General features: G+C 72.9%; 57 protein-coding genes and 1 tRNA gene (2 of these 58 only partly in view). 26 read left to right on the top strand and 32 right to left on the bottom strand.

What is annotated here, in order from left to right:
• The 5 genes from J3R08_RS01690 to J3R08_RS01670 form a co-directional block, all read left to right on the top strand.
• On the top strand, positions 1 to 271 hold the 3' end of the coding sequence (locus tag J3R08_RS01690) for an FKBP-type peptidyl-prolyl cis-trans isomerase (protein WP_245254651.1). 485 nt of this gene lie to the left of the window's left edge; 271 of the gene's 756 nt are visible here — the last part of the coding sequence; its start codon lies beyond the left edge, outside the window; the stop codon is at positions 269 to 271.
• 139 nt (positions 272 to 410) lie between these two features.
• On the top strand, positions 411 to 1,259 hold the full coding sequence (locus J3R08_RS01685; protein WP_209963961.1) for a hypothetical protein: 849 nt from the start codon (positions 411 to 413) through the stop codon (positions 1,257 to 1,259).
• Positions 1,260 to 1,290: 31 nt separating this feature from the next.
• Positions 1,291 to 1,944, top strand: coding sequence for an HAD family phosphatase (locus tag J3R08_RS01680; RefSeq protein WP_209959721.1), 654 nt, complete (start codon positions 1,291 to 1,293; stop codon positions 1,942 to 1,944).
• Between the two features lie 41 nt (positions 1,945 to 1,985).
• Positions 1,986 to 3,122 (top strand): glutathione-independent formaldehyde dehydrogenase, encoded by a 1,137-nt coding sequence (locus J3R08_RS01675; RefSeq protein WP_166455730.1) that lies wholly within the window; start codon positions 1,986 to 1,988, stop codon positions 3,120 to 3,122.
• Positions 3,123 to 3,213: 91 nt separating this feature from the next.
• On the top strand, positions 3,214 to 4,227 hold the full coding sequence (locus J3R08_RS01670) for an NADPH:quinone reductase (RefSeq protein ID WP_187693349.1): 1,014 nt from the start codon (positions 3,214 to 3,216) through the stop codon (positions 4,225 to 4,227).
• A gap of 180 nt (positions 4,228 to 4,407) precedes the next feature.
• Here the strand turns inward: J3R08_RS01670 and J3R08_RS01665 are convergent, their stop codons facing one another.
• A complete protein-coding gene (locus tag J3R08_RS01665) occupies positions 4,408 to 6,042 on the bottom strand; it encodes a fatty acid--CoA ligase (protein WP_176722787.1) in 1,635 nt (544 codons plus the stop codon).
• A 100-nt stretch (positions 6,043 to 6,142) separates the two neighbouring features.
• Here J3R08_RS01665 and J3R08_RS01660 point away from each other — a divergent pair, with 100 nt between their 5' ends.
• A complete protein-coding gene (locus tag J3R08_RS01660) occupies positions 6,143 to 6,634 on the top strand; it encodes an NUDIX domain-containing protein (RefSeq protein WP_030503787.1) in 492 nt (163 codons plus the stop codon).
• A 7-nt stretch (positions 6,635 to 6,641) separates the two neighbouring features.
• Here the strand turns inward: J3R08_RS01660 and J3R08_RS01655 are convergent, their stop codons facing one another.
• Together J3R08_RS01655 and J3R08_RS01650 are read right to left on the bottom strand one after the other, a co-directional pair.
• Positions 6,642 to 8,309: an MDR family MFS transporter gene (locus J3R08_RS01655; RefSeq protein WP_064448866.1), complete on the bottom strand. Its 1,668-nt coding sequence runs from the start codon at positions 8,307 to 8,309 to the stop codon at positions 6,642 to 6,644.
• Positions 8,310 to 8,365: 56 nt separating this feature from the next.
• Positions 8,366 to 8,920, bottom strand: a complete 555-nt coding sequence (locus J3R08_RS01650; RefSeq protein ID WP_043327208.1) for a type 1 glutamine amidotransferase domain-containing protein — start codon at positions 8,918 to 8,920, stop codon at positions 8,366 to 8,368.
• Between the two features lie 119 nt (positions 8,921 to 9,039).
• On the opposite strand from J3R08_RS01650, the gene rfaE2 reads away from it, so the two are divergent.
• Positions 9,040 to 10,905 (top strand): D-glycero-beta-D-manno-heptose 1-phosphate adenylyltransferase, encoded by a 1,866-nt coding sequence (rfaE2, locus tag J3R08_RS01645; RefSeq protein WP_069088078.1) that lies wholly within the window; start codon positions 9,040 to 9,042, stop codon positions 10,903 to 10,905.
• Positions 10,902 to 11,774, top strand: a complete 873-nt coding sequence (locus J3R08_RS01640) for a glycosyltransferase family 2 protein (RefSeq protein WP_043327209.1) — start codon at positions 10,902 to 10,904, stop codon at positions 11,772 to 11,774. Before rfaE2 ends, J3R08_RS01640 begins: the two co-directional genes overlap by 4 nt.
• On the opposite strand, the gene J3R08_RS01635 is transcribed toward J3R08_RS01640, so the two are convergent.
• The 3 genes from J3R08_RS01635 to J3R08_RS01625 are packed head-to-tail and all read right to left on the bottom strand — an operon-like array spanning position 11,749 to position 13,956.
• On the bottom strand, positions 11,749 to 12,909 hold the full coding sequence (locus J3R08_RS01635) for a glycosyltransferase family 9 protein (RefSeq protein ID WP_209959719.1): 1,161 nt from the start codon (positions 12,907 to 12,909) through the stop codon (positions 11,749 to 11,751). The two genes, J3R08_RS01640 and J3R08_RS01635, sit on opposite strands and share 26 nt — an antisense overlap.
• 7 nt (positions 12,910 to 12,916) lie before the next feature.
• A complete protein-coding gene (locus J3R08_RS01630; RefSeq protein ID WP_043327210.1) occupies positions 12,917 to 13,453 on the bottom strand; it encodes an Hsp20/alpha crystallin family protein in 537 nt (178 codons plus the stop codon).
• Complete coding sequence (locus tag J3R08_RS01625) at positions 13,450 to 13,956, bottom strand: DUF2231 domain-containing protein (RefSeq protein ID WP_030503780.1); 507 nt, start codon at positions 13,954 to 13,956, stop codon at positions 13,450 to 13,452. The genes J3R08_RS01630 and J3R08_RS01625 overlap by 4 nt, the downstream gene beginning before the upstream one ends.
• A 167-nt stretch (positions 13,957 to 14,123) precedes the next feature.
• On the opposite strand from J3R08_RS01625, the gene J3R08_RS01620 reads away from it, so the two are divergent.
• Positions 14,124 to 14,744 (top strand): pyridoxamine 5'-phosphate oxidase family protein, encoded by a 621-nt coding sequence (locus J3R08_RS01620; protein ID WP_030503779.1) that lies wholly within the window; start codon positions 14,124 to 14,126, stop codon positions 14,742 to 14,744.
• 9 nt (positions 14,745 to 14,753) lie between these two features.
• Here the strand turns inward: J3R08_RS01620 and J3R08_RS01615 are convergent, their stop codons facing one another.
• Positions 14,754 to 15,323 (bottom strand): DUF3592 domain-containing protein, encoded by a 570-nt coding sequence (locus J3R08_RS01615; protein ID WP_280841766.1) that lies wholly within the window; start codon positions 15,321 to 15,323, stop codon positions 14,754 to 14,756.
• Positions 15,324 to 15,386: 63 nt separating this feature from the next.
• Here J3R08_RS01615 and J3R08_RS01610 point away from each other — a divergent pair, with 63 nt between their 5' ends.
• Positions 15,387 to 16,211: a TrmH family RNA methyltransferase gene (locus J3R08_RS01610; protein ID WP_209959717.1), complete on the top strand. Its 825-nt coding sequence runs from the start codon at positions 15,387 to 15,389 to the stop codon at positions 16,209 to 16,211.
• Positions 16,212 to 16,226: 15 nt separating this feature from the next.
• Here the strand turns inward: J3R08_RS01610 and J3R08_RS01605 are convergent, their stop codons facing one another.
• A complete protein-coding gene (locus J3R08_RS01605; protein WP_043327213.1) occupies positions 16,227 to 16,589 on the bottom strand; it encodes a helix-turn-helix domain-containing protein in 363 nt (120 codons plus the stop codon).
• 96 nt (positions 16,590 to 16,685) lie between these two features.
• On the opposite strand from J3R08_RS01605, the gene J3R08_RS01600 reads away from it, so the two are divergent.
• From J3R08_RS01600 to J3R08_RS01575, 6 genes are all read left to right on the top strand, one after another.
• Entirely contained in the window at positions 16,686 to 17,567 is an 882-nt protein-coding gene (locus J3R08_RS01600; RefSeq protein ID WP_209959716.1) for an NAD(P)-dependent oxidoreductase, read from the top strand.
• 102 nt (positions 17,568 to 17,669) lie between these two features.
• On the top strand, positions 17,670 to 18,341 hold the full coding sequence (locus J3R08_RS01595; protein WP_209959714.1) for a hypothetical protein: 672 nt from the start codon (positions 17,670 to 17,672) through the stop codon (positions 18,339 to 18,341).
• A gap of 341 nt (positions 18,342 to 18,682) precedes the next feature.
• Positions 18,683 to 19,087 carry a hypothetical protein gene (locus J3R08_RS01590; RefSeq protein WP_157539202.1) on the top strand — a complete coding sequence of 135 codons (405 nt, stop codon included), beginning with the start codon at positions 18,683 to 18,685 and terminating at the stop codon, positions 19,085 to 19,087.
• A 117-nt stretch (positions 19,088 to 19,204) separates the two neighbouring features.
• Positions 19,205 to 20,320, top strand: coding sequence for an acyltransferase (locus J3R08_RS01585; RefSeq protein WP_209959712.1), 1,116 nt, complete (start codon positions 19,205 to 19,207; stop codon positions 20,318 to 20,320).
• A 35-nt stretch (positions 20,321 to 20,355) separates the two neighbouring features.
• A complete protein-coding gene (locus J3R08_RS01580) occupies positions 20,356 to 20,925 on the top strand; it encodes an RNA polymerase sigma factor (protein ID WP_233514595.1) in 570 nt (189 codons plus the stop codon).
• Entirely contained in the window at positions 20,922 to 21,704 is a 783-nt protein-coding gene (locus J3R08_RS01575) for a hypothetical protein (protein WP_069088066.1), read from the top strand. The genes J3R08_RS01580 and J3R08_RS01575 overlap by 4 nt, the downstream gene beginning before the upstream one ends.
• Before the next feature lie 44 nt (positions 21,705 to 21,748).
• On the opposite strand, the gene J3R08_RS01570 is transcribed toward J3R08_RS01575, so the two are convergent.
• Entirely contained in the window at positions 21,749 to 22,069 is a 321-nt protein-coding gene (locus J3R08_RS01570) for a hypothetical protein (RefSeq protein WP_030503768.1), read from the bottom strand.
• A gap of 124 nt (positions 22,070 to 22,193) precedes the next feature.
• A tRNA-Thr gene (locus J3R08_RS01565) sits at positions 22,194 to 22,267 on the bottom strand.
• A gap of 133 nt (positions 22,268 to 22,400) precedes the next feature.
• Between J3R08_RS01565 and J3R08_RS01560 the strand changes: the two genes are divergently transcribed.
• The gene (locus J3R08_RS01560) at positions 22,401 to 24,131 is read left to right on the top strand and encodes a metallophosphoesterase (protein WP_209959710.1); all 1,731 of its coding nucleotides are present in this window, start codon (positions 22,401 to 22,403) and stop codon (positions 24,129 to 24,131) included.
• Between the two features lie 30 nt (positions 24,132 to 24,161).
• Here the strand turns inward: J3R08_RS01560 and J3R08_RS01555 are convergent, their stop codons facing one another.
• The 6 genes from J3R08_RS01555 to tmk all read right to left on the bottom strand — a co-directional run bounded on the left by J3R08_RS01555 (position 24,162) and on the right by tmk (position 30,224).
• The gene (locus J3R08_RS01555; RefSeq protein ID WP_043327224.1) at positions 24,162 to 25,004 is read right to left on the bottom strand and encodes a regulatory iron-sulfur-containing complex subunit RicT; all 843 of its coding nucleotides are present in this window, start codon (positions 25,002 to 25,004) and stop codon (positions 24,162 to 24,164) included.
• A gap of 259 nt (positions 25,005 to 25,263) precedes the next feature.
• On the bottom strand, positions 25,264 to 25,932 hold the full coding sequence (locus J3R08_RS01550) for a hypothetical protein (protein ID WP_209959708.1): 669 nt from the start codon (positions 25,930 to 25,932) through the stop codon (positions 25,264 to 25,266).
• A complete protein-coding gene (locus J3R08_RS01545; protein ID WP_030503764.1) occupies positions 25,932 to 26,237 on the bottom strand; it encodes a hypothetical protein in 306 nt (101 codons plus the stop codon). The genes J3R08_RS01550 and J3R08_RS01545 overlap by 1 nt, the downstream gene beginning before the upstream one ends.
• A 1-nt stretch (position 26,238) precedes the next feature.
• The gene (locus J3R08_RS01540) at positions 26,239 to 26,568 is read right to left on the bottom strand and encodes a YbaB/EbfC family nucleoid-associated protein (RefSeq protein WP_013473591.1); all 330 of its coding nucleotides are present in this window, start codon (positions 26,566 to 26,568) and stop codon (positions 26,239 to 26,241) included.
• 135 nt (positions 26,569 to 26,703) lie between these two features.
• Positions 26,704 to 28,002 carry a DNA polymerase III subunit delta' gene (locus tag J3R08_RS01535; protein WP_064448456.1) on the bottom strand — a complete coding sequence of 433 codons (1,299 nt, stop codon included), beginning with the start codon at positions 28,000 to 28,002 and terminating at the stop codon, positions 26,704 to 26,706.
• Complete coding sequence (gene tmk / locus J3R08_RS01530; RefSeq protein ID WP_245254650.1) at positions 27,999 to 30,224, bottom strand: dTMP kinase; 2,226 nt, start codon at positions 30,222 to 30,224, stop codon at positions 27,999 to 28,001. Before tmk ends, J3R08_RS01535 begins: the two co-directional genes overlap by 4 nt.
• A 148-nt stretch (positions 30,225 to 30,372) precedes the next feature.
• Between tmk and J3R08_RS01525 the strand changes: the two genes are divergently transcribed.
• Entirely contained in the window at positions 30,373 to 31,581 is a 1,209-nt protein-coding gene (locus J3R08_RS01525; protein WP_064448455.1) for an amino acid deaminase/aldolase, read from the top strand.
• Positions 31,582 to 31,645: 64 nt separating this feature from the next.
• Here J3R08_RS01525 and J3R08_RS01520 read toward each other — a convergent pair whose 3' ends face one another.
• Positions 31,646 to 32,221, bottom strand: a complete 576-nt coding sequence (locus J3R08_RS01520) for a TetR family transcriptional regulator (protein WP_073826205.1) — start codon at positions 32,219 to 32,221, stop codon at positions 31,646 to 31,648.
• Between the two features lie 219 nt (positions 32,222 to 32,440).
• Here J3R08_RS01520 and J3R08_RS01515 point away from each other — a divergent pair, with 219 nt between their 5' ends.
• Positions 32,441 to 33,757 (top strand): D-arabinono-1,4-lactone oxidase, encoded by a 1,317-nt coding sequence (locus tag J3R08_RS01515; RefSeq protein ID WP_209959706.1) that lies wholly within the window; start codon positions 32,441 to 32,443, stop codon positions 33,755 to 33,757.
• A 111-nt stretch (positions 33,758 to 33,868) separates the two neighbouring features.
• On the top strand, positions 33,869 to 34,789 hold the full coding sequence (locus tag J3R08_RS01510; protein WP_209963955.1) for a DUF559 domain-containing protein: 921 nt from the start codon (positions 33,869 to 33,871) through the stop codon (positions 34,787 to 34,789).
• A gap of 46 nt (positions 34,790 to 34,835) precedes the next feature.
• Here J3R08_RS01510 and topA read toward each other — a convergent pair whose 3' ends face one another.
• The 6 genes from topA to J3R08_RS01480 all read right to left on the bottom strand — a co-directional run bounded on the left by topA (position 34,836) and on the right by J3R08_RS01480 (position 42,623).
• Entirely contained in the window at positions 34,836 to 37,667 is a 2,832-nt protein-coding gene (gene topA, locus J3R08_RS01505) for a type I DNA topoisomerase (RefSeq protein ID WP_209959704.1), read from the bottom strand.
• A gap of 269 nt (positions 37,668 to 37,936) precedes the next feature.
• Complete coding sequence (locus J3R08_RS01500) at positions 37,937 to 38,545, bottom strand: hypothetical protein (protein WP_166455717.1); 609 nt, start codon at positions 38,543 to 38,545, stop codon at positions 37,937 to 37,939.
• Positions 38,536 to 39,078 carry a hypothetical protein gene (locus J3R08_RS01495; protein ID WP_043327238.1) on the bottom strand — a complete coding sequence of 181 codons (543 nt, stop codon included), beginning with the start codon at positions 39,076 to 39,078 and terminating at the stop codon, positions 38,536 to 38,538. Before J3R08_RS01495 ends, J3R08_RS01500 begins: the two co-directional genes overlap by 10 nt.
• 102 nt (positions 39,079 to 39,180) lie before the next feature.
• Complete coding sequence (locus J3R08_RS01490; RefSeq protein WP_043327240.1) at positions 39,181 to 41,529, bottom strand: sodium-translocating pyrophosphatase; 2,349 nt, start codon at positions 41,527 to 41,529, stop codon at positions 39,181 to 39,183.
• Positions 41,530 to 41,835: 306 nt separating this feature from the next.
• Complete coding sequence (locus tag J3R08_RS01485; RefSeq protein ID WP_043327241.1) at positions 41,836 to 42,273, bottom strand: ATP-binding protein; 438 nt, start codon at positions 42,271 to 42,273, stop codon at positions 41,836 to 41,838.
• Positions 42,273 to 42,623: an STAS domain-containing protein gene (locus tag J3R08_RS01480; RefSeq protein WP_013283649.1), complete on the bottom strand. Its 351-nt coding sequence runs from the start codon at positions 42,621 to 42,623 to the stop codon at positions 42,273 to 42,275. The genes J3R08_RS01485 and J3R08_RS01480 overlap by 1 nt, the downstream gene beginning before the upstream one ends.
• Positions 42,624 to 42,756: 133 nt before the next feature.
• On the opposite strand from J3R08_RS01480, the gene J3R08_RS01475 reads away from it, so the two are divergent.
• The 3 genes from J3R08_RS01475 to J3R08_RS01465 all read left to right on the top strand — a co-directional run bounded on the left by J3R08_RS01475 (position 42,757) and on the right by J3R08_RS01465 (position 46,423).
• The gene (locus J3R08_RS01475) at positions 42,757 to 45,252 is read left to right on the top strand and encodes a DEAD/DEAH box helicase (RefSeq protein WP_209959702.1); all 2,496 of its coding nucleotides are present in this window, start codon (positions 42,757 to 42,759) and stop codon (positions 45,250 to 45,252) included.
• 244 nt (positions 45,253 to 45,496) lie between these two features.
• Entirely contained in the window at positions 45,497 to 45,703 is a 207-nt protein-coding gene (locus J3R08_RS01470) for a hypothetical protein (protein ID WP_043327245.1), read from the top strand.
• Between the two features lie 141 nt (positions 45,704 to 45,844).
• Entirely contained in the window at positions 45,845 to 46,423 is a 579-nt protein-coding gene (locus J3R08_RS01465; RefSeq protein WP_030503750.1) for a hypothetical protein, read from the top strand.
• A gap of 71 nt (positions 46,424 to 46,494) precedes the next feature.
• Here J3R08_RS01465 and J3R08_RS01460 read toward each other — a convergent pair whose 3' ends face one another.
• The 7 genes from J3R08_RS01460 to ssd all read right to left on the bottom strand — a co-directional run bounded on the left by J3R08_RS01460 (position 46,495) and on the right by ssd (position 51,609).
• On the bottom strand, positions 46,495 to 46,878 hold the full coding sequence (locus J3R08_RS01460; protein ID WP_082931144.1) for an Rv3654c family TadE-like protein: 384 nt from the start codon (positions 46,876 to 46,878) through the stop codon (positions 46,495 to 46,497).
• Positions 46,875 to 47,285 carry a TadE family type IV pilus minor pilin gene (locus J3R08_RS01455; protein ID WP_369830107.1) on the bottom strand — a complete coding sequence of 137 codons (411 nt, stop codon included), beginning with the start codon at positions 47,283 to 47,285 and terminating at the stop codon, positions 46,875 to 46,877. Before J3R08_RS01455 ends, J3R08_RS01460 begins: the two co-directional genes overlap by 4 nt.
• A 92-nt stretch (positions 47,286 to 47,377) precedes the next feature.
• Positions 47,378 to 47,545, bottom strand: a complete 168-nt coding sequence (locus J3R08_RS01450; RefSeq protein ID WP_013283643.1) for a DUF4244 domain-containing protein — start codon at positions 47,543 to 47,545, stop codon at positions 47,378 to 47,380.
• 23 nt (positions 47,546 to 47,568) lie between these two features.
• The gene (locus J3R08_RS01445) at positions 47,569 to 48,285 is read right to left on the bottom strand and encodes a type II secretion system F family protein (protein WP_369830106.1); all 717 of its coding nucleotides are present in this window, start codon (positions 48,283 to 48,285) and stop codon (positions 47,569 to 47,571) included.
• An 11-nt stretch (positions 48,286 to 48,296) separates the two neighbouring features.
• Complete coding sequence (locus J3R08_RS31755) at positions 48,297 to 49,310, bottom strand: hypothetical protein (protein ID WP_064448450.1); 1,014 nt, start codon at positions 49,308 to 49,310, stop codon at positions 48,297 to 48,299.
• Positions 49,307 to 50,509: a TadA family conjugal transfer-associated ATPase gene (locus tag J3R08_RS01435; protein ID WP_064448449.1), complete on the bottom strand. Its 1,203-nt coding sequence runs from the start codon at positions 50,507 to 50,509 to the stop codon at positions 49,307 to 49,309. The genes J3R08_RS31755 and J3R08_RS01435 overlap by 4 nt, the downstream gene beginning before the upstream one ends.
• Complete coding sequence (gene ssd, locus J3R08_RS01430) at positions 50,506 to 51,609, bottom strand: septum site-determining protein Ssd (protein WP_064448448.1); 1,104 nt, start codon at positions 51,607 to 51,609, stop codon at positions 50,506 to 50,508. The genes J3R08_RS01435 and ssd overlap by 4 nt, the downstream gene beginning before the upstream one ends.
• A gap of 257 nt (positions 51,610 to 51,866) precedes the next feature.
• On the opposite strand from ssd, the gene J3R08_RS01425 reads away from it, so the two are divergent.
• From J3R08_RS01425 to J3R08_RS31750, 3 genes are all read left to right on the top strand, one after another.
• Positions 51,867 to 52,565, top strand: a complete 699-nt coding sequence (locus J3R08_RS01425; RefSeq protein WP_209959701.1) for a hypothetical protein — start codon at positions 51,867 to 51,869, stop codon at positions 52,563 to 52,565.
• 51 nt (positions 52,566 to 52,616) lie between these two features.
• Entirely contained in the window at positions 52,617 to 53,582 is a 966-nt protein-coding gene (locus tag J3R08_RS01420; RefSeq protein WP_187693916.1) for a phosphotransferase enzyme family protein, read from the top strand.
• A 218-nt stretch (positions 53,583 to 53,800) separates the two neighbouring features.
• Positions 53,801 to 54,109, top strand: coding sequence for a hypothetical protein (locus J3R08_RS31750; RefSeq protein WP_245254648.1), 309 nt, complete (start codon positions 53,801 to 53,803; stop codon positions 54,107 to 54,109).
• Positions 54,110 to 54,144: 35 nt separating this feature from the next.
• Here the strand turns inward: J3R08_RS31750 and J3R08_RS01410 are convergent, their stop codons facing one another.
• On the bottom strand, positions 54,145 to 54,876 hold the full coding sequence (locus tag J3R08_RS01410; RefSeq protein WP_274477194.1) for a hypothetical protein: 732 nt from the start codon (positions 54,874 to 54,876) through the stop codon (positions 54,145 to 54,147).
• Positions 54,877 to 55,122: 246 nt separating this feature from the next.
• Positions 55,123 to 55,242 carry the 3' portion of an IS110 family transposase gene (locus J3R08_RS01405; RefSeq protein WP_245254647.1) on the bottom strand. Its footprint extends 1,104 nt past the window's final position, so 120 of the gene's 1,224 nt are visible here — the last part of the coding sequence; its start codon lies beyond the right edge, outside the window; it ends in the stop codon at positions 55,123 to 55,125.

Here is a 55,242-nt window from a genome sequence, read left to right as displayed (position 1 = left end):
GGCCGGGCAGAACATCACCACCAACTACGTGGGCGTGTTCTACAAGGACGGCAAGCAGTTCGACGCGTCCTGGGACAACGGCCAGCCGGCCACCTTCCAGATCGGCGTGGGCCAGGTCATCAAGGGCTGGGACCAGGGCCTGGTCGGCGTGCCGGTGGGCAGCCGGGTGCAGCTGGACCTGCCGGCCGATCTGGCGTACGGCAACGACGCCGCCGGTGGCCGCCCGGCCGGGCCGCTGCGCTTCGTCGTCGACGTGCTGGCTGCGCAGTAGCTCACTCCAGGCTTCCGTCCGGTCACCCTGCGGCAGTAGGTTCATGGTCACCGCGGGCGGCACGTCCGTCCGCGGTGATCTGCTCACCGACGCGGAGGTGCACGTGGCGGCGCTGGACGGGGCCGGGGCGACCCGGCAGATGTGGACGCTGTACGAGCCGGTCCACGCGGTGACCTACTTCCACCCGCGGGCCCGCACCGCGTTTGAGGCGGTCGGGCTGCGCGGCTACTGGCGCGGCTACTTCGCGGGGCGGGCCGCGCCGCTCGGCGCGGTCGACGCGCCCGCCGTGACCGCGGCGTTCTTCAGCTTCGCGCCGGCCATGGTGGCCCGCGCGCTGCCGTCGGTGTGGCGTCTGGCCACCCCGGAGGAGGCGCTGCGGGCGCGGCTCACCGGTGGTGTGCAGGCGCTCGCCGAGTTCACCTACGAGCTGCCCGAGTCGCATCTGGTCGAGGCCGCCGACCTGCTGGAGGAGGCGGCCGCGCGGGTGGACACGGCCGGGCGGGTGCTCGGCGCGGTGAACGCCGCACTGCCCCGGGGCGAGTACCCGCTGGCCCGGCTCTGGCAGGCCGCCACCACGCTGCGCGAGCACCGCGGTGACGGCCACGTGGCGGCGCTGGTGACGACCGGGCTGGAACCGGCCGAGGTGGTGGCCTGGCGGTGCCGGGTCGACCAGTCCCGCGAGTTCCACCAGCCCGCCCGGGGCTGGACCGACGAGCAGTGGGCCGCGGCCGAGGAGCGGCTGGTGGAGAAGGGCTGGCTGACCGCCGACCGGACGGCCACGCCGTACGCCACGGAGACGTTCCGCGCGGTCGAGGAGGCCACCGACCGGGCCGCTGCGGGGCCGTGGCGGGCGCTGGGCGCGGAACGTACCGCCCGGCTGCGGGACCTGCTGGAGCCGATCGCTACCCGCTGCCGCACGATCATCCCGGCCAAGGCGCCGATCGGCCTGCCGGCACAGCGGTCGGTCGGAGCCGCGCTGCCACGGTGAGCCGGGCCGCCGGCTGGGGCAGGATGGCGGCATGGTGGACGCGGTGCTTTTCGACCTGGACGGCGTGATCGTGGACTCCGAGCCGGTCTGGGAGGAGGTCCGGCGCGCGTACGTGGCCGAGCACGGCGGCGTCTGGCAGCCGGACACGCAGCGCCGGCTGATGGGCATGAGCACCGGCGAGTGGGCCGAGTACCTCAGCGGTGAGCTGGGCGTCGACAGGTCGGCCGAGCAGGTCGCCACCGAGGTGGTGACCGAGATGGCCCGCCGGTACGCGCAGCGCGTACCCGTGATCGACGGGGCGGAGGAGGTCGTGCGCCGCATCGCCGCGCGGTGGCCGCTCGGGCTGGCCAGCTCCTCCCCGACCCGGCTGATCGCGGCAGCGCTGGACGCGACGGGCCTGGCCGGCTCGTTCGGGGCGACGCTGTCGACGGAGGAGACCGCCCGGGGCAAGCCCGCGCCGGACGTGTGGCTCGCGGTGGCCGGGCGGCTGGGCGTCGACCCGGCCCGCTGCGTGGCCGTGGAGGACTCGTCGAACGGGGTCCGTTCGGCGGCTGCCGCCGGGTGCCGGGTGGTGGCGGTGCCGCACGGGTCGTACCCGCTCGATCCGGACGCCGAGGCGCTCGCGACCGTGCTGCTCCCCTCGATCGGCGCGCTCACGCCCGCTGTGGTGGCGGGGATCGACTGAACCACCCACCCGCCGCCACCACCCGGCCTACGGTCGGTGACATGAGGGCTGTGGTGTACGAGGGGCCGCACGAGGTGGCCGTCAACGAGGTCGACGACCCGCGGATCGAGGATCCGAACGACGTGGTCGTCCAGGTCACGACGACCGCGATCTGCGGTTCGGACCTGCACATGTACGAGGGACGGACGGCCGCCGAACCGGGCATCGTGTTCGGCCACGAGAACATGGGCGTGATCGTCGAGACCGGGCCGGGCGTGACGAGCCTGCGCGTGGGTGACCGGGTCTCGATGCCGTTCAATGTGGCGTGCGGGTTCTGCCGCAACTGCCGGGAGCAACGCACCGGGTTCTGCCTGACGGTGAACCCGGGCTTCGCCGGCGGCGCGTACGGCTATGTGTCGATGGGGCCGTACCGGGGTGGGCAGGCGGAGTACCTGCGAGTGCCGTTCGCCGACTTCAACTGCCTGAAGCTGCCGCCCGGCACCGAACACGAGAACGACTACGCGATGCTCGCCGACATCTTTCCGACCGGCTACCACGGGGTGGCGATGACCGGGCTGCGGCCGGGCGAGAACCTGACCGTGATGGGCGGCGGGCCGGTCGGGCTGATGGCGGCGTACTCGGCGGTGCTGATCGGGGCGTCCGAGGTGTTCGTGGTGGACCGGGTGCCGGACCGGCTGCGGCTGGCCGAGTCGATCGGCGCCACCCCGATCGACTTCAGCGCGGGCGACCCGGTCGAGCAGATCCGGGACCGGACCGCCGGGGTGGGGACCGATCACGGCGTGGACGCGGTGGGATACCAGGCGTCCGCGCCCAGCGGCGAGGAGCAGCCGGCGCTGGTGCTGAACACGCTCGTGGAGGTGGTACGCGCGACCGGGGCGATCGGCGTGGTCGGGCTCTACCTCGCGGCGGACCCGGGCGCCCCGGACGAGCACTCCGCCCGGGGTGAGCTGCTGTTCAAGGTGGGCAAGCTGTTCGAGAAGGGCCTGCGGATCGGCACCGGGCAGGCGAACGTGAAGACCTACAATGCGTACCTGCGAAACCTGATCATGGCGGGGCGGGCGACCCCGAGCTTCGTGGTGAGCAAGGAGTTGCCGCTGGACGCGGCGCCGGAGGCGTACCAGCGCTTCGACCGCCGAGAGCCGGGCTACTCGAAGGTCGTGCTCAAGCCGGCCGCCTGACGAGCCGTCGTACGGTGGCCGGGTGCGCCCGGGGCCGCATGTTCGGGCGGCTGCCGGGTAGCGCACCCGGAAGGACGGCGGAGGGACGGCGATGAAGGCGATCGTGTACGAGCGCAGCGGGGACGCCTCGGTGCTCCAGGTGGTCGAGCGGCCCGTGCCGGAGCCCGGCCCCGGCGAGGTGCTGGTGCGGATGGCCGTGTCGGGGGTGAACCCGACCGACTGGAAGGCCCGGCAGGCGTGGCCGCTGCCGAGCGGCTGGCAGATTCCGCACCAGGACGGCGCCGGGGTGGTCGAGGCGGTCGGTGAGGGCGTGGACCGGACGCTGATCGGCGAGCGGGTCTGGGTGTGGGAGGCGGCGTGGCAGCGGCCGTGGGGCACCGCCGCGGAGTACACGCTGGTTCCGGTCCGGCACGCGGTGCCGCTCGGTCCGGCGTCGTTCGATCTGGGGGCGGCGCTCGGCATCCCGTTCATGACCGCGCACCGCTGCCTGACCGCGGGTGAGTACATGCCGGACAAGCTGCACGCGGGCGCGCTGAGCGACCATGTGGTGCTGGTGCAGGGCGGCGCGGGCGCGGTGGGCAACGCGGCGATCCAGCTCGCGAGCTGGGCCGACGCCTGTGTCATCGCGACTGTGAGCAGCCCGGAGAAGGCGCAGCTCGCGGCGGCGGCCGGGGCCGACTTCGTGATCAACTATCGCGAGCAGGACGTGGTCGAGGAGGTCCGCAAGGTCGCGCCCGACGGGGTGCACACGATCGTCGAGGTCTCCGCCGCCCGCAACGCCGCCGCCGACGTGCGGATGCTGCGTACCGGCGGGGCGGTCTGCGTGTACGCAGACGACGGCGGCGACGAGATCACGTTGCCGATCCGGCCGCTGATGGTTCCGAACGCGCGCTGGCAGTTCGTGCTGATCTACACCGCGCCGAAGGTCGCCAAGGCGCAGGCGGTCACCGACATCGCGGCGGCGGTGGCGCAGGGCGCGATCCGGGTCGGTGAGGACGGCGGGCTGCCACTGCATCGGTATCCGCTGGCGGACGCCGCTGCCGCGCAGCAGGCGGTGCAGGACAGCGTGGTGGGCAAGGTGCTGGTCACCACCGCGGACGAGTAGGTGACCGGATTTCCCCGACAGCCGGACAGACGCGAACAAGTTTCGCAACAATGACGGTGCGGGTCAGCCCGTAACGGACGGGCGGCCCCGGCGCGGTGCGAACGCCGGGGCCGCCCTCTGGGAGGAATGCCCGTTGGAAACGTGTTCCTGCCCGTGTAGGCGACGGTACGCCCCGAAACGTTACGACGCGGTCAGTTCCCGTACGTCGAGCCCGCCGTCGGCGTACCGCGAACGCACCACCTTCTTGTCGAACTTGCCGACGCTGGTCTTGGGCACGGCGTCGATGAACGCCCAGCGTTCCGGCAACTGCCAGCGGGCCACCGAGCCGGCCAGGAAGTCCCGCAGCTCCTCGGCGGTCACCGAGGCGCCCTCGCGAACCACGACGGTGGCCAGCGGACGCTCGTCCCAGCGCTCGTCCGGTACGCCCACCACGCACGCCTCCAGCACCGCCGGGTGCGCCATCAGGGCGTTCTCCAGCTCGACCGAGGAGATCCACTCCCCGCCCGACTTGATCACGTCCTTGGCGCGGTCGGTGAGCGTGATGTAGCCGTCCGGCGAGAGCGTGCCGACGTCCCCGGTCCGCAGCCAGCCGTCCCGGAACTTCTCCTCCTCCGGCACGTCGTCGCCGATGTACCGGGCGGTCACCCACGGCCCGCGCACCTCCAGCTCGCCCACCGACGTCCCGTCCGCGGGCAGCGGCTCACCGGCCGGACCGACGATCCGCGCGGTCACGCCCGCCGGTACGCGGCCCTGCGTGTAGCGGTAGCGCCAGGCGTCGTCGCCGGTCGCGCCGGCCGGCGCCCGGGACACCGAGCCCAGCGGCGACATCTCGGTCATGCCCCAGGCGTGGATGACGTCGATGCCGTAGCGGTCGTGGAAGGCGTGCATCAGCGCCGGCGGGCACGCCGACCCGCCCACGATGACCTCCTTCAGTGAGGAGAGGTCCACCTCGTGCGCGTCCAGGTAGGCCAGCAGGTCGGTCCAGATGGTCGGCACCGCCCCGGCCAGCGTGGGGCGCTCGGCGGCGATCATCGCGGCGATCGGCTCGGCCTGGAGGAACCGGTCCGGCATGATCAGCGAGGCGCCGGAGAGGAAGGCCGCGTACGGCAGGCCCCAGGACATGGCGTGGAACATCGGCACGATGGCCAGCTCGCGGTCGTTCGGCCCGAGCCCGAAGCCCTCCGGCATGCAGACCTGGAGCGAGTGCAGGTAGATCGAGCGGTGCGAGTAGGCGACGCCCTTGGGGTGGCCGGTGGTGCCCGAGGTGTAGCAGAGCGCGGCCGCGTCCCGCTCGTCCACCTCCGGCCAGTCGAAGTGGTCGGGGCGGTCGGCCAGCAGCGCGTCCCAGTGGTGCACGGTGATCCGGTCACCGGCGGCGGCCAGCAGCGGGGCCGGGTCGCCGCCGCCGACCACCACCACGTGCGCCACGGTGGTCATCTCGCCGATCACCCGGGCGAGCAGCGGGATGAGCGTGGTGTCGACGAGCACCACGCGGTCCTCGGCGTGGTTGGCGATGTAGGCGACCTGGTCGGGGAAGAGCCGGATGTTGAGCGTGTGCAGCACCGCGCCCATGCTCGGCACGGCGAAGTACGCCACCAGGTGCTCGTTGTTGTTCCACATGAACGTCGCGACCCGCTCGTCGCCGGTCACGCCGCACTCGTCGCGCAGCGCGTGGGCCAGCCGGGCGGCGGCGCGGCCGACCTCCGCGTACGTCATCCGGCGCGGTTCGGCGCCGGTCCAGGTGACCACCTCCGCCGCGCCGTGCACGGTGGAGCCGTGTTCGAGGATCCGGGCGACCTGGAGGGGGGCGTCCATCATCGTGCTACGCATGGGTAACAACGTAGTGGCGGCGGTCACATCTACGGAACCCCCCGGAACCACCGAGGTGATCACGGATGATGCGTAGATTGTCCGGGTGAGCATCTCGTGGGCCGACTCGTACGTGGGGCAGCTCCGCGCCCTGGCCGGTGACCGCACCCTGATGTTCGTCGGCGCCCGCGCCGTGGTGCGCGACAACGCCGCCCGGGTGCTGCTGATCCAGCGCTCCGACAACGGCCAGTGGGCGCTGCCGGCCGGCGCCATGGAACTGGGCGAGTCGATCGCCGACTGCGCGGTCCGGGAGGTGCGGGAGGAGACCGGCCTGCGGGCGCTGCGGGTCAGCGCGTTCGCGCTCTACACCGGCCCGGACCGCACCCACACCAACATGTACGGGCACACGTACCAGGTCTTCACCACCGCGTTCCGCGTCGACGAGTGGGACGGCGAGCTGGACCGGTTCACCGACGAGACCACCGACGCCGCCTTCTTCCGTCCGGCGGACTTCCCGCACCCGCTCTCGTCGAGCGTCCACGAGACACTCGCCGACCTGGACGTGTTCGAGCAGACCAACCGGCTCATCCTCAAGTAGCCGCCGGTCACAGCATCGTCTGCGACTTCGCCTCCATGTCGGCGGCGGCCTCCTCCTTCGACTCCTTCGTCAGCGGCTTGCCGCCGGGCGCCGGGGCCTTGCCGCCGATCGGGTCGGCGCCGCCGGTGGCGCCCTGCGGACCGGTGCCGCGCAACTGGTGGTTCGGCATGGCCAGCGTGACCAGCACCGCGACGATCGCGATCAGCCCGGTGGTCAGGAAGACCAGGTGCAGCGACTCGACGAACGAGGCCTGGACGGCGGCGCGTACCGGGGCGGGCAGGGCCAGGATGGCCGCCGGGTCGTTGATCGAGAAGTTCCCGCCTGCAGACACCGCGGCCCGCTGCTCCGGCGGGAGCTGCGCGAGCGCGCCCGGCAGCCGGCCGGCCAGCTCGGTGGTGAGCCGGGACGACAGCACCGCGCCCAGGATGGCCACGCCGAACGAGCCGCCGAGCGACCGGAAGAACGTGGCCGAGGACGTGCCCGCGCCCAGGTCGCGCACGCTCACCGCGTTCTGCACGGCGAGGATCAGCGACTGCATGCACAGGCCCAGCCCGATCCCGATCACCACCATGTAGCCGAACGCGGCCCAGAGCGAGGTGGCCACCCGCAGCTGCTGGAACAGCAGCATGCCGACCACCAGCACGGCCGCGCCCGCCACCGGGAACCACTTGTACCTGCCGATCCGGCTCATCGCCCGGCCGGTGACGATCGAGGTGATGATGACGCCGGCCATCATCGGCAGCATCAGCAGACCGCTGCGCGTCGGCGAGGCGCCCTTGACGATCTGGAGGTAGAGCGGGATGAAGATGATCGACCCGAACATCACCAGACCGAGGACGAAACCCGCCGCGTTCGCCAGCGCGAACGTGGCGCTGCGGAACAGCCGCAGCGGCAGGATCGGCTCCTTGGTCCGCGCCTCCTGGACGACGAACAGCACGCCCAGCACCGCGCCCGCGGCGAACAGGCCGACGATCACGCCGGAGCCCCAGGCGTACTCGGCGCCGCCCCAGCTCAGCGCCAGCAGCAGGCAGCTCACGCCGGCCACCAGCAGCGCCGCGCCGATCCAGTCGACCGTGTGCTCCCGCCGCTCGAACGGCACCAGCCGCATCACGTGCCAGCAGACCACGATGGCGAGGATCGCCAGCGGCACGTTGATGTAGAAGATCCACCGCCAGTTGGTCTCCGCGAAGTAACCGCCGACGAGCGGCCCGGCCACCGAGGAGACGCCGAACACCGCGCCGAACAGCCCCTGGTAGCGACCGCGCTCCCGGGGCGAGACCACGTCCGAGATGATGGTGAACGCCAGCGTCATCAGCCCACCCGCGCCGAGACCCTGCACGCCGCGCGTGACGATCAGCTGGGTCATGTCCTGCGACAGCCCGGCCAGCAGCGAGCCGAGCAGGAACATGCCGATCGAGAACAGGAAGACCGGCCGGCGTCCGTACAGGTCGGCCATCTTGCCGTACAGCGGCGTCGAGGCGGTCGACGCCAGCAGGTACGCGGTGACCACCCACGAGTAGTGGTTGATGCCGCCCAGCTCCCCCACGATCGTCGGCAGGGCGGTGCCGACGATGGTCTGGTCGAGCGCCGCCAGCAGCATGCCGGTCATCAGGCCGAACATCAGCAGGCGGATCTGGCGGGCGGGCAGCGCGGGCGGGGCGGTCTGGGCGGTCATCCCGCTTCCTATCCCACCGGGGGCGGATCATGCCCCCGGTGGGCCTGTGACTTTCCTCAGGCGGCGTGCCGGCCCTCGGCGAACTCCTCCACGATCTTGGCGCAGAACGCCGGCAGGTCGTCCGGCTTGCGGCTGCTGACCAGCCCGTTGTCGGTGACGACCTCCTTGTCGACCCAGTTCGCGCCGGCGTTTGTGAGGTCGGTGCGCAGGCTCGGCCAGGAGGTGATGGTGCGGCCCCGCACCACGTCCGCCTCGACCAGCGTCCACGGGCCGTGGCAGATCACGCCGACCGGCTTGCCGGCGTCGAAGAACGACTTCACGAACCGGACCGCGTCCGGGTCCGCGCGCAGGAAGTCCGGGTTCGCCACGCCACCGGGCAGGACCAGACCGTCGTACGCGCCGGCGTCCGCCTCCTTGACGGTGACGTCGACCCGGTACTGCTTGCCGTGGTCCAGGTGGTTGAAGGCCTGGATCGAGCCGGAGTCGAGGGAGACCAGCTCGACCTGCGCGCCGGCGTTCTCCACCGCCTCCCGGGGCTGGGTGTACTCGACCTCCTCGACGCCGTCGGCGGCCAGGAAGGCGATGCGCTTGCCCTGAAGTGTCGCTGCCATGCTCTTCTCTCCTCTCCGGGGTATGTCTGCACCGTTCCCCCGGCCGATGCGGCGAAACCGGGCGCACCGGGTGGCCCGCGTCGCGTTTGGCCCGACGGCGCGGGGGGATCCGCAGAGGCATGGCAGGAGCAGCAGCGGAAGAGCGCCGGCTGGCCACCGTGGTGGCGAGCTGGCAGCAGCGTCCCGTGCTGGTCGTCGGGGACGCCATGCTGGACGAGTGGCGGTTCGCCGAGTCGGAGCGGCTCTGCCGCGAGGCGCCCGCGCCGGTCCTCACCCTGCGGCGGCGGATCTCCGCGGCCGGGGGCGCCGCCAACACGGCGGTCAACGTGGCGGCGCTCGGTGGACGGGCGGCGCTCGTCGCCCCGGTCGGTGCCGACGTGGCCGGTGACGAGCTGCACGACTGCCTGGACCGCGCGGCGGTCTGGGACCGTACGGTGAGCCAGCCCGGCCGGCCTACGCCGGTGAAGCGGCGGATGCTCGCCGGCAACCAGATCCTGCTCCGTGAGGACTCCGGCGGCCCGGAGGACGCGCTGGACGACGACGGGGTGGCACGGCTGCTGACCGCCCTGCACTGCGCCACCGAGGAGCTGCGCGCGGTGGCCCCGGGACAGCCGCTCACGCTCGTGGTCTGCGACTACGGCCTGGGCGCCCTGCCCTCGGCGGTACGCGCCTGGCTGGTCGCCAACCGGGACCGCTACGGCACCGTGGCGCTGGACGCGCACGACCTGGCCGACTGGCGTGGACTGAACCCGACTGTGGTGACGCCGAGCTTCGCCGAGGCCACCCGGCTGCTGGCCCGCGCCGCCGCCGGTTTCGCACACGGCGAGCGCAACGCCGTACCCAATGGGGGTGACCTGCACCTGGACCACCCGGCGGAGGCCGACGGCCCGTCCGAGCTGATGGTCGGCGCGGCGCCCGGCGGGTCCGGCGACCGTGCGCCGGGCAGCCCGCACCCGACCTCGGGCGCGCCCGCCGCAGCGACGTCCGGCGGCTCGACCGGCCCGACCGGCGAGCCGACGCCCGGCGAGGAGCGGGTGGCACTGACCGGGGACGGACTGAGCGTCACCGGCACCGGCGTGACGGTGAGCGCGACCGCCGGCACCGGCGTGGACCGGGCCGTGCTGGCCGAGTCGCGCCTGCCCGAGCTGCGCGCGCACACCGGCGCGGACGTGGTGGCGGTGACCCTGGACACCGAGGGCGCGGTGGTCGGCGGCGCCGAGGGCGAGCCCCGGCGCAGCCACAGCACCCCGGTCCCGGCCAGTCACGCGGTGGGCGCCGGGGACGCGTACCTGGCGGCCATGACGCTGGCGCTCGCCGCCGACGCCGGCCTGCCCACCGCCGCCCAGCTCGCGCAGCTCGCCGCCACCATCACGGTCGCCGACACCGGCACCTGCGTGTGCCGCCGCGAGGACCTGCTCGCCGCGCTCGGCACCGGCCCGGACGACGGCGGGCACCCGGCGCTGGTCGGCGCCGACGAACTGGCCGCGCTGGTGGACGAGCACCGGCAGGCCGGGCGGTCGGTGGTGTTCACAAACGGCTGCTTCGACGTGCTGCACCCCGGGCACGTCCGCTACCTGACCCAGGCCCGCGCGCTCGGTGACCTGCTGATCGTGGCGGTCAACTCGGACGGCAGCGTCCGCCGGCTCAAGGGCGCGGACCGGCCGGTCAACCCGGTCGAGGACCGGATCGCGCTGCTGGCGGCGCTGGCCTGCGTCGACCACGTGGTGGTCTTCGAGGAGGACTCGCCGGCCCGGCTGATCGAGGCGGTCCGGCCGGACGTCTACGTCAAGGGCGGCGACTACCCGCCGGAGATGGTGCCGGAGGCGCCGCTGGTGCGGCGGCTGGGCGGGCAGGTACGCACGCTCGGGTACGTGCCGGACCGCTCCACCTCGGCGATCATCGACCGGATCCGCGCCCAGTCGCTCATGAGCGAACGCACCGAGCGGAGCGAGGACAGCCCCGTGGGCGAAGGCAGGCCGGCGTGACCCGACCGCTCGACCCGGGCACGCCCGGGCAGTTCCGGCAGCGCCGCCGCCTCGACGTGCTCATTCCCACCCGCAATCGGCCCGCCGAACTGGCTGTCACGCTGTCCGGGCTGGCCGCGCAGGAGGGCGTACCCGGGTTCGGGGTGGTGGTCAGCGACCAGTCCGACGGCGAGCCCGCGTACGCGCACCCGGCCGCCGCCACCATGGTCCGGGCGCTGCGGCACCGGGGGCATCCGGTGCTGCTGACCCGGCGGCTGCCCCGTCGCGGCCTGGCCGAACACCGGTGCTACCTGCTGGCCCAGTCGGCCGCCGACGCGGTGCTCTGCCTCGACGACGACGTGTGGCTGGAGCCGGGCACGCTGTCCCGGCTGATGACCGCGCTGGACGAGCTGGGCTGCGGGTTCGTCGGCAACGCGGTGCACGGGCTCTCCTACGCCGACGACGTCCGCCCGGAGACGCACCAGCACTACGAGGAGTGGGCCGGACGGCCGGTACCGGAACGGATCATGCCGGGCACGCCGGAGTGGCATCGGGCGTCGATCCACCCGGCCGCGAACCTGCTGCACGTCACCGAGAAGCTGAACCTGCCGCCCGGGCAGTGGCGGGCGTACAAGGTCTCCTGGATCGGCGGCTGCGTCCTCTACGACCGGACGAAGCTGGTCGAGTCCGGTGGCTTCGACTTCTGGGAGCGGCTGCCCGACCGGCACCAGGGCGAGGACGTCGCCGCCCAGCTCGCCGTGCTGGAGCGCCACGGCGGCGCCGGCGTGCTGCCCAGCGGGGCCTACCACCTGGAGTCGCCGACCACAGTCACCGAGCGGGACGTGGAGGCGTGGGAAGTGGTGCTCAGCGAGTCGACGGCGGAGGTGTGAGCAGCTCGCGGGCCGCCTCGATCACCTCGGCCGCCGGCACGTCGGCCACGAACGACACCCGGTGCGGGCACTCCCCGTCGCCGGGCCGGTGCGGGTAGATCCCGGGTGTGCAGTCGACGCCGCAGACCGGGCAGTGGGTGGTCCAGGCGGCGATCGGGCGGTGCCGCCCACGCAGCGGCGACGCCCCGTTGATCAGGTTGCCGACCCAGAACACCCCGACCGTCGGCGCGCCCACGGCGGCGGCCAGGTGCAGCGGGCCGGTGTCGTTGGAGACCACGAGCGCGCAGTCCGCGTACGCGGCGGCCAGCGCGCCGAGGCTGAGCGTGCCGACCTGCGGACGCACCGGCACGCCGGCCGCCGCCACCACAGCGTCCACCGTCTCCTGCTCGGCGGGGGTGCCGGTGACAAGCACCTCGTACCCGTCGCCGGTGAGCGCGCGGGCGACCTCGGCGAAGCATTCCGGCGGCCAGCGGCGTCGCGTGTCGGTGGCGCCCGGGTGCAGCGCCACCCGGGGCCGGGTGGGCGGGCCGAGCACGGCGGCGGCCTCGGCCCGGTCGGCGGCGGTGACCGCCAGCGACGGGGTGATCGTGGTGGCGGGCGCGCCGACCAGCGCGGCGACCTCCAGGTAGCGGATCACCTCGTGCTGGTAGTAGACGTAGCGCAGCCAGCGGTCGAGCGGCGGCGCGCCCTCGGCCCGCAGGCCGGCGGTGACCCGCGCGCCCAGGCCCGCCACCAGCGGGTTGGAGTTCGCGCCACCGCCGTGCACCTGCAACGCCAGGTCGAACCGCTCGGCGCGGGCCGCGGCCAGGAAGCCCGGCACGTCGCCCGGCGACTCGCCCGGGCCCGGATCGCGGATGCCGGGCGCCGCCGGCACCACCAGCACCCGGTCCACCGGGCCGGGCCGGTCGCGCCAGAGCGCCGCGTGCCACGGCGCGCCGAGCAGCACGATCTCCGCCGACGGGTACGCCGACCGCAGCGCGTCCAGCGCCGGCAGCACGAAGATGAAGTCGCCGAGCGCGTTGGCGCGCAGCACGGCGATCCGCTCGACGTCGGGCACACGCTCGCCGACCGGGCCGAGCAGCGACGGCTCCGGGTCGCGGCGCGGCGGGTCGGAGTCGCCCGACGGGCTGGTCACGCGGCCCCTACGGCCTGTCGATCTCGTCGAGCGCGGTGTCCGGGTGGTGCAGCTCCCGGTCCGCGGCCGGGTCGGCCGGCATCGGCGTACGGTCGACGCCCGCGCGCGGGCCGGTGCGGCCGACGGTGATGGTGCGCGGCGCGGGCCGGGCCGCCCGGGGCAACCGCACCCGGAGCAGGCCGTGGTCCATCACCGCGTCGATCCGGTCCGGGTCCACCCGGGACGGCAGGTCGACGCGGTACTCGAAGCCGCGCGTGGTGAACCCGCCCGGGATGCCGTGGTCGGCGTTGACCTCGGCTTCCGACCGGGCGCGTACGCACAGCTCCCGGTCGTCCAGCTCGACGGCCACCTCCTCCGGCGCCACACCGGGGAGCCGGACGACCACCTCCCAGCCGTCCGCCGTCTCGGCCAGATCCACGTCCTGGCTGCCGGAGCGTCCGCCGACCAGCCGGCTCAGCTCGGAGCGCAGCGACTGGAGCTCGCCCATCGGGTCCCAGCCCTGCTGGCGGCCACGCCAGCCCCGTCCGCTGCCCTGTTCCGTCATCGCGCGTCTCCGATCCGCTGGGTCGCCGAGGGGGGTCGCAGCGAGCTGGGCGCGTTGAGATCGTGCTCCGGGTCGACGCCGACGCCGAGGCGGTCCACCAGTTCACCGCCGAGCCACGCGCTGACGCCGAGGATCGCCAGGGCGACCACCTCGATGGCGACGAGCGCGCCCCCGGCAGCCCGCGAGTCGGCGTTGAGCCGGACCACCCAGACCGCGGCGAACAGCAGGATCACCGCCACGTTGGCGGCGGCGTGGGTGACACCGACCCGCTTGGCGCGGGTGCCGGCCGGCAGGGCGAGCAGGTCGAACGCCCCGGCCGCCGCGGCCAGCAGGCCGCCGATCAGACCGACGGTGATGTTCCAGTACGCGACTTCGGCCAGGAAGCCGGGCCCGCCCACGGTGTCCACCACGTCGAAGATCACGGCGGTCACGAAGAGCGCCACCGGAAACATCACGAGCATCGGGTGCACGGGATGGCCGAGCACCTTGAGCCGGCTCTCCATCTCGGCCTCCATCCGTCACGTCCGGCCGCACGCTGCGAACCGGTCCCTACCCGCCGGCCTCGGGGGCAAACCCGACACTCGACGCGCTCTCCTAGGCTGACCATGGCGGAACGCGGCCCGTCGCGGGCCGGAACCGTCGTGACGATCAACGGACGGGGGAGGAAGACGTGACGACCCGGGAGATCACCAGCGAGGCCGAACTACGCGAGCTGATCGGCACGCCGATGCCGCGCGCTGCCGCCAAGGACCGCCGTACGCTGCACGAACGCGACCGGGAGTGGCTCGCCGCGTCACCGTTCTGCCTGATCGCCACCGCTGGCGCGGACGGCACCTGCGACGTCTCCCCCAAGGGTGACCCGCCCGGCTTCGCGCTGGTGCTCGACGACACCACGATCGCGATTCCGGAGCGGCCCGGCAACCGGCGGGCCGACGGCTACCGCAACATCCTGGCCAACCCGCACGTCGGGTTGATCTTCCTGATTCCCGGCCGCACCGACACGCTGCGGATCAACGGGCGCGCCCGGCTGATCGCCGACGCGCCGTGGTTCGCCGACATGGAGGTCAAGGGCCACCGGCCGGTGCTGGCCGTCGAGGTCGCGATCGAGCAGATCTTCTACCACTGCGCGAAGGCGTTCCTGCGCTCCGAGTTGTGGCAGCCGGAGACCTGGCAGCCGGACGTGCTGCCGACCCGGGCCCGGCTGATCAAAGAGGTGGAGGCCCCGGCGGAGAGCCTGGCCGACCTGGAACGCCACTACGGCCCGGCGTACCTGGAGACCCTGTACCGCTGAGTCCCGTGGTCAGGGCCGGACGTTGCGCTTGCGCTTGCCCCGGCCCACGTACCCGTGACCGCCCGTCGCCGGCTCCACCCGGCGCGGCCGGTCGCGGCGCGTCCGGTTCCGGCCCGGCCGTTCGGCACGCCGACGGCTGATCTGGGACCAGGTCAGCACCACCCCGACGCCCAGGACGGCCAGGCCGACCACGCCGAGGACGCCCTGCACCCGGCCGCGGTGGCCGCTGAGCTGGCCGAAGTCGGTCACGAAGTCACCCGGGTCCGCCGGGTTCACCCAGATCGGCACCTCCGCTCCGGCGGCCCGGCACACCTCGAAGCAGGCCACCTCCTGCGCGTGCGTCCGGCCGTCCACCTCGTAGCTGAAGTACATGGTGCTCGACGAGGGACTCCGGTTGCCGCCGCTCTCCGTCACCTGGTCGACGACGACCGCCCGCGCGGGCGTACCCCGCTCGCGCAGCGTCACCGCCCAGTCGTCCAGCTCCATCTGGGTGTGGAACGGCAACCACAGCAACGCGCCGCCGCCGACCACCAGCAGTACGCATGCGAGGCGGATCAGGAACGACCGACGGTTGATCACCGCGCCATCGTCGCCGGGGCCCGCAACCCCGGGGCCGACCCCCGATGGGGTTGAATCGGCTGCGTGGCGAAGACCTTGACGATCACCACCCGGAACGCGAGCTTCCAGCAGTGGCAGGCGCTGCTGACCAACCGCAACAAGCGCCAGCGTTCCGGGGAGTTCCTGGTTCAGGGGGTACGCCCGATCACCGTCGCCCTGGAGCAGGGCTGGGAGATCCGGGCGCTGCTGTACCCGGACCGGCAACAGTTGTCCCGCTGGTGCCGGGAACTGCTCGACCGCGCCGACGCCCGGCGGGTCGCGCTCGCGCCCGAGCTGATGCGGGAACTCAGCGGCAAGGAGGAGGAGTCCCCCGAACTGCTGGCCGTGGTGGCGCAGCCCGATGATGACCTGGCCCGCGTCCCGGTCGGGCCCGACATGCTCGTGGTGGTCTTCGACCGCCCCAAGACCCCGGGCAACATCGGCACGCTGATCCGGTCCGCCGACGCCTTCGGCGCGTCCGGCGTGGTGGTCACCGGCCACGCCGCCGACCCGTACGACCCGAAGGCGGTACGGGCCAGCACCGGGTCGCTGTTCGCCGTACCGGCCGTACGCGTCCCCAGCCACCACGCCGTCCTCGACTGGGTCGCCGCGGTGCGGAAGGCGGGACCACAGATCCAGATCATCGGTACGGACGAACACGGCGACGTGGACGTAGCGGAGCACGACCTGACCGGGCCCACTCTTCTGCTCGTCGGCAACGAGACGCACGGACTCAGCAAGGGCTGGCAGGAGGCGGCCGACCGGATGGTACGCATCCCGATCGTCGGGGCGGCCAGTTCGCTGAACGCGGCGGCGGCCGGGACGGTGGCGCTGTACGAGGCCGCCCGCCAGCGCGCGAAGCAGCGGTGATGCCTGGGCCCGCCGCTACGAGGCGGCCGTGCCGGTAGCGGTCCTCGACGGCCGCTCACGTCCCCAGGCGGCCAGCGGTTCGAGCGCGTCGTTGAGGCGTACGCCGTCCTCGGTCAGCGAGTACTCGACGCGGGGCGGCACCTCGTCGTAGGAGACCCGGTGCACGACGCCGTCCGCCTCCATCTCGCGCAGGTGGGCGGCCAGCACCTTCTCGGTGATCCCCGGCAGCAGCCGGCGCAACTCGCCGAAGCGGCGGTACGGGTGCTCGTGGAGTGCCCAGAGGATCAGCACCTTCCACTTGCCCCCGATCACCTCCATCGCGGCGTCGATCCCGCAGACATGGCCGTCCGGTGCGCCCGGCCGGTTCAACGTCGTCATGCCCCGCCCTTCCGACCTGCTCGCTCACCTCAGAGTAACCACCTACTCCGAAGTGCGTACTTGATCGCCTGCGGGCCTGCGACCAGCCTGAACGGCATGGCACACGACACTGTGGAGAAGACGCCCGTGACGCTGCTGGGCCTCGGCGCGATGGGCGCCGCGCTGGCCCGCGCCTGGCTCGCCGCCGGCCACCCGCTCACCGTCTGGAACCGCACCCCGGCCCGCGCCGCGGCGATATCCGCCGAGGGAGCGACGGTCGCCGACAGCGCCGCCGAGGCCGTCGCCGCGAACACCCTTGTCGTCGTCTGCCTGCTGGACGACGCCTCGGTCGAGGAGGTGCTGGCCGGCGCCGACCTGGCCGGCAGGGATCTGGTCAACCTGACCACGGGTACGCCCGCCCAGGCCCGCGCCCGGGCCGACTGGGCCCGCGAGCGCGGCGCCCGCTACCTGGACGGCGGAATCATGGCCGTTCCTCCGATGATCGGCGTCCCGGACGCCGGCGGCTACGTCTTCTACAGCGGCTCCCGCGAACTGTTCGAACGGCACCGGGAGACGCTCGCCGTCCCCGCCGGCACCACCTACGTCGGCCGGGACGCGGGCTTCGCCGCCCTGCACGACATCGCCCTGCTCAGCGCCATGTACGGCATGTTCGCCGGGGCAGCGCACGCTTTCGCCCTGATCCGCCGGGAGGACATCGACCCCGCGTCGCTGGCCCCGCTGCTCGCCGACTGGCTCGTCGCGATGGCCCTGACCGTTCACCAGACCGCCGACCAGCTGCGCAGCGGCGACTACACGAAGGGCGTCGTCTCCAATCTCGCCATGCAGGTGGCCGGCACGCCGACGTTCCTGCGCACCGCGGCAGAGCAGGGCGTCAGCCAGGAACTGCTCAGCCCCTACTTCGAGCTGATGCGCCGCCGCCTGGCCGAGGGCAGCGGCGAGGAGGACCTGACGGGCGTCATCGACCTGCTGGCGCACTGACCGCCGCGGACCGAGACAACCCACGTGGACCGCCGATACGCCGATGGTGATCCCGGCTGTTCCCCTGATGAGAATTCCCAGCGACGCAATGACGATCGTCCGATGCGACAGAAGCATCCGCAGCGCGTACCCGATCGCGCCGGCCCGACCGGCGGCGAGGGCAAGGTGCCGGTCGCCCGCTGGCGGCGCGTCCTGGCGGTTCTCGCGCCGGTGATCGCGGCGGTGCTCGGCGCCGCGATGGCCACGCAGTGGGAGGTCGGCGGCGGCCGAGCCGTCACCTCCCTACCCGCTCCGTCGCGATGGATGGCCGAGAACCTGCCGTTGTTCGACGGTGGGGAGCCGGCGTGGATCTGGCGCGGGCCCTTCTTCGTGTCCGTGCTGCTGGCGCTGCCGCTCGTCCGGACGGTCACCGGCCACGCCACCGCGATGCCCCGCCGCCTCACGAGGTACGGGCTCCTCACCGCAGGCATCGCGATCGGCCTGGAATACAGCACCCCCGGGTACGGGTGGTTGTTCGACCTCGTGGCCCTGTTGACGGCGCTGGTGGGCACCGTCTGGTGCGGGCTGCAGGGGCTGCGTCGCGGCGTGCTGTCGCGCCGCGTCGCATGGGCGCTCGTCGCGGCACTGCCGTTGACGCCACCAGCCGGCTTCCTCACGTTCTGGTACCTGCCGCCCGGCCTGACCATGGGCTTGCTGCTGGCCTGGGCCGCTGCCGCCGTCTTGTCCGGCTCCCCCGCACCATCACTTGGAGGTGTACGTGGCTCTGTTCGGTGACGACCTGGACGCCGTCGCCAACCGGCTGGGCGAGGCGGTCGCAACGCGGGATGCGGATTGGATGCGGGCCGCTCACCTCGGGCTCGTGGGTCTGCGTGGGGTTGCTCTGACCGGCCAACTGCGGCGCAACGTAACAGGCGGTTACGACATGGGTCGGGTGCCGTCAGCGCCTGCGGCTTTCTTGGCTGCACGGATGGCTGTAGAGCCATCGGCCGCCCCAACGATCCGCTGACACGTTGTCGCTCCCTCCCCGTAGCCTGCCCGGCAGAGTTCGTACGACGGAGGGTGCGTTGTCTGCTGTCGCGTCACTGACCCTGGTTCCCAGGAGAAGCATCCCCGAGTTGGCCCGCCTCGCCCGCACATCGTCGTCATCACTCGGCTCCTACCTCGCCGAACACGGACGCGAGCCGCGGGAGGAGTACGACTGGTCCGGGTACTGCATGCTGCACGTCTTGAGCTATCTGGAGGAGCGCGACGTCGACCTGGAGCAGTCGGAGTTCGATGCCGAGTCGGCGGCCATCAACAAGGTGCACGACCTGACCGTGCTCATCACTCCCGCACACAAGCGGTTCCTGGATCAGCTCGACCCCGCCGGGCACCGCGAGGAGGAGTTGGCCGCCCACTTCGAGGAAATGGGACTGGACTTCGAGGAGAGCGGCACGGCCGGTTTGGATGGGCTGAGGCTGTTGCGCGACAGCATCTCCGAACTCCGCGACGACCAAGTGTTGCTGCTGCACATCGGCTGAGGCCAGAGGCGCCAGATCCGGTCGAACCACCCGTGACGGTGATCACCTGTAGCACTTGACGCGGTGCTGCACATGTCTGTCCTGGATGCAGTCGTGTATCCAGGACAGGAGCAGAGTATGACGACCGCGGTGCTCGACCGCGCGCCGACGCCGCCGCCCGTCAGCAGCCCTCCCGGGCGGGCGCCCCGGTTGTACGTGCTGGACGGGTTGCGGCTGATCTGTGCTCTTGCGGTGGCCGGATACCACTTCGGCGACTCATGGAGGTTGGACGGCGTGCGCCCGCCGGCATACTTCCTGCCGGACGCGGCACCGGTGCTGATCTATGGCTTCCTCGGAGTCGAGACGTTCTTTCTGATCAGCGGATTTGTGATCCTCATGAGCGGCTGGGGGCGTACCGTTCGCGAGTTCGCTGCCTCCCGCGTCGCGCGACTCTATCCGGCGTTCTGGGTGTGCGTGCTGACCACGACAGCCGTATCGGCAGTGCTGCCGATCAGCGGCGGGCTGCCTTTCCCACCTCTGCCGGACGGGTGGGGCGTGCTGGTCAACCTGACCATGTTGGCGGAGCCCCTCAACACGCCGCTTGTCGACACCGTGTACTGGACCCTCTGGATCGAGCTCCGGTTCTATCTGATCGCGGCGTGCATTCTTGCGGCCAAGCCGACCGAGCGGGGAGTAAAAATATTCGGCGCGGTGTGGCTAGCAGTCGCCGTGGTCATGCCCGTCTTCCGGGGCGCCGCCCTGGACGAGGTCGTGATGTCCGACTTCGCGCCGTACTTCATCGCCGGAATCACCCTGTTCCTGCTTCGCCGCAACCGATCCGATCCATGGCTGTGGGTGCTGCTACTCGCCACGTGGCTGGTCAGCCTGCAGCGCGTGTACGGGCGGACCCTGGAGTTGAAGCCCGGCTTCGAGGTGCCCGTCTGGCCGGCACCGGTACTGCTCACCGGGGTGTACCTTCTGATGCTCGTCATCGCGCTCGGCTACACCGACCGGGTGAGAATGCGCTGGCTGGCCATTGCGGGTGCCATCAGCTACCCCTTCTACCTCTTGCACCCGCGCATTGGATACAGCGTGATCCGCAACGTGTACGAGGAAACCAACCTTCCCGCGTCGATACTGATCGGCGGCACCGTGCTTGGGCTGCTGGCGGCAGCCTGGCTTGTCCATCGCTTCGTCGAGCGCCCACTCGCACCCTTGATCCGCGGCTTCGTATTGGACCGGCGACGACTATGAGCACCAGACGCCACGCGCCGAACACGAGGAAGGGTGTGGATCCGACGACCGCGGAGGCCGATTCCGCCTTCCGCGAGCTGTTCGAGGCCGCGTATGACGATTTGCTGCTCTTCGTCGAACGCCGTGCACACCTCGCCGTTGCCGAAGACGTGGTCGCCGAGACGTTCTTGATAGCGTGGCGCCGCTTGGACGAAGTACCGAAGTCACTCGGCGAGGCCCGCGCCTGGCTGTTCACCGTCGCCCGCAACGTTCTGCACAATCGGCAGCGCAGCGACCAGCGGCAGCAGAGCCTCGCGCTTCGCGTCCTCCAGGAATCCGATGCTCCGAGCAGCGCCGAGGCCGACCTCGCGGCTACCCGCGTCGACCTGGTGAAGGCTTGGCAGCGCCTGTCATCGGCCGATCAGGAAGTGCTGACGCTGACCGCGATCGAAGACCTCACCGGGCCGCAGGCAGCACACGTACTGGGCATTTCCCGGCCCGCGTTCAGTTTGCGCCTGCTGCGCGCCCGTCGCCGCCTGCGTCAGCATCTTGGTCAGCGGCCGATCAGCGAACCCACAAACGTCCCTGCACCGGCCGGCCCTTCACGACGCGGAGGCTCCGCATGACCCACGACGACGTCCTCGCCCGGACAATCCGCTCTGCCGCCGTCCCGGTGCCCGCACGCGTCGCGCAGGAACCCGCGCGAGAATTGCTCGAGCGGATCGTCGCCACTGATCGGCGACCGCGCCCGGCACCAGCGCGCACACCGCACCGTCGGCCTCGCCTGGCGATCGCCGGCGCGGCCGGAGCGCTCGCCGCCGCTGTCGCCTTCACCCTGACATTTCTCAACGCTGGTCCCGCGTTTGCGTCGTGGACGCCCGAGCCGAGTCCGATCTCGGATACCGAGGCACGCGACATCGCCGGCAAATGCCTGCCTGCCCAGGACGCGAGCGTCGCAAGGGTGGTCATCGGTGAAAAACGCGGCGAGTACGCATACGTGAACGCCGTGTCGCCGGCTGGAAGCCAGACATGCTTCCGCGATCGCAACGGGGACGTGACGAATACCAGCATCCTGACCGTGCTGACCAGCACCGAGCGGCTCGGCGCCGGGGGTGTCGAGCTGTACTCGTGGGGTCAGCTACGCACCGACGAAGGCTACGTCCGGATCATGGCGGGACACGTCGGCTCACAGGTGACGAGTGTGGAGATCAACTTGCGGACCGAGGATGGCGATTCGTCACGGACGGCGCGGGCAACCGTTCGCGACGGTTACTTCGGCGCCTGGTACCCCGAAGGCCTCGATGAGTCGAGCAGCAACACCACCACACTGACCGTCCGCCTCGCAGACGGCAGCGCGGTGATCCTGTCCGCCCGCGAACTGTACGAACAACCGAAGCTGGACTGAGGGTGGCTCGGCAGGCCCCGCCCGCCCACGTGCTGGCCGGTTTGCTACCGATCAGTGACGGGCTCATCACGCCACCGGAAGCGCGCCTCGTCCCCTTCGATGACCAAGATGAACCATGGCACCTCGCGCCCGGTCGGGTCAGTCATCGTCACGGCCGGATAGATGGCCTCGTGCGCCTGGCGCAATGCCTCAACATCCCCGGAGTTCACGGCCTCGATCCATGCCGCGAAAATCGGTCGCAGTGGTCGGAAAGCAGGCTCTGGCCGAAAGCGGCCGCGGATCCAGGGGAAGTCGAGCTCCCGCTCATCGACCTCACCGACCAACTCGCTGCGGTGGTGCACCCGCCAGACCCTGCCCACCTTCATTCCGGCAGCGTAGGCCGCGCTGCCGCCAACCACTCCTCTTCCGGAAGCCCATCTCCGTCGAAGGGCGCTGTTGTCCGCCCCGGAAACGGCGAATCCCAGGCCGATGACCTGGGATTCTGTACCGAGCCGCCTGACGGAATCGAACCGTCGACCTACGCATTACGAGTGCGTCGCTCTAGCCGACTGAGCTAAGGCGGCAACGATCGTAAAGTGTACGGCACTCCCCGGCCGAAGCCGAACCGGATCCCCCCGCCTCAGAACCCGGACACCGAGCCACGTCCGCCCCGTCACGGGAGAGACTTCGCGCCGCGTCCCGACTACCCTGCGGCGGGTGACCGACGAACCGCCGCGACCACCGGCCCCCGAGGCGCATCCCGGCGAGCGCGCCACCCGCCGCCCCCGCAAGATCGACCCGCAGGAGTTGGGCTTCACCCCGCGCCGGCCGGTGCCCTGGCTCGCGCCGCTGCTGCTGATCAGCACCGGCCTGCGTACGCTGCTGGCGATGCTGTTCGGGGCGTACCTGGACAAGCGCGAGCTGCAGAACGCGTTCGGCGACGGCACGTTCCGGCAGGTCGGGCCGGACGGCGGGCTCTGGCTCGACTACGTGGCCGACCTGGGTGACGGCTTCGACGCCACGTACTCGGTGGCGTACCTGCTCGCCCAGCCGGAGCTGACGGTGGACGGGCACCGGCTTCCGCGGGCGCAGACGCTGGTGATGGGTGGTGACCAGGTCTACCCGGCGGCGGGCTACGAGGCGTACGAGGACCGCTGCAAGGGCCCGTACCAGTCCGCGCTGCCGGTTGCTCCGCCGGAGCAGCCGACGCTGTTCGCGGTGCCGGGCAACCACGACTGGTACGACGGGCTGACGGCGTTCCTGCGGCTGTTCGTGCGTACCCGGGACCGGCACTTCGGCGGCTGGGGCACCGGCCAGTCCCGCTCGTACTTCGCGGTCGAGCTGCCGGCCGGCTGGTGGCTGCTCGGCCTCGACGACCAGTCCGGGTCGTACCTGGACGACCCGCAGCTCACCTACTTCGACGAGGTGGCCCGCAAGCTCACCCCGGAATCCAAGGTGATCCTGGCGGTGCCGGCGCCGACGTGGGTCAAGGCCGTGGACCACCCCAACGCGTACGACTCGATCGACTACTTCATCCGTACCCTCGTCGCGCCGACCGGCGCGCAGGTGCGGGTGCTGGTCTCCGGCGACCTGCACCACTACGCCCGCTACGCCGGGGCGGACCGGCAGCTCGTCACGTGCGGAGGTGGCGGCGCCTACCTCTACCCCACGCACCGGCTGCCGGAGAAGCTGGAGGTCCCGCCGCGTGACACGCTGACCCGGCGGGCCAGCAACACCCAGGAGTACGACCTGGCCGCGCGCTACCCGGACAAGGCCCGCTCCCGCCGGTACGGCTGGGGCATCTTCGCCCGGCTGCCGTTCCGCAACCCGGGCTTCACCACGCTGCTCGGCACCCTGCACACGCTGCTGATGCTGGCCATGGCCGGCGTGGCGGTGCAGCGGGTGGGCACCACCGAGCAGCGGCTGTTCAGCGTGCCGCTGGCGATCATGCTGGTGGTGGCGATGATGGGCGCTGTGTTCTTCGCCAAGCCGCCCACGGCGGGCGGGAAGCGGCACGCCCGCCACTGGATCCTCGGGGTGGCGCACGGACTGGCCCAGATAGCTCTCGCCGCCGGCGGCACGTGGGTCTGGTTGCAGCTGCCGTTCTACGACTGGCCGTGGCCGCTGCCGGCGGTCGCCGCAGCGGTGCTCTACGGGCCGGTGAGCGGTCTGGTCGCCAGCCAGCTCGTCGCGCTGTACCTGCTGGTGGCCGGCGCGTTCGGGGTCAACCTGAACGAGTTGTTCGCCGCCCAGGGCATCGAGGACTCGAAGGCGTTCCTGCGGTTCCGGATCGACCCGGACGGCACGTTGACGATCTACCCGATCGCCGTGGACAAGGTGTCCCACGACTGGCAGCTCAACCCCGACCAGTCCCCCACCGCCTCCTGGCTGACCCCGAAGACCCCGCTGACCCCCCGCCTGGCCGAACCCCCCATCGTCATCCGCTGACCCCTGATCGCCGCCGAAGGGGCGGGAGGGTCAGGGCTGGGGGTAGTGCTGGTCGTGGGCCTGTCTGGGGCCGCAGACCGACGCGCGGGAGCACATCGAGCGGGAGCCGTCGGCGTCCAGGCGGACCGTCACCGCGTCGCGCGGGACGCTGTGGCCGACCACCTTGCCCTCACCCTGCGGCGTGGACACCCGGCTGCCGACCGCGGGGGCCGTCTCCTGGAACTTCTGGTACAGCGGGTGCTCGTACTTCAGGCAGCACATCAGCCGCCCGCACGCGCCGGAGATGCGCAGCGGGTTGAGCGGCAGGTCCTGGTCCTTCGCCATCCGGATGGTCACCGGCTCGAAGTCGGTCAGGAACGTGGCGCAGCACAGGTCACGCCCGCAGGAGCCGATGCCGCCCTGCACCCGTGCCGAGTCGCGGGCGGACAGCTGCCGCAGCTCGACCCGGCAGTGCAGGGTGGCGCCCAGGTCCCGGACCAGGGAACGGAAGTCGACCCGGTGCGGCGCGGTGAAGTAGATGGTGGTGCGGTCGCTGCCGTTCTCCGGCGTGGCCAGGACGTGGTCGACGGCTACCACCTTCATCGGCAGGCCGTGTTCGCGGATCAGCCGCTTGGCGGCCACCTTCGCCTCGGCCTTGCGCCGGCGCAGCATCTCGTCGCGGCGCAGATCGTCGTCCTCGGCGAGCCCGGCGAGTTTCGGGAATCCGTCGGTGTCCTCGGTGACCCACTGGGCCGCCCAGACGCACTCGGCCACCTCGGGTCCCTCGTCGGTGGGCACCAGCACCCGGTCGCCCACCTGCGGGCGCAGCTCGCCCGGGTCGAGGTAGTAGAGGCGCCCGTACCGGTTGAAACTGACCGCGCAGAGCATGCCCATGCGCCCCACCCTACGCGGATCAGCGCCCGCCGTACGGCGGCCGGTCGCCGTACGGTCACCGACAGCGGCGATCGGCTCCGTCGACCCGGCCGAATCGCCCCTTCGCCTCGCCCGGACGGCTGAAACCTCGCCCGCCGCCGGGACAAGCGTCTGCCGACAGCGTTGAGTGAAGACATACCTGCGGGGGGTGCAGGGGAAGTCCACGGCGTCGCCGCCGTTGCCCGGCCACGGCCGGTCCGGCGCGCGGCGCCGTGGACCGTCAGTAGCCGATTCGGGTGGTGCCGCCGTAGTGCGGCGCGACCGCCGGCCGATCCCGCCAGACCGTCTCCGCGAGGCTCGGCCCCCACTGACGCAGCAGCGTCTCGGCGCCGTCGTAGGCGACTCCGAGCACGCCCAGGATCCGGGTGGCGATCTCGGCCGCGGCCGACGCCCCGGCCGGTCCGGCGTGGACGCCGGGCCGGGTCGCCGCGTGCACGGCGACCGCTTCGGACGAACCCAGCACCTCGGCCAGCGCGCGGGCCAGCGCGACCCGGCTGCCCTCCACCCAGCCGGCCAGCGCGTCCGCGTAACTCGCCGTCGACTCCAGCCGCCCGACCAGGCTCTCCGGCCCCTCGTCCAGGTGCCGGAACAGTGTTGCGCGCGCCTCGTCGTACGCCGACGCGGCGGCGCCGGACCAGGCGACCTGGTCGCCGAGCAGGGCGCAGGTGTCGTCGTACCCCCGGACGAGCCGGCGCACGGCGTGGCCGGCGTCGGTCAGCGGCGCGGGGTGCAGGTCGAGGAACTCGCGCACGGCCGCGCCGGGGAGCACCTGCATGCGGCGCAGCAGCGGCCAGAGGCGGTGGCCCTCGGGTGCGCCGGCGGCGAGCAGCGTGTCGACGCGGGCGAGCAGGTCGAGCCCCGGCTCCGCGAGACGGTCGAGCGCGTCCATCAGGCCTCCCGGGCCAGCCGCCGGGCCACGCCGTCGTCGGCGGCGGCATAGCGGTCGGCGGCGCTGCGCAGCGCCGCCGCGGCGGCGGCCAGCCGGACGGCGGCAGCCTGTGCCTCGCGCGCTCGGTCGGCGGTGGCGGCGGTCCACTGCCGGTGCAGCGCGCGGCCCACCTCACCGGGCCGGCCGGCGGCGTGCGCGCCGAACGCGGGGTGCGGCGGGTCGGTGGCGGTGACCGTGCGGGCCAGCGTGGCGAGGGTCGCGCCGGCCTCGTCGAGGCGGGCGGCCAGGGCGCGCAGCGTCTCCATGTCAGGCTCCCGCCAGCGGCCGGTAGGCCGCGAACGTCTCGTTGTGCAGCTTCTCCCGCGCCCACTGCGCCGCGTCGGCGGCGGCGGTGACCGCCGCCTGCACCGACCCGGCCACGTCACGTGGGCTGCGGTGGTGCAGCGGCCCGAGGAAACGCACGTCGGTGATGCGCCCACCGGCTGTCACCACCACCTCGACAAGGCCGTCGGGCGAGCGGACGGTGACCTCGACAGTGGCCACCGCCTGGTCGAACTCGGCCTGCAGGTTCTCGATGCGGCGGTAGCGCCGCACCGCCTCCTCGATCCAGGCCTCGTCGATCTCGCCCCGCGGCATCGGCGGACTCCTCCCGGCCGGTCGGCCCCAACATCACTGAGCGTGCCGCCTCGATCACGGCGGCATCACCGGGGACCGTACCGCACGCCAATCGCGCGTGTCGATGCCCTGTGGACAGCGTGGAGCGGGCGTGGGTCAGCCGCGCCAGAGGGCGAGCATCATCGCCTCCACCGCGATCCGCGGCTTGACGTTCGCCTCGATCGCCGCCCGGCACTCCAGCACCGCCTCCAATCGGCGCAGCGAGCCCTCGGCGTCCCACTTCTGCGCGCCCGCGCCGGCCAGCGCCGCGGTGTCGGTGTGCACCGGGGCGACCGGCGCCCGCAACGCCATGGTGAGCGCATCGCGGTAGAACCCGGCCAGGTCGACCAGCGCCCGGTCGAGCGCGTCCCGCTGGGCACGGGTGGCCCGCGACTTCTGCCGCTTCTCCAGATCCTTGAGCTGGCCGGCCGCGCCGCGCATGGCGCCGGCCGCGCCCCGGCCGGTGCCGCCCGCACCGAGCGCGGTCTGCAACGCCGTACGCTCCGCCTCGTCGATCTCGACGACCGAGGCGGCGGCCTCCGCCTCGGCGGCCTCGATCAGCGCCGAGGCGGCGTCGAACGCCGCGCCCACGCCGGTCAGCCGGCGCGGCACGGCCAGCACCGCGTCGCGCCGCTGCCGGGCCTCCGGGTCGCGGGCCAGCCGCCGGGCCCGGCCCACGTGCCCCTGCGCGGCCGCCGCGGCCCACTCGGCCACGTCCGGCGCGATGCCGTCCCGGCGGACCAGCACCTCGGCCACCGCGGCCGGCGGCGGCTGGCGCAGCGGTACGACGCGGCAGCGCGACCGGATGGTCACGGAGATGTCGTCGGGGTGGGTGGACGGGGCGCAGAGCAGGAAGACGGTACGCGGCGGCGGCTCCTCGATCGCCTTGAGCAGCGCGTTGCCGGCGGCCTCGGTGAGCCGGTCGGCGTCCTCGATGATCACTACCTGCCACCGGCCGCCGGACGGCGTGCTCGCCGCCCTGAGCACCAGCGCGCGCATCTCGCCGACACCGATGGAGAGCCCGTCCGGGACGACGAGGCGCACGTCGGCGTGCGTGCCGGTGAGCGTGGTGTGGCAGCCGGGGCAGCTGCCGCATCCGGTGCCGTGCACGCACTGCAGGGCGGCGGCGAACGCGCGGGCGGCCACCGACCGGCCGGATCCGGGCGGCCCGGTGAAGATCCAGGCGTGGGTCATCCCGGCGCCGGGATCGGCTTCAGCGGCGGGTGCCGGAGGCGGGTCGGCGTCGGTGCCGTCGAGCTCCTCGGCGAGCGCGTCGAGGTCGTCGTACCCGCCCGCCGGCGCGCCGGCCGCGACGGGCACGGCGGCGCGCAGCAGCGCGGCGGCCGAGGCGGCGGCCCGCCGCAGCGTGTCCACCGCCTCGTCCTGCCCGACCAGATCGCCGAAGACGTCGGTCATCTTCGGGGTTGCTCCATCGTCACCAGCTCCGCGTCGGATAACTCGGGCTGGACCGAGGTGTCCGGGCCCTGCGCCGGACGCGGGTGCACGATCCCGCCCGGGTCGGCGAGGAGCTCACCCACCCGGCGGGCCACCGCGTCGGCGATCTCGTCCACCGGCCGGGACGCGTCGAGCACGAGGTAACGCTTCGGGTCACCGGCGGCCAGGTCGAGGAAGGCGTACCGGACGCGCTCGTGGAACGTCAGCGACTCGGCCTCCAGCCGGTCGGCCCCCTCGTTGCGCGTCTCCACCCGGCTCAGGCCGGTACGCGGCTCGACGTCGAGCAGCACCACCAGATCGGGCTTGAGCCCGCCGGTGGCCCAGGACGAGAGCCAGGAGACCTCGTCCACCGGCAGTGTCCGGCCGGCGCCCTGGTAGGCCAGTGACGAGTCGACGTACCGGTCACTGATCACCACCGCGCCGCGCACGAGCGCCGGGCGGACGACGGTCGCGACGTGGTGCGCCCGGTCGGCGGCGTAGAGCAGCGCCTCGGCGCGCGGCGACGGCGCCTCGGCCGTGCCGGTGTCAAGCACCAGCGAGCGGATCCGCTCACCGACCGGTGTGGCGCCCGGCTCGCGGGTGACCACCACGTCCCGCCCCTGCGCGCGCAGGCGCTCGGCGAGCACGGCGAGCTGGGTGGACTTGCCGGCGCCCTCGCCGCCCTCGAAGACCACGAAGAGACCGCTGGAGACGAACGGCTCGGCCGGCATCAGCGGGCGGCCCCGGATCGAGCCCCACAGGTCGGCGAGGACCGGCACGCCCTTCTTGTCGTCCATCTGGCCGAACGCGCTGATGCCGGCGATGATGCCGGCCGCGCCGGCGGCGAGCAGCAGCAGGCGGGTCGAGGAGATGGAGATGCCCAGGTCGGCGATGGTGAGCTGGCGGGAGCCGCCGACGCCGACCAGGAGGCTGCTGAGCGCGATGGCGAGGATCAGCACCAGCCGGGTGCCGATCTGCACCACCGCGAAGACGCGCCCGCGTACCTCGTCGGCGACCTCGCCGCCGAGCAGCGTGGTGCCGGCCAGGAACGCCATGCCGGCGCCCGCGCCGACCAGGATCGCGCCGAGGATGGCCATCGACAGGTGGATGGCGAACGCGAGCACCAGCACCGAGGCGCTGGCGAGCACGATGCTCATGCCGAACCAGCGGCGGCGGGACATGTCCCGCACGATCATCGGACCGAGGCCGATGCCGAGCGCCAGGCCGACGAAGATCGCGCCGAAGAGCAGCGAGAACGCGGCGTCACCGGCGCCGAGCGAGTTGGCGAAGAACTTGGCCGTGCCGACCACGATGCCGCCGCCGGCGAACGCGCCGAAGATGCCCAGCACCAGGCCGCGGACGAGCGGGGTCTGGCCGATGTACTTCCAGCCCTCGGAGAACTGCCGGAACATGCTCTGCTCGGAGCGCTCGGCCTCGCCGCGCTGGGCGTGGCTGATCTCCTTGATCCCGAACGCCACCACGAGCGCGGTGGCCAGCCGGGAGAACGCGTTGAACCAGAGCGCGAGCTGGGCCGGCTCGGCCCAGTTCGGCAGGTCGCCGCCGACCGCGCCGCGGACGCCGCGGTCCAGCACGGCCAGCGCGATGGCCGCGGCCACCGGCGTGAGGCCGTACGTGGTGATCAGCGTGAGCTGGTTCGCCGCTTCCAGCCGGGTACGCGGGATGAGGTTGGGAACCGCCGCTTCCTTGGCCGGGATCCACATCAGCGTGATCGACTCGATCAGGAACGTGGCGATCAGCGCCCAGCCGACCACCAGCCCGCCGGCGGCGCCGGTCAGCGCGTAGAGCGGGATCGAGGCGAACAGCACGAAGCGCAGCAGGTCGCAGATGACCATCGTCCACCGGCGGTCGAACCGGTCGGCGAACACGCCCGCCACCGGGCCGAGCACCAGCGCCGGGAGCAGCCGGATCGCTGTCACACCGCCGAACGCGGCGCCCTGGGCGGTGCTGCCGGAGACCTGGGAGGCGGCGAACAGCGCGGTGGCGAGCAGACCGAGCCAGTCGCCGAAGGAGGCGGCGCTGAGTACGATCCACAGCCTGCGGAACGGCCGGATGCGCAGCACCGAGCGGATGGCGGCGACGCCGGAGTGGTCGGCGGCTGTCCCGGGCGACGACACGCCGGGCGACTCGCCGTTGTTCTGGCTTTCGATGGCCGTACCTCCACGTGCCGGCCCAGGTCTGGGCATCCCCGGTGGAACACTCTAGTCGCGTGGGAGGAGTGGTCCTGCGCGACATTCACCTGCTCGCTGAGCCTAGGCCGCCGGGACCACCGCCCGCAGCCCGGACAGACGCGAGGGTATTTCGCATTCTCGCCCAGACAGTTAGCGTGCAGACGTGGCCATCGACCGTGACAAACTTCGCGAGCGTCTCGACCGGGCGACCGCTCACCTCGACCCGCCGTACGCGGTGGTCGACCTCTCCGCGTTCGACGCCAACGCCGGCGCGCTGACCGGACGGGCCGACGGCAAGCCGCTGCGCGTGGCGAGCAAGTCGGTACGGGTCCGCGAGCTGCTCACCCGCGTGCTCGGCCGCCCCGGCTGGCAGGGCGTGATGGCCTTCACCCTGCCCGAGGCGGTCTGGCTCGCCCGCTCCGGCGTCAGCGACGACGTGCTGGTGGCGTACCCGACGGCGCACCGGGCCGGCCTCGCCGAACTGGCCGCCGACCCGGCGCTCGCCGACGCGGTGACGCTGATGGTCGACGACCCCGCCCAGCTCGACCTGATCGACCAGGTCTGCCCGCCCGCGCGCCGCCCCGCGCTGCGGGTCTGCCTCGACCTGGACGCCTCCTGGCGGCCGCTGCGGGGCCGGGTGCACGTCGGCGTGCGCCGCTCCCCGGTGCACAGCGCCACGGCGGCCGGCGCGCTCGCCGCCGCCGTCGCCGCCCGGCGGGGCTTCCGGCTGGTCGGCCTGATGTCGTACGAGGCGCAGATCGCCGGTCTGGGCGACGCGCCACCCGGGCAGGCGGTGCTCGGCTCGGCGATCCGGGTCGCGCAGCGCGGGTCGTACCGGGAACTGCTGGCCCGCCGCTCGGACGCGGTCGCCGCGGTACGCGAACACGCCGACCTGGAGTTCGTCAACGGCGGCGGCACCGGCAGCGTGGCCGCCACCAGCGCCGACCCCGCGGTCACCGAGGTCACCGCGGGCTCCGGCCTGTACGGGCCGACGCTGTTCGACGCGTACCGTGCCTGGCGGCCGACCCCGGCGGCGTTCTTCGCCTGCGCGGTGGTCCGCCGCCCGGCGCCCGGGCTGGCGACGGTGCTCGGCGGCGGCTGGATCGCCTCCGGCCAGGCGGCGAGCAGCCGGCTGCCCCGGCCCTGGCTGCCGGACGGCCTGAAGCTGCTCGGCGCGGAGGGCGCCGGTGAGGTGCAGACGCCGCTCGCCGGGGACGCCGCGGATGACCTGCGGGTCGGTGACCGGGTGTGGTTCCGCCACGCCAAGGCCGGCGAGATGTGCGAGCACGTCAACGAGGTGCACCTGGTCGACGGGGACGCGGTGGTCGCGACGGTGCCCACCTACCGGGGCGAGGGCCACGCCTTCCTCTGACCCGCCGCCGGCGTGACGACGGCGGGCCCCGGCGCACCCGGGAACCCGCCGCTCGGCGTGCCGCTCAGCCCTGGGACACGGCCTCGGCCGGGGCGTTGACCTGCCGGTGCAGGTACTCCCGGATGAGGGCCTTCGCCTCGACCAGCACCCGCTCGTCGCCGTCGGTGCGGCGGCGGAAGGCCAGCTTGATCAGGGCGTCGGCCGCCTCGACCGCGACCTCCAGGTGGAACCGCAGGTCGGGCACCCCGGCCAGGCCGAAACGCTCGGTGAGTACGCGGGCGAGCTGCTCCGCGATGACCCCGTTGTTGTCCCGCTGGTCGTCCAGCAGGTGCAGGTCGACCACGTCGCCGAAGTGCAGGGTACGGAAACCGGGGACGGTGCGGTGCATCGAGATGTACTCGTCGATCGCCGCGTCGACGCCGTCCCACCAGTGCGTCAGATCGTCCGACGCGAACCGCTCGTCGAGCCGCTGGAGGTAGGACTCCATGGTCCGCAGCGTCAGCGCCTGCACGATGGCCCGTTTGTCCGGAAAGAACTGGTACACCGACCCGATCGCCACCTCGGCGCGCTCGGCGAGCAGGGTCGTGGTCAGCCCTTCGTACCCCACCTCGTCGACGAGCTCGGCGCAGGCGTCCAGCATCCGCTGGACCCGCGCGACACTTCGACCCTGCACCGGTACCCGACGCAGCGGCCCGGTCGTGGCGGCTGGTGTGGACACTCGGCGCCACCCCCCTTCGACGGATGAACATATCTGCACGTCACGAGTCTGTGACTACCGGTACAACGAGCCGGGCTCGATTGCGGTATTTACCAGGCACAACGTTCCTGATATGAATTCAGTTCATATTCATGTCGAGGAGTGGCCGCGATGACCGGTACCACCGCCACCTGGTCCAACTGGGCCGGCAACCAGCACAGCTCCGCGCTCCTCACCGTGCGCCCGCGTAGCGTCTCCGACGTCGTCGAGGCGGTCCGTCAGGCCGCCGCGGCGGGCCGGACCGTCCGGGCCACCGGCAGCGGCCACTCCTTCACCGCCACGGCTGTGGCCGACGGGCACCGCATCGACCTCGCCGAACTGGAGACAGACGTCACCGTCGATGTGGCGCGCCGCCTGGTCACCGTACCGGCTGGAATGACGTTGCACACGCTCAACGAACTGCTCGCCGGGCACGGCCTGGCGATGCCGAATCTCGGCGACATCGACGCCCAGACCATCGCCGGCGCGCTCTCCACCGGCACCCACGGCACCGGGGCGAAACTGGGCTGCCTGTCCACCTTCGTGGCTGGGCTGACGCTCGTCACCGGCACCGGCGAGGTGCTGCGCTGCTCGGCCGAGGAGAACCGCGACGTCTTCGACGCCGCCCGGGTCGGGCTCGGCGCGGTCGGCGTACTGGTCGAGGTCACGCTGCGCTGCGTCGACGCCTTCGTGCTGCGCGCGCACGAACGCCCCGCCCCGCTCGCCGAGGTGCTCGGCGACCTACCCGGCCTGTACGAGGCGCACGACCACGCCGAGTTCTACTGGTTCCCGTACACCGACCGGGTGCAGGTCAAGACCAACGACCGGGTACCCGCCGACGACCAGCCGCTGCCCGGCTGGCGCGGCTGGCTCGACGACGAGTTCCTCTCCAACACCGTCTTCGCCGGCGCCTGCCGCCTCGGCCGCGCCGTACCCGCCCTCGCCCCCACGATCAGTGCCGTCTCCGCCCGCGCGCTCACCGAACGCACCTACACCGGCCGTTCCGACCAGGTCTTCTGCACACCACGCCGGGTCCGCTTCGTGGAGATGGAGTACGGCCTGCCGCGCGAGACGCTGCCGACGGCGCTCACCGAGCTGCGCCGGATCGTGGAGCGGCTGCCGTTCAAGGTGCTGTTCCCGGTCGAGGTGCGGTTCACCGCCGCCGACGACATCTGGCTGTCCCACTCGTACGGGCGGGACTCCGCGTACATCGCCGTGCACCAGTACGTGGGCATGCCGTACGAGCCTTATTTTCGCGCGTTCGAGCAGGTGGCGACGGAGCTGGGTGGTCGCCCGCACTGGGGCAAGCTGCACTGGCGCGATGCGGAGTCGCTGGCCACCGCCTACCCGAGATTCGAAGACTTCCGATCCGTCCGCACCCGCCTGGACCCCCACAACCTTTTCCAGAACCCGTACTTGACCCAGGTCCTGGGCTCCTGAAGATCTTGGTACGAAGACGCCCATCGAGGGGCGTCTTCGTACCAAGATCTCGGCGGTTGTCCACAGGGGCAGCGTGACGGGTGCTGTTCGGGTGGGGTTGCCGGTGTGGAGATGCCGGGGGACGACGCGGGGGAACTGAGCTGGTTGCTCTTCCGTCAGGCGCGAGTGCTGGGTGCGGCGCAGGCTCGGCGGTTCCTGTCCGAGAAGACGATCCGGCACCGCATCGCCAGCGGGCGCTGGCGGCAGGTGCACCCCCGGGTCTACGTCACGCACGACGGTCCCGTCGGCCCGGATGAGCGGCGCTGGATCGCGGTGCTGGCGGCTGGACCGGCCGCGACATTGGGCGGACTCACCGCAGCCCAGTGCTGGGGGCTCAGGCGCTACGAGAGCCGACTCATCCATCTGCTGCTGCCGGCCCGGCACCAGACCCGGGCGATACCACCTGGCGTACGGGTCCACCGCACCACAGTGCTACCGGCGGAGGACGTGCTCGCGATCGGCCGGCCCCGCCGGACCATGCCGGCCCGCTCGCTCGTCGACGCGGCGCAGTGGGCAGCGACCGACGAGGAGGCACGGGCCGTCATCGCGGCGGGCTTCCAGCAACGCCTGGTCTGGGGCGACGACCTGCACCGGGTGCTGGAACGGCTTCCCCGGGCGCGTCGCCACCGCCTGATCCTGACGACCGCCACCGACGCGGCGGGCGGCGCCCACTCCCTCGCCGAACTCGACTTCCTCGATCTAGTCCGGCGGGCCGGGCTACCCGAACCGTCTCTCCAGGTCGTGCGGCGAGACGCCACCGGGCGGCGGCGCTACCTCGACGTCTGGTTCGAGCGGTGGCGTGTGCACGTCGAGATCGACGGCGGGCAGCACTTCGACCCGAGGACCGCCTGGGCGGACATGCAGCGGCAGAACGACGTCTGGTCCACCGGTGACCGGGTGCTCCGCTTCCCCGCCTGGGCCGTCCGCAACGACCCCACCCGTGTGATCACCCAGTTGCGTGCCGCCCTGCGATCCGCAGGCTGGCCCGGCTGAGATCTTGGTACGGAAACGCCCTTCCAGGGGCGACTCCGTACCAAGATCACTCGTTCGGGGTTGAGGTCGCCTTCTTGGGGGCCGCCTTCTTCGCGGGGGCCTTCTTCGCCGCGGTCGTCTTCTTGGCGGCCGTCGTCTTCTTGGCCGCCGTTGCCTTCTTGGCCGGGGCAGCCTTCTTCGCGGCCTTCTTCTTAGGCGCCGGGCCCTTCGCGCGCTTCTCGGCGAGCATCTCCGACGCCTGCTCCAGCGTCAGCTCCTCCGGCGTCTGCCCGCGCCGCAGCGACGCGTTGAACTCGCCGTCCGTGACGTACGGCCCGAAGCGCCCGTCCTTGATCACCAGCGGCTTCTCGGTGAGCGGGTCGTTGCCCATCTCCCGCAGCGGCGGCGCGGCAGCCCGGCGCTGGCGCGTCTTCGGGGCGGCCAGCAGCGCCAGCGCCTCGTCCAGCGTGACGGTGAACATCTTGTCTTCCGAGTCCAGCGAGCGGAACTCGTCACCGCGCTTGACGTACGGGCCGTAGCGGCCGTTGTTGGCGAACACCTCGGTGCCGTCCGGGGCCACGCCGATGAGCCGGGGCAGGCGCAGCAGCTGCAACGCCTGCTCCAGGGTGAGGCTGTCCGGCGACTGCGAGCGCAGCAGCGACGACTTGCGCTCACCGCTGGCCACGTACGGGCCGAACCGGCCGGACTTGAGCAGGATCGGCTCGCCGGTCGACGGGTCGTCGCCGAGCTTGCGCTCACCGCCGCCGCCGAGGAACAGCTCGTGCACCTTCTCCGGGGTCAGCTCGTCCGGCGCGAGGCCCTCCGGGATCGGCGCCCGGTCACCCTGCGAGCCGCCCTCCTCGCCCTCGCCCTCGCCCTCACCCGAGGCCGTGCCCGAAACCGAGGCCGTGCCCGAAACCGAGCCGGGGAGCGCCCGCTGCAGGTACGGCCCGTACCGGCCGACCCGGACGACGACCTCGCGGCCCTCGTCGTCGGTGAACAGCGGGATCGAGTTGACGCTGCGCGCGTCGATCTCGCTGAGGTTCTCGGTGACCAGCTTCTTCAGGCCACCGGCGTGCGCGATGGCCTGGTCGCCGGCGCCGTTGGTGCTGCCGAAGTAGAAGGAGGTGAGGAAGTCGACGGCGGCGTGGTCGCCACCGGCGATCTCGTCCAGCTCGTTCTCCATGCTGGCCGTGAAGTCGTAGTCGATCAGGCGCGGGTAGTGCCGCTCCATCAGCCCGATCACCGCGAACGCCAGGAACGTGGGGATCATGGCCTGGCCGCGCTTGGTCACGTACCCGCGGTCCTGGATCGTCTGCATGATCGACGCGTACGTGGAGGGGCGGCCGATGCCCAGCTCCTCCAGGGCCTTCACCAGCGACGCCTCGGTGTAGCGCGACGGCGGCTGGGTGTGGTGGCCCTGCGCGGCCAGCTCGTCGGCGGTCAGCGGCTGATCCTTGACCAGCGTGGGCAGCCGCCGCTCGGCGTCCTCGGCCTCGGCGTTCTCGTCGTCGCTGGACTCGACGTACGCGCGCAGGAAGCCCGGGTCGGTGATGGTCTTGCCGGTCGCCCCGAAGTCGGCCTCCTCCTGGGCGGAGGAGACGGCACGGATGCGCACCGACACGCTGGAGCCGACCGCGTCGGTCATCTGCGAGGCGATGGTGCGCCGCCAGATCAGCTCGTAGAGCTTGTACTCCTCGGCGGACAGCTCCTTGGCCACCTCGCCCGGGGTGCGGAAGTTGTCGCCCGCGGGGCGGATCGCCTCGTGCGCCTCCTGCGCGTTCTTCACCTTGCCGGTGTAGCGGCGCGGCTCCGGCGGCACGCTGCGCTCGCCGTACAGCTCGACGATCTGTCGGCGGGCCGCCGCGATGGCGGTCTCGGACAGGTTCACCGAGTCGGTACGCATGTAGGTGATGTAGCCGTTCTCGTACAGGCGCTGCGCGGTGCGCATCGTCTGCTGCGACGAGAACCGCAGCTTGCGGGCCGCCTCCTGCTGGAGCGTGGAGGTGATGAACGGCGCGTACGGGCGGCGGCGGTAGGGCTTCTCCTCGACCCGGGTGACGGTGAACGGCCGGTCGGCCAGGCGGGCGGCCAGCCCCCGGGCCCCGCCCTCGTCGAGGTGGACGACACCCGCTCCGGCGCGAACACGACCCGTGGTCGGCTCGAAGTCCTTGCCGGTGGCGATCCGGTCACCGTTCAGCGCGACGAGCGTGGCGTTGAACGTACGCGGGCCCTCGCCCGGCTTCGCCACCGCGAGCGTGGCCAGGATGTCCCAGTACTCGGCGGTGCGGAACGCCATCCGCTGGCGCTCCCGCTCGACCACGATCCGGGTCGCCACGGACTGCACCCGGCCCGCCGACAGCTTCGGCATGACCTTCTTCCACAGCACCGGCGAGACCTCGTACCCGTAGAGCCGGTCGAGGATGCGCCGTGCCTCCTGGGCGTCGACCAGGTCGCGGTCGATCTCCCGGGGGTTGGCCACCGCGGCCTGGATGGCCGGCTTGGTGATCTCGTGGAAGACCATCCGCTTGACCGGCACCTTGGGCTTGAGCGTCTCCACCAGGTGCCAGGCGATGGCCTCGCCCTCGCGGTCCTCATCCGTCGCCAGGAAGATTTCGTCGACCTCCTTGGCCAGCTTCACCAGCTTGCTGATCTGCTGCTTACGGTCGGGCGACACCACGTAGAGCGCGTGGAAGCCGTTGTCGACGTCGACGCCGAGGCGCGCCCAGGGCTCACCCTTGTACTTCGCCGGGACGTCGGCGGCGTTGCGGGGCAGGTCCCGGACGTGGCCGAAGCTGGCCTCCACGACGTACCCCGGGCCGAGGTAGCCCGAGATCGTCTTGGCCTTCGCCGGAGACTCGACGATGACCAGACGGGTGGTTCCAGCGTTGCTCGGCACGTCTCTCCCCGACCTCACTCCTACGCCATGCCCGCTTCGGGCCGTGTTGCGCCACCCGGACCACGGGCGGTCCGGATGTCCAACGTAACGCGCCGTCCGCGTTCCGGGTTTCGTGGGCGGCAAACGGGCCGCTCTCCCGGCGACCGCCGGCCGCACCCTGCCGGACGGCGTCACGGTACACCGTGGGTAGGGCGGCAGGCGTGTCACTGTGACGATCGCGTACACCCGGCGGAGCCGTCTCCGGGTGTCCGGGTTCGGACACCGGACGGTCAGCCGGGCGCGCCCGGCCACTCCGCCGCCGGCGCCGTGACCGGCCGTTCCCCCACCAACTCGGCGAGCCGCGACATGCGCCGCCCGCCGATCCGGAACGCGGGCCCGCCCTCGTCCGGCTCCACGAACGCGGCCGGCAGGCCGACCGCCGCCAGCGCGGCGCGGACCACCGGCCAGCACGGCTCGTCGGCCGGTCCGAGCCGCAGCCGGAACCCGGCCGGCTCGGCCGTGCCGGCCGCGGCCGCCCAGAGCCGCAGCCGCCGCCCGTCCAGGTGGAATCGGGCCGGTGGCCGCTTCACCGCCCCGCGCAGCCAGGCCCGCGCGAGCGGCGCCAGCATGCTCGTGTACGCGGTGCGCACCCGGTGCCGCCCGTCCTCGGTCGGCTCCCAGCTCGCCGGCACGCCCCGGGCACCCAGCTCCGCCACCAGCACGTGCACCCGCCAGGCGGCGTCCACCACCACGGAGATCCGGGCCGTGCCGCCCATCCGCCCCACCTCACCCGGCCCGGCGAGCAGGCCGGCGAGATCCGCCAGCACGGGATCGGCCGCCTCGGTGGAGAACAGCGAGGGCTGGCGGGCCGGTTTCGGGGTGGGAGGGGTCAGCGACACTCCGGGACCTCGTCGAAGGCCTCTTTCAGCTCGGTCGAGTTGAGCTTGCTGGTGTCCAGCGCGCTCGCGTCGTACTCCTTGTTGAGCGTGTCCACGGCGGCGCGCACGCCGTCGTAGAACGGACCGGCCTGGGCGGTGTCGAGCCCGTCGATGGCGGACCGGGCCCGGCCGTACGCGTCGCGCATCTTGCTCAGCGACCCCAGGAACCCGGCGGACACCTCGGCGCCGCGCTCGGCCTCGGGCACGCCCGCCTCCTCGACCTTGCGCCGGGCCGTCTCGCTGGCCTGCTCGGCGCCGGCGAAGAGCCGGACCAGGTTCTCCTTGGCCTGCGCCGGAGTGGTCTGCGCGGTCATCTGCTGCTGGGTGCTGCTGGTCAGCTTGGAGATCTCCGCGCGCCACGGGGTGAGCGCCTGGCACACCGACGCGGCCCAGACCCGGGGGCTCGGGCCGCCGCCGCACCCGGCGACGACGAGGACCAGCGTGGCCAGGACCACCGTGAGCTTTCCGGCGGTTGCCGCCCGGCGCGTACGCATGCGTTGCAGCGTACGACCTCCGGGCGGAACCGCCACCGCTCAGGTTTGCCGGGCACGAGGCTCCCGGCCGGCCGGGACCGGCCGGGAGCCGTCGCGTGGACCTCAGGCGTTGACCGTCTCCGGGCGCTGGTCCGGCTTGCCGGCGTCGCTGTCCGAGTCGGTCATCGCCACGCCCTTGCGCTTGCTGAACACCACGGCCCCCGCGATGATCAGCGCGGCGACCACGGCGATCGTGATGCGCAGCGGGTTGTTCTGGTCGTTGCCCACGCTCCAGGCCACCACGGCCGGCGCGATCAGCAGCGAGACCAGGTTCATCACCTTGATCAGCGGGTTGATCGCCGGGCCGGCGGTGTCCTTGAACGGGTCGCCGACGGTGTCGCCGATGACGGTGGCGGCGTGCGCGTCGGAGCCCTTGCCGCCGTACGCGCCGTCCTCCACCAGCTTCTTGGCGTTGTCCCAGGCGCCACCGGAGTTGGCCAGGAACACCGCCATCAGCGTGCCCGCGCCGATCGCGCCGGCCAGGTACGCGGCCAGCGCGCCCGGGCCGAGGCCGAAGCCGACAGCGATCGGGGCCAGGATGGCCAGCAGGCCGGGGGTCAGCAGCTCGCGCTGGGCGTCCCGGGTGCAGATGTCCACGACCTTGCCGTACTCGGGCCGCTGGGTGCGGTCCATGATGCCGGGCAGCTCACGGAACTGGCGGCGTACCTCCATCACCACGGCGCCGGCCGAGCGGGACACCGCGTTGATGGCCAGGCCGGAGAAGAGGAAGACCACCGCGGCGCCGATGATGAGGCCGACCAGGTTGCGGGGGTTGGCGACGTTGAGCGAGTTGAGGATCTCGTTGCCGACGTCGTTCACGCCCGCGTCCTCGTACGAGGAGCGCAGCGTGTCGGTGTACGAGCCGAACAGCGCGGTGGCGGCCAGCACGGCGGTGGCGATCGCGATGCCCTTGGTGATCGCCTTGGTGGTGTTGCCGACGGCGTCCAGCTCGGTGAGCGTCCGCGCGCCGTGCTCGTCGATGTCGCCGGACATCTCGGCCACGCCCTGCGCGTTGTCGGAGATCGGGCCGAACGTGTCCATGGCGACGATGACGCCGACGGTGGTGAGCAGGCCGGTGCCGGCCAGCGCGACGGCGAACAGCGACAGCGTGATCGAGCTGCCGCCGAGCAGGAACGCGCCGAACACGCCGGCGCCGATCAGCAGCGCCGAGTAGACGGCCGACTCCAGGCCGACGCTGATGCCGGCGAGGATGACGGTGGCCGGGCCGGTCTGCGAGCTCTTGCCGATGTCCTGCACCGGGCGCCTGTTGGTCTCGGTGAAGTAGCCGGTCAGCGCCTGGATCGCGGCGGCCAGCACGATACCGATCACGACCGCGCCGATGGCCACCAGCCGCGGGTTGCGGTCGACGTCGGTCAGCCCGCCCTCCAGCTCGGCGAACGTGGCCGGCAGGTACGCGAACGCGGCGATCGCGACGAGCACCGCGGCGATGAGCGCGGAGAGGTAGAAGGCCCGGTTGATGGCGGTCAGGCCGTTGCGGTCGCTGGCGCGCAGCCGGGTGATGAAGACGCCGACGATCGCGACGAGCACGCCGATGGTGGAGATGATCAGCGGGAAGACCAGGCCGGTCTCACCGAACGCGGCCCGGCCCAGGATCAGCGCCGCGACGAGCGTGACCGCGTACGACTCGAACAGGTCGGCGGCCATGCCGGCGCAGTCGCCGACGTTGTCGCCCACGTTGTCGGCGATGGTGGCGGCGTTGCGCGGGTCGTCCTCCGGGATGCCCTGCTCGACCTTGCCGACCAGGTCGGCGCCGACGTCGGCGGCCTTGGTGAAGATGCCGCCGCCGACCCGCATGAACATGGCGAGCAGCGCGGCGCCGAAACCGAAGCCCTCCAGCACGGTCGGGGCGTCACCCCGGTAGATCAGCACGACGAGCGCCGCGCCGAACAGACCGAGGCCGACGGTGAGGAAGCCGACCACGCCGCCGGTGCGGAAGGCGATCTTCATGGCGCCTTCGCGTCCGCCTTCGCGCTCCCGCGCGGCCGCTGCCACCCGCAGGTTGGCGCGGGTGGCCAGCCACATGCCGGCGCCGCCGATGAACGCGCTGAACAGCGCACCCACCACGAAGAACGCCGAGCGGCCGAGCTTCACCAGCGTTTCGTTGCCGTCGGTGTCGTGCACCGGCAGCAGGAACAGCAGCACGACGGCGATCACGACGAAGATCGCCAGCGTGCGGAACTGCCGCAGCAGGTACGCCGACGCGCCCTCCTGCACCGCGCCGGAGATCTCCTGCATGTTTGTGGTTCCCTTACCGGCCGCCAGGACCGCCCTGGTGAGGGCGGCCGCGAAGACGAGCGCCACCAGCGCGATGACCGCGGCGATGACGACGTACGTCACGTTGGCTCCGGTAAGGGACAGTGCGCCGCCGTCAGCGGCCAAGGTCCCGGACATCTATGTCCTCCTGTACCGAACAACTCGCGCCGGCCGGTGGAGACGCACGGGCCGACGCCTGGATGCGGACTCGCAAGCGCGCGCCAACCCACTCCGGCGGACCGTTCCCGCTGGCTACGGGACGGGATCACTTGCTGACAACCCGGGTACTGTAGCCCTCCGGCGTGGCGAGGGTCACAGGCAGGGGGCACCGTGTCTCGATGATCTTCGTAACTGTGTTATACGAAGAAATCTGATATATGGCCCGGTCAACACGACGAGGCCGCGCTCCCCGTGCGGGGAACGCGGCCTACGTGAACGGGAAGGTCAGGCGCGTCCGGCCGGCCAGGTCATCCGGACCTCGGTGCCGACGCCCTCGTCGACCGGGCGGACCTGGAGGTCCTCCACGAAACCGGCGAGCAGCGCGAAGCCCACCCCGGTGGTGAGCGCGTCCTCGCTCAGCGACTCCTTGGCCAGCTCGTCCGGCCCGAGCGCGGCCAGGCCGAGGCCCGCCTCGATCGGCGCCCGGTCCACCACCCGGACCGTGTAGCCACCGGTGTCGGACATCTCCACGTACACCGGATCCGCCAGGCCGTACTGCCGGTGCAGCGCGACCGCCCGCGTGCACGCCTCACCGATGGCCAGGCGCACCTCGTCCAGCAGGTCCTCGCGTACGCCGGCCCGCCGGGCCACCGCGACGCCGACCAGGCGTGCGGTACGCACGTGCACCGGGGCCGGAGAGAAGGAAAGCTTGACGGTGGCCATCACGCGCCGGTGGAGTCGGCGGCGATGGCCGCGTCGACCGTCGGATGCAGCGGGAAGACCTGGTCCAGGGCGGTGATCCGGAAAATCTTGAGCAGCGGCTCCTTGTCGCAGACCAGGGCGAACGAGCCGCCGGCCGAGCGCAGCCGCTTGAGCGCGCCGACCAGCACGCCCAGTCCGGTCGAGTCCAGGAAGTCCACCCGGCCCAGGTCGACCACCACGTGGCGGGCCCCGCCGTCGATCAGCTCAAGAAGCCGTTCCCGCAGGCGGGGGGCGGTGTAGACGTCCACCTCACCACCGACCTCGAGCACCGTGTGCTCCCCCACGGCGCGGGTCGCCAGCGACAGCTCCATCGGCCCCTCCTCGGTAAACTCTCCAGGGCATCTAACCATCCCCCGTGCGGCCCTCTCGGATCACCGGCCACGCCCCTCCCTTACCCCCACCCTGCGGTTCCCAATTCCGAACACCAGTGCGAGAGTGCAGGACGTGACCGACCACAGCCCCGGCCCGCGGCGTGCTCCGGGTGAGCTGCTGCGCCGGCTGCGGCTGCGGCACCCCACCGACCCGGTCACCCACGTCGAGCGCGTCCCGGCGCGGGCCGGCGAGCCGGTCGGGTGGCCCGGCTGGGCGCCGGAGGAACTGCGGGCGGCGTTCGCGCGGCGCGGCGTCACCGCCCCGTGGCGGCACCAGGCCGAGGCCGCCGAGCTGGCGTACGCCGGCAATCACGTCGTGGTGGCCACCGGCACGGCGTCCGGCAAGTCCCTGGCGTACCAGCTGCCCGCGCTGAGCACGCTGCTCGCCGACCCGCGCGCCACTGTGCTCTACCTGGCGCCGACCAAGGCGCTCGCCGCCGACCAGCTCCGCGCCGTCGCCGGTCTCGACCTCGACGGGGTACGCCCCGCCACCTACGACGGGGACACGCCGCGCGCCGAGCGGGAGTGGATCCGGCGGCACTCCCGGTTCGTGCTGACCAACCCGGACATGCTGCACCACGGCATCCTGCCCGGTCACGCCCACTGGTCCGGGTTCCTGCGCCGCCTCGCGTACGTGGTGGTCGACGAGTGCCACACCTACCGGGGCGTCTTCGGCTCACACGTCGCGCACGTACTGCGGCGGTTGCGGCGGCAGTGCGCGCGCTTCGGGCGTACCCCCGTGTTTCTGCTGGCCTCGGCCACGTCGGGTGACCCGGCGACGGCGGCCGGGCGGCTCACCGGTCTAGCAGTCACCGCCGTCACCGAGGACACGTCGCCGCGCGGCGGCGTGACGTTCGCGCTCTGGGAGCCGCCGCTGCTGCCGCCCTCCGACTCGGCTCCCGACGCCGACCTCGTCCAGGTCCGGCGCTCCGCGCTGCGGGAGACCGCCGACCTGCTCGCCGACAGCGTCGTCGAGGGGGTACGCACGCTCGCGTTCGTGCGGTCCCGCCGGGGCGCCGAGGTGGTCGCCGCGAACGCCCGGCGGTCGCTGGACGAGGCGGTCCCCGGCCTCGGCGAGCGGGTGGCCGCCTACCGGGCCGGCTACCTGCGCGAGGAACGCCGCGAGCTGGAACGGGCGCTGCTGCACGGCGACCTGCTCGGGCTCGCCTCCACGAACGCGCTCGAACTCGGCGTCGACCTGGTCGGGCTGGACGCGGTGCTGATCTGCGGCTGGCCCGGCACCCGCGCGTCGCTGTGGCAGCAGGCCGGGCGGGCCGGGCGCTCCGGCGACGAGGCGCTCGCCGTGCTGGTGGCCCGCGACGACCCGCTCGACACCTACCTGGTGCACCACCCGGAGGCGCTGTTCGGGCGGCCGGTCGAGGCGACGGTGCTCGACCCCGCCAACCCGTACGTCCTCGCGCCGCAGCTCGCCTGCGCCGCCCACGAGTCCCCGCTCACCCCCGCCGACCTTGACCTGTTCGGTGAGGGCGCGAAGGAGGCGGTGGACTCGCTGGTCGAGGCGGGGGCGCTGCGGCAGCGGCCCACCGGCTGGTACTGGCGGCACCGGGAACGCCCCGAGGTCGACCTGCGCGGCGAGGGCGGCGCCCCCGTGTGCGTGGTCGAGGAGTCCACCGGCCGGCTGCTCGGCACCGTCGACGGCGGATCGTCGCACTTCCTGCTGCACACCGGCGCGGTCTACCTGCACCAGGGCGTCTCGTACGTGGTCGACTCACTCGACCTGGCCGACGGGTGCGCGCTCGTGCACGCCGAGGAGCCGGACTGGTCCACCCACGCCCGCGACGTCACCTCACTGTCGGTGGTGTCGGTCCGCTCGTACGTGGACGCCGGCCCGGTCGGTCTCTTCCTCGGCGAGGTGGACGTGACCAGCCAGGTGGTGTCGTACCAGCGGCGGCGCATCGCCACCGGCGAGGTGATCGACACCCGCCCGCTCGACCTGCCGGCCCGCGAGCTGCGCACCGTCGCGGTGTGGTTCACGCTCTCCCCCGAGTCGCTGACCGCCGCCGGTGTCGAGGCGGCCGACGTGCCGGGCGCGCTGCACGCCGCCGAGCACGCCGCCATCGGCCTGCTGCCGCTGATGGCGACCTGCGATCGCTGGGACATCGGTGGGCTGTCCACCGCCCTGCACCCGGACACCGAGGCGCCCACGGTCTTCGTCTACGACGGGCATCCCGGCGGGGCGGGTTTCGCCGAGCGGGCGTACGGCACCGCCGCCGCCTGGCTGCGCGCCACCCGGGACGCGATCGCCGAGTGCGGGTGCGAGACCGGGTGCCCGTCCTGCGTCCAGTCCCCGAAGTGCGGAAACGGCAACAACCCGCTGGCGAAGGCAGAGGCGGTGAAGGTCCTCGACGTGGTGCTGGCGAATCTCGCCACGGTCGGCGGCCCGGACGCGGTGTCTGACCCGGACCCGCCCACCTCTGGCCCGGAGGCGGACGGCCCGGAGGCGGGTGCCGGCCCGGAGGCGGACGGCCCGGGGAGCGGCGAGGTGTTGCCCCGGCAGGGCGACCGGGTGGCCCGCCCAGCTCAGACGGCCGGCGGCCCACCCGCCTGACCTGGTCCGCGCCCGTCGGGTGGGGCCTCCCGCCAGTTCGGGGAGGTTGCTGTATCGGCGGGTGCTGGACCCCGCCACTTCGCCGAACTGGTGTCGATCAAGGTGGGCCGTGGCCCCGGGGGTCTGGTTGGTGGGACGGGTGCATGAGGGCAGGGCCCTCGGGGCATTGATGTATGGGAGCGCTTCCATGCATCATTTCCGGTAGCGCAGGTGACCCCAGACCCGTCCCGCCGGAGGTGCCGCCGTGGCCGACACGATCGCCGAGACCGTCGAGTTGCTCTACACCATCGACCAGGAAAACCTAACCCCCGACCAGCAGATCGCGCTGGGCACCGCGCTGGCCACGCTCGCCCAGGCGGAGCGGCTGGAGCAGATCAACGAGCGCCTGCGCGGCATTCACCAGGTGCTGAACAGTTGGGCGATGAAGGCCACGGTCGACGGCGGTCGTTGACCTTTCGTCGTCGTTCGCCTTGTGGGGTGGGTGGGTGCCCGGAAGCCGGAGGCCCTCGCGAGCGGTGATCCTGGCGCGAGCGGGGGCAAGCGGCGGCGGGCCTGCTGTGCGAGACTCCGGCGACCCCTCGAAGGAGATCTGATGTCGCTCGACAACCTGCAGGCCCATAACCGGTTCATCGTCCGACAGCGGATCCGGATGATGGTCAACCAGTACGAGGTGCACGCCGCGGCACCCGACGGCTCCGAGGCCGGGCTGCTCGCGTTCGCGCAGCAGAAGCGGCTCGCCTTCAAGGAGCAGGTGACCATCTACACCGACGACTCCAAGCAGTACCCCCTTCTCGGGTTCAAGGCCCGGCAGCGGCTCGACCTCGGCGCCACATACGACGTGACCGACCACGCCGGCAACCCGATCGGGCTGTTCCGCAAGGACTTCGCGCAGTCGCTGCTGCGCTCGACGTGGCACGTCGAGCAGCCCGGGCTGCCGCCGGCCACCGGGCAGGAGCGCAGCCTGCCGGTCGCGCTGCTGCGCCGGTTCGTCGACTCGCTCTCCTGGCTGCCGTACCACTTCGACTTCGTGGCCGGTGGCCAGCCGGTGTTCTCGGTCGACAAGAAGTGGGGCCTGCGCGACCGGTACGTCGTCGACATCCACCACCCGCAGATCGACCGTCGCCTGGTCATCGCGATGGCCGTCGGGTTGGACGCGCTCCAGTCCCGCTGACCCCGCGCCACCTTTTCCACCCGCCGGCCGAGCCCGGAGCGCCAGCGATCGACGCCCCCGGCTCGGCCGCCTCAACCGTCGGTGTCCCGGGCCGGCCCGGCCCGGGACGTCGCGGTGGCGTCCCGGGTCAGCCCGGGCAGCGGCTCGACACGTACCCGCGCCGTGACGATCAGATCGAGCCCGTCGATCCGGCAGCCGGTCATCCGGCCGCCGTTGGCCGCCACCAGCTCGGCCGCGCGAGCGCACGCGCCCTCGACGCCGTCGAGCACCCGCCCGGCACCGGCGAGCGCCCCGAAGTCCGCCGCGTTGCGGGCCTGGTGCCGAGCACAGCGGGCGGCCCCGAGCGCCGCGCCGAACATCCCGACCAGCACGAACACCAGCCCGATCGCGAGCAGGCACACAGTGGCTCCGCCCCGCTCGGCGGCGGTCTGGCGCGACGACCGGGCGGCCGTCACGGCACCGGCCCCGGCGCGCCGGGTTCCACGGCCGCTGCCGCCTGCCCCGACACGCTCAGTCGCGGCAGCAGCGCGCCGAACGTCCGGACCGGCGCCCGAACCGTCGCCGTGACCCGGTCGCCTGCCACAGTCACCGACACCTCGGCGCCGTCGGGGGCGTAACGCTGGCCGGCGACCTCGCCGGACTCGCCCCGGGCCGCAGCGAGCGCCGCCTCCCGGGCTGCGTCGACGCAGCCGACCCGGGTACCGACCGCGTTCACCGCCGTCAGCCCCGCGACGAGCAGCAGCATGAGCGCCGGCAGGCCGGCCGCCAGTTCGGCGGTGAAGGAGCCCCGCTCGCACGCTGCCCACGAACGTCCCCGGCGGAGCAGGCGGACGAGGGCACGCCCGACCGCCCCGGCCCGGATGCCGGCAGCGCCGCGGATCGGGCCCGCTTCGGCCGGGACGCCCAGCGGGTGCGCCGGAGCGGGAAACCAGCGGCCGGCCCACCGGCGCCGGATCACTTCAGGGCCCGGTCGATGACGGCGGTCAGCGCGGACTGCACGTTGCCGGAGGTCAGCACCTTCAACAGGATGCCGGCGAAGGCGACCGCGGCGAGCGTGCCCACGGCGTACTCGGCGGTGTTCATGCCGGCGTCACCCCGCAGGCGGGTGAGGAGTTTGCGCATGTCGTTCGTCCCTTCTCGATGGTTCACAGCACGTCGCCGAGAACAGCGACGATCACCGGCACCAGACCGGCGAGAATGAAGGCGGGCAGGAAGCAGAGCCCGAGCGGCAGCACGATGAGCACGCCCGCGCGCCGGGCGGCCGCCTCCGCGGCGGTCGACCGTTCGGCGCGGAGGTCGTCGGCGAGCCGGGTCAGCGCGCGAGCCAACGCGGCACCGCTGTTCGACGACCGGACCGCCGCCGCGACCACGGGTTCGGCCCCGGCCACGCAGCTCAGGTGCGCCCATGCCTCGGTTGCCGTACCGCCCAGGCCCAGCGTGCGGCCCACCCGGCCGAGCCGGTCGGCGAGTGGGCCGCCGAGCGCCTCGGCGACCGCCAGCGCCGAACGGTCGACCGGCGCGCCCGCCCGCAGCGCGGCGGCCAGCAGGTCCGCGGCCAGCGGCAGATCGGCCGTCTCCCGCAGCCGTCGCTCCCGGACGGCGCGCGGCTCGATCCGCCGGAGCAGGCGATCGGCGGCGACACCGGCCAGCAGCCCGAGGAACAGACCGGTCCAGCCGCCGACCACCACCGGCACGGCCAGCCCGGCCAGCGCCGCGCCCAGCCGTACCCGATCCGGCCACCACGCCGGGCGGGGCCGCCGGGGCGCCGGGGCGAGCCGGCGCAACCGCCGGGCCGGGCGGGCCGCCGGAACGGCGACGAGCAGGAGCGACGCGGCGCCACCGAGGCACACGGCGGCCAGCATCTGGCGGGACATCAAGAGGCCCGCCCGGGTGTGACGCCGAGCCGCTCCGCCCAGAGCAGCCCGCCGACCTGCAACGCGACGGCCGCCAGCGCGCTGCCGCCACCTACCGGCGTGTGCAGGAGCACCGCCACCGGGTCCACCCCGATGCCGTAGCCCAGGCCGATCCCGCCCAGGGGCAGCGCGGCGAGCAGCCAGGCGGTCGCCCGGGCCCCGGCGGCCTGGGCGGCGGCAGCGGCGAGCCCCCGGTCGGCGGCGCGGGCGTCGGCCTCGATCCGTTCCAGCAGGTCGGCCAGGGGCGCTCCGGTGCGGTCAGCCAGCTTCCCGGCGGCCCGGGCCAGGCGCGCGACCCGGCCCGGCCCGTCGTCCAGGTCGGCCGGCAGCCCGGCCCGCAGGTCGGCGGCGACGGCGGCGAGCCGGTCGAGGTCGCGGCGGTGCGCGAGCGCGGCCGCCCTTCGGGTACGCCGACGCAGCACCGCCCGGGCCGCGAGGACGCCGTAGGTGGCCAGCGCCAGGGCCGCCACCGGACCGCCGAGCAGCGCCCCGGACACGGCGCCGAGCAGCGCCGCCACGGGTAGCGCGCGTCGAGGCGTGAACAGGACCGGCGGACCGGCGGCCCGGTCGCCGTCCGCCGCGAGCGTCCCCGGGCCGAGGCCGACCCACCGCCGTGCCCGATGCGCCAGCGCGGACGCAGGCCCGAGGCCGGCCCACTCCCCTGCCCGTTGCGCCGGCTCGCGAGCAGGCCCGACGCCGGTCCACTGCCCTGCCCGGTCTGCGGCAGGGCCGGGCTTGATCCACTGATGTGCCGGGTGCCCGGCTCCGGGCCGACGTGGTTCCCGAGCGCGGCCCGGTGGCTGGCCGGACGACTGCGGCCCGGCGTCGAGCGGACGGCCCGAACCGCCTGCCCGCTGGGCCGGGCCGCCGCCCAGAACCGCCAGTCGCCGGGCGCGACCTGCGCGTACCGGCCAGGCGACGGCCGCTGCCGCGACCGCGAGAAGCAGCGCCACCAGCCCGAGCTGCGCGGTCACGACGGTTCCGCCCCGGGCACCCGGAGGACCGGCGGCACCGGCACACCCCGCTGCCGCAGCAGGGCGCCGAGCGCACGGGCCGCCGGACCGGGACCCCGTCCTCGTACCCAGGCCGGAACCACTGTCACCACGCGGTCGGGGCCGTCGGGCAGCAGCAGGCCGATGGAGTCCAGCACCCGTCCCTCGCCGGTCCGGCGGAGCTGGAGGACGACCTGCAGCGCGGCGGCGACCTGCGCGTGCAGTGCGAGGCGCGGCAGACCGCCGAGCATCCCGAGCGCTTCCAGCCGGGCCGGGACGTCGGCCGGAGCGTTCGCGTGCAGCGTCCCCGCCCCGCCGTCGTGGCCGGTGTTCAACGCGGCGAGCAGGTCCACCACCTCGGCGCCCCGGCACTCGCCCACGACCAGCCGGTCCGGCCGCATCCGCAGTGCCTGCCGGACCAGGTCACCGAGCCCTACCGCCCCGGCGCCCTCGACGTTCGCGGTGCGCGCCTGCAACCCGATCACGTGCGGGTGCACCGGCCGCAGCTCGGCGGCGTCCTCCACCAGCACGATCCGCTCGGTGCCGGGCACCAGCCCGAGCAGCGTGTTGAGCAGCGTCGTCTTGCCGGAGCCGGTGCCGCCGCTGACCAGGTACGCGAGGCGGCCGGCCACCACTGCGGCGAGCAGCGGGGCGACCGGCCGGGCAACCGTGCCCCGATCCACCAGCTCGTCGAGGGTGAACGGCCGCTGCCGGAAGGTACGCAGCGACAGGTACGGCCCGTCGGTCGCCACCGGCGGCAGCACGGCGTGCAACCGGGTGCCGTCGGGCAGCCGCGCGTCGGCGTACGGCGCGGCGTCGTCCAGCCTGCGTCCGGCAGCGGCGGTGAGGCGCTGCGCCAACCGGCGTACGTCGTCGAGCGTGCCCAGCGGCACCGCCACCTGACGCAGCCCCTGCCCCCTGTCGACCCAGACCCGTACCCCGTTCACCAGCACGTCGGTGACCTGCGGGTCGGCGAGCAGCGGCGCGAGCGGACCGGCGCCGATCAGGTCGTCGTGGACCCGGTCGGCGATCCGCAGCAACGTGGTGTCGCCGAGCACCGCGGTCGCCGGTTCGGCGCGTACGGCCGAGACGATCGCCGCCGGGGTGACCGGCGTCGCCTCGGCGGCGAACCGGTGCCGGACCCGGACGGCCAGTTCCCCGGGGTCGGCCGGCCCGGTCATGCCGCACCCGCCGCCGACGACCCGACCAGCTCGTCCACGAGCCGCTGACACAGGACGGCGAGTGGGCCCTTGCCGCTCGCGCCCGGCGCCTCGCCCCGCTCCAGCCCTCGGCACAGCCCCGGCTCGGGCCGCAGCGTGCCGGCGAGCGGCAGGCCCAGCGCCCGGGACACCTCGGCCGCGCGGAGCCGGCCGGGCGCCGGGCCGCGCACGATCACCGACAGGTCGACGCAGTGTGGCGCGGCGAGGGCGGCGACCCGGGCCGCCGCGGCTGCCGCCCGCAGCTCGGCCGGTACGACGAGCAGCGCGCGGTCGGCGGCCTGGAGCGCGATCACCGCCGCGTCGTCGAGGTGCCGAGGCAGGTCTAGCACGACCAGGTCCCGCCCGCGACGGCCGGCGTCGACAGTGGCGGCCATCGCCTCGGCCGGCAGGTGCCGCAGGTCCCCGCGATCCCAGGAGAGCACCACCAGGTCGCCTCGGCTGGGCAGCGCGCGGACCAGCGACGGCGGGTCGACGCGCCCGTCCGTGCCGGCCAACTCGGGCCAGCGCAACCCGTCGAGCTGCTCCCACCCGAGTACGAGATCGAGGCCTCCGCCGAGCGGGTCGGCGTCCACAAGCAGCGTGCGCAGGCGTGACCGGGCCGCGGTGACGGCGAGCCCGCCGGCGAGCACGCTGGCCCCGGCGCCGCCCCGCCCGCCGAGCACCGCCACCACCCGCCCCGACGGCGGACCCGCCGGGCCGGCCCCGCATTCGGCGAACCGGTCGATCAGCCAGGGCTCGGCCGCCGGCAGTGTCGCGACGTGCTCCGCGCCGATCAGCTCGGCCAACTCCGTACCCGGATCGAGTTCTCCGGAGCGACCGACCAGGACCGTGCGGGCGCGGCGGGGAAGGCGTGCCCGCAGGCAGGCCGCCGCCTGGTCGGCGCCGATGAGGACCAGCGGCGCCGGCGCCCAGCGGGCCCGGGCGGCCGCCGGGTCGGCGGCCAGTTCGACCTCGGTGCCACCGGCGGCCGCGAGTCGCAACAGCTCGTCGAGAAGGTCGCCGTCGGAGGTGACGAGCAGAGGCAGGCGACGGTACGGCGGGAGCGGAGTGCGGGGCGGCATGGCTGTCTCCCTCGGTCGGACTCGGACGTGCCCGGCAGCCTGCCCGGCCGATGAGCCGAATATGGGAGATGTGGACTCCCCTGTGGACGGCGGAACGCGATGTGGACAGACCTCGGCGGAGGAGTGGATCTGCTATGTGGCGCGAGGGTTGAGCAGCGAACGCACGGTCAGCCATTGACTACGGGGATGATCAGTAACGGATAATCGGGGACCCCTCGCCGCTCCATGGACGGCACCGGCTTTGCGGATTCGAGGCCATGACCGATTCATCGCACCCCCTCGCGATTCCCCCACCTCCGCGCCACGCGCTGCCCGACGGACCGACCGGCGGCGAGGCCTGGCTGCGCGACCCGTCACCGGCAGCGCTCGCCGCGATCGCGGTCGGGCTCGTGGTAGTGGTGCTCGCCAGCATCGTCAGCGCCTTCGCGACGCCCCGCCGCCCCGACCTTCCACCGCCGATCGAGGGGCAGGCGATCCTGGCATCCCCGGCGCTGTCCAAGGGTGCCGCGGAACCACCGGAGGCGTCCTGGTCGCCGCCGCCGGTGTCGCTCTCCAGCCGCTCCGTCCTGCCCACCCGGACGGCCGAGCCGAGCCGGGCCGCCGCTCCGACCAGTCAGCCGGCGTCGCCGAAGCCCTCCCGTTCCAGGTCTTCGAAACCGCCTGTCGCCGGGCCCGACGAGCTCAGACCGCTGTCGCCGACACACGAACGGAGGCTGCGTTCACACGGCGGCGGACCGGAGACGTTCATCGACTTCGTCAACACCCGGCGGGAGCGCGTCGCCGTCTACTGGCTCAACTACGAGGGCCGGCGCCAGCGGTACGCGCTGCTCGAGCCTGGGCAGTCCTACCGGCAGCAGACGTACGTCGGTCATCCCTGGGTGGTCACCGACGAGCGCGGCGGAGCGCTGGTGTGTTTCGAGCCGGCCAGGCACACCTCGCGCGCGGTGATTCGCTGACCCGACCACAACTCGCTTGCCGGCCGGGACCCCGGCTGCGACGCTCCGGCCGTGATCGACAGACCTGGCGTCGACGAGCCGCTGCTGGCCGCCGAGGTGGCCGCCGCCTGGGCCCTGAGCGTCGCCGACCTCGTGTTCCTGCCGGTGGGGCTCGACGGGAACGCCTGGGCGTACCGGGTGGACACGACCGGCGGTGCGCGGTACTTCCTGAAGCTGCGCCGCGGCGAGTTCACAGGGGCCGCCGTCGCGCTGCCCGGATTCCTTCGCGCGCGAGGCCTCCGGCAGGTCGTCGCGCCGATCGACCTGCCGGACGGCGGCGCCGTACACGGCTTCGAGGGCTACCGGCTGCTGCTCTACCCGTTCCATGAGGGCGGCAGTCTGTGGGCTCGCGGTCTCACCGACGGCCAGTGGATCGCGTACGGCGAGTTCCTGGGCCGGCTGCACCAGGTCACGCCGAGCGCCGAACTCGCCGCCGTCCTGCCGGTGGAGACCTATCGGTCGACCGCGGGCGAGCGGCTGCGAACGCTCGGCGATCAGGCCGCGGCGAGCGACGCCCTCGGCGCGTTCTGGAAACGGTACGGCACCGCGCTGCACCGATTGGCGGACACGGTGGATGAGCTTGCGTCCGGTGTCACGCGCGCTCGGCACGTCATCGCCCACGCCGACATCCACCCGGGCAACCTGATCGCCGACGGCGACGGTCCGCTACACGTCGTGGACTGGGACGCGCCGATGCTCGCGCCGCGCGAGCGGGACCTGATGTTCGTCTACAGCCGGGACTTCGGCGACCACCCGGCCGACGCGCGCCGGGCCGAGCTCTTCCGGCGGGGCTACGGCCCGGTCGAGCCGGATCAGAGTTTGCTGAGTTACTACCGCGGCGAGCGACACCTCGACGATGCCGCCGAGTTCCTTCGCAGCATCCTGAGGCCCGGGGCCAGTCCGGAGTCCCGGGCCAACGACCTGCATTGGCTCACCCGCATCGCCGAGGCCGTCGCCGACCCCGCCTACGCGCCGTGAACAGCTACTCTGGCCGCCCTGCCGGACATCTGACGTTGCGAGGTGACGTGCACAAGAGCCCTCGTCCACAGGATTGGACGGTCCGAGGTCTCCCCCTGCCCACCACGCTGGCCACCTTGCTGGAACAGGACCGTTGGCGGCACCCCGGAGACCACGTGCTCCGGAGCGTCATGCCGTGGTTCGAATACCCACTGATGTTCCCCACCAGTCTTGACGGAATGCGGTTCGAGAACAATGCCCTGGACCTCTTCGCCGACGACGCCCCGTTGTCGCAGCTGTTTCGAGTGACCCGCGGCAGCCGCATGAATCGTCCGGTCGCCCTGCCGTGGCTCGATGCCGATCGCGCGGTGTTCATCGCGGTCAACCGGGACCCTGGAGACGACGTAGCCCTCGCGCTCGACTACCGCACCGACGTCGCCGACCCGAGGGTCGTCGCCAGTGACTTCTGGACCGACCCCACCCGATGCTCCTGGCGGCTGGTGGCGCCCAGGTTCACGCAACTCCTCACGGCGCTCGGCCTCACCTGACCGGGCACGCGCCTGCTGGTCCGCCCGTCGGCGGGTCAGGAGCTAATCTCGTGCATCGTTCCGTCCGGCCCCATGCGGTACCTCCGCGGCGGTCCCATGGCTCGCAGTGCCTCCGCATATGCGGCCTGACGGGCGGCCTGTTCCTCGCCGGACGGGTCGCTCACGCGGAAGCCGTGCAGATGAACATCGTCGGGGTCGATGTCGTCGGGGGACGGACGGCCCTCGACGACGAAGCCGAACAGCGCACGCAACGCTTCCTCGCCGAGGTCGAGGGGATGAAACGGCAACGGGTACGGGCCCGGCTCGACGCGATGCTCACCGGCCCAGTACGGCAGCTCGAAGTCGTACGGCTCGCCGATGTTCTCCTGGATGCCGCCGTCGGGCGACAGGCTCAGCGACCGGACCAGCACGCCGTCCTCCCACACCGCGAAGCCGAGCCAGTCCACTGCCGAGTGCATCCCGTGCATGATGATTCGCCGCCCTGCTCCGGCCAGGCGCAGGTGCTCCGGCAGCTCGGACGGGCGGTCGACCACGAGCCGTCGGTCGCAGTACAGCTCCGCCCCGGCCAGCACGGTGGCGTACGTGACGCCGTCCGGCGGGTAGACGCCGTCGAGCAGGGTGTCGTCGTCGGCTGGTTCGACGACGTGGCCGGGGTGGACTCGACGTATCAACGCCTCGACTTCGGCTCGCGCCGATCGCCCGGCGCCACGCAGCGCCGGACGAATGTCGCCGTCAGTAAACGCCAGCAGTGCCGTCTTCGCGCCCACGCCGTTCCTCCCCGTACCGCAGAAAGCCACCTCGGACGATCATGTCGGCCTGCTGGTTCTGCGACAGGGCCTTGAGACCGATCTGCAACCAGGCCGGAGTCCGGGCACCGCGGGAAGCCGTACGGTTCAGCCCGCCCGATGCCGGGGACGCCGCCCGTAGGCGACGGGGAGGGGCTGTGACCTGCGGCGGAACGCTCGCGGCGCAAAGGGACGACCCCCGTCGGGGGGGTGTCCCTATGGGTTTGGTCAAGCGGGGACGGGGCTGGTGGGGCGTGGTTGGTAGGGGATCTTGTCGCGGAGCATGGCGTATAGGACGTCGCAGCGGCGGCGGGCGAGGCAGATGAGGGCGGCGTTGTGGCGTTTGCC

Origin of the sequence: Micromonospora sp. HB375 (genome assembly GCF_017872985.1) — a bacterium.
Lineage (GTDB): Bacteria > Actinomycetota > Actinomycetes > Mycobacteriales > Micromonosporaceae > Micromonospora > Micromonospora chalcea.
Note: the sequence above shows the minus strand (reverse complement) of the source record. Positions and strands in the feature narration are given on the sequence as shown.

Bases quoted from the DNA above. Each gene is read 5' to 3' on its own strand.
- J3R08_RS01680 (WP_209959721.1), top strand. From the start codon at position 1,291: ATGGTGGACGCGGTGCTTTTCGACCTGGACGGCGTGATCGTGGACTCC.
- J3R08_RS01605 (WP_043327213.1), bottom strand. From the start codon at position 16,589: ATGACGACGTTGAACCGGCCGGGCGCACCGGACGGCCATGTCTGCGGG.
- J3R08_RS01625 (WP_030503780.1), bottom strand. From the start codon at position 13,956: ATGGAGAGCCGGCTCAAGGTGCTCGGCCATCCCGTGCACCCGATGCTC.
- J3R08_RS01550 (WP_209959708.1), bottom strand. From the start codon at position 25,932: ATGGACGCGCTCGACCGTCTCGCGGAGCCGGGGCTCGACCTGCTCGCC.
- J3R08_RS01480 (WP_013283649.1), bottom strand. From the start codon at position 42,623: ATGGAGCTGTCGCTGGCGACCCGCGCCGTGGGGGAGCACACGGTGCTC.
- J3R08_RS01490 (WP_043327240.1), bottom strand. From the start codon at position 41,529: ATGTCCGGGACCTTGGCCGCTGACGGCGGCGCACTGTCCCTTACCGGA.
- J3R08_RS01630 (WP_043327210.1), bottom strand. From the start codon at position 13,453: ATGACGGAACAGGGCAGCGGACGGGGCTGGCGTGGCCGCCAGCAGGGC.
- J3R08_RS01655 (WP_064448866.1), bottom strand. From the start codon at position 8,309: ATGACCGCCCAGACCGCCCCGCCCGCGCTGCCCGCCCGCCAGATCCGC.
- J3R08_RS01425 (WP_209959701.1), top strand. From the start codon at position 51,867: ATGACCGATTCATCGCACCCCCTCGCGATTCCCCCACCTCCGCGCCAC.
- J3R08_RS01585 (WP_209959712.1), top strand. From the start codon at position 19,205: ATGACGACCGCGGTGCTCGACCGCGCGCCGACGCCGCCGCCCGTCAGC.
- J3R08_RS01450 (WP_013283643.1), bottom strand. From the start codon at position 47,545: ATGCGCAAACTCCTCACCCGCCTGCGGGGTGACGCCGGCATGAACACC.
- rfaE2 (WP_069088078.1), top strand. From the start codon at position 9,040: ATGGCAGGAGCAGCAGCGGAAGAGCGCCGGCTGGCCACCGTGGTGGCG.
- J3R08_RS01555 (WP_043327224.1), bottom strand. From the start codon at position 25,004: ATGGGCATGCTCTGCGCGGTCAGTTTCAACCGGTACGGGCGCCTCTAC.
- J3R08_RS01665 (WP_176722787.1), bottom strand. From the start codon at position 6,042: ATGGACGCCCCCCTCCAGGTCGCCCGGATCCTCGAACACGGCTCCACC.
- J3R08_RS01600 (WP_209959716.1), top strand. From the start codon at position 16,686: ATGGCACACGACACTGTGGAGAAGACGCCCGTGACGCTGCTGGGCCTC.
- J3R08_RS01570 (WP_030503768.1), bottom strand. From the start codon at position 22,069: ATGAAGGTGGGCAGGGTCTGGCGGGTGCACCACCGCAGCGAGTTGGTC.
- J3R08_RS01540 (WP_013473591.1), bottom strand. From the start codon at position 26,568: ATGCCGCGGGGCGAGATCGACGAGGCCTGGATCGAGGAGGCGGTGCGG.
- ssd (WP_064448448.1), bottom strand. From the start codon at position 51,609: ATGCCGCCCCGCACTCCGCTCCCGCCGTACCGTCGCCTGCCTCTGCTC.
- J3R08_RS01670 (WP_187693349.1), top strand. From the start codon at position 3,214: ATGAAGGCGATCGTGTACGAGCGCAGCGGGGACGCCTCGGTGCTCCAG.
- J3R08_RS01485 (WP_043327241.1), bottom strand. From the start codon at position 42,273: ATGGCCACCGTCAAGCTTTCCTTCTCTCCGGCCCCGGTGCACGTGCGT.
- J3R08_RS01685 (WP_209963961.1), top strand. From the start codon at position 411: ATGTGGACGCTGTACGAGCCGGTCCACGCGGTGACCTACTTCCACCCG.
- J3R08_RS01495 (WP_043327238.1), bottom strand. From the start codon at position 39,078: ATGCGTACGCGCCGGGCGGCAACCGCCGGAAAGCTCACGGTGGTCCTG.
- J3R08_RS01575 (WP_069088066.1), top strand. From the start codon at position 20,922: ATGACCCACGACGACGTCCTCGCCCGGACAATCCGCTCTGCCGCCGTC.
- J3R08_RS01545 (WP_030503764.1), bottom strand. From the start codon at position 26,237: ATGGAGACGCTGCGCGCCCTGGCCGCCCGCCTCGACGAGGCCGGCGCG.
- J3R08_RS01520 (WP_073826205.1), bottom strand. From the start codon at position 32,221: ATGCTGGACGCCTGCGCCGAGCTCGTCGACGAGGTGGGGTACGAAGGG.
- J3R08_RS01445 (WP_369830106.1), bottom strand. From the start codon at position 48,285: ATGCTGGCCGCCGTGTGCCTCGGTGGCGCCGCGTCGCTCCTGCTCGTC.
- J3R08_RS01535 (WP_064448456.1), bottom strand. From the start codon at position 28,002: ATGACCGACGTCTTCGGCGATCTGGTCGGGCAGGACGAGGCGGTGGAC.
- J3R08_RS01465 (WP_030503750.1), top strand. From the start codon at position 45,845: ATGTCGCTCGACAACCTGCAGGCCCATAACCGGTTCATCGTCCGACAG.
- J3R08_RS01510 (WP_209963955.1), top strand. From the start codon at position 33,869: ATGCCGGGGGACGACGCGGGGGAACTGAGCTGGTTGCTCTTCCGTCAG.
- J3R08_RS01650 (WP_043327208.1), bottom strand. From the start codon at position 8,920: ATGGCAGCGACACTTCAGGGCAAGCGCATCGCCTTCCTGGCCGCCGAC.
- J3R08_RS01675 (WP_166455730.1), top strand. From the start codon at position 1,986: ATGAGGGCTGTGGTGTACGAGGGGCCGCACGAGGTGGCCGTCAACGAG.
- J3R08_RS31750 (WP_245254648.1), top strand. From the start codon at position 53,801: ATGCGGTTCGAGAACAATGCCCTGGACCTCTTCGCCGACGACGCCCCG.
- tmk (WP_245254650.1), bottom strand. From the start codon at position 30,224: ATGCCCAGACCTGGGCCGGCACGTGGAGGTACGGCCATCGAAAGCCAG.
- J3R08_RS01435 (WP_064448449.1), bottom strand. From the start codon at position 50,509: ATGACCGGGCCGGCCGACCCCGGGGAACTGGCCGTCCGGGTCCGGCAC.
- J3R08_RS01595 (WP_209959714.1), top strand. From the start codon at position 17,670: ATGCGACAGAAGCATCCGCAGCGCGTACCCGATCGCGCCGGCCCGACC.